The sequence below is a fragment of the Occallatibacter sp. genome, from assembly GCF_049582745.1.
Lineage (GTDB): Bacteria > Acidobacteriota > Terriglobia > Terriglobales > Acidobacteriaceae > Telmatobacter.
The window spans coordinates 1-57,671 of sequence record NZ_JBAUUO010000059.1 but is presented as its reverse complement, the minus strand read 5'-3'; the positions used below and the strand labels follow the sequence as shown (position 1 = coordinate 57,671).

Genomic DNA, 57,671 nt, shown 5'->3' with positions numbered 1-57,671 from the left:
TTTTCCAAGGAAGACGGGAAAACGTGTATAGAGGGCAGTTTCATCGCTGAGGGGCGTTGTGTCAAGAACTGGTTTGAGTTAGGGGAAGTTTCGGCGGTTGGGTTCTTCTAAAGATTGACGGGGTAAGTGTGGCGATGAAGACAAGTTTTTGCGTCGCGCCGATATTGATCTCTGCTGTGCAAGCTGCAAGGGATGGGAAAAACGCCAGCAACGAACTGCTGTAGCGAATTTGCGGACTTCCGGAACAACTGCCGGGGTTGGTTAATTCATAACTTGCTGTTGGACGGTGATACAACCCAGGAATCCGAAGGTATCTCCATGGCACTGATTCTCAAACGCGCGTCGGCGATCTCCGCTCGTTGGAAGACCTGCAATAATTCTGAGGTCGCCGGGGCACGACCGAGAATTGCGTCAGAATACTCGCTGGCCATCGGCTCTTAACTGAAAGGCACACCCATGACTATTCCGGTGGAATATCAGCGGGCAACAGATCATTTTCATCAGTTTCTCAGCGACGTCCGAGACGAAGCCAGTCTCGATACGGTCAACCAGGCATACACGATGACGCAGGGTGTTTTGCAGGCTTTTCGACGTCGCTTGGAAATAGGAGAAGCGATCCGGTTTTCGAACGTACTACCTGCTGACATAAGGGCGCTCTTTGTAGCTGACTGGGACCTCGAAGAACCGAAGCGCCAGTTTGAGGATCGAGCTGCAATGACAAAGGAAGTTCAATCCCTGCGACCTCTGCATAACTACGCACCTGAATCCTCGATTCGCGACGTTGCCAAGGCGTTACGACACAATGTCGATGAAAGCGCACTCAATCGAGTCCTTGAAACATTGCCTGAAGGCGCAAGACAGTTTTGGCAAGCATGAATTTCAACGAAGTTGCCCGTGCCTTAAATTCGGGTCTCAACTTCTGATATCAAGTCAGGCGCGTTTCCAACAGTAACTCTACCCTGTTTTGGTTCCGGTTGGGTTCTGGGCGACTCGGCAGTGGGCGACTCGGCAACATTTGGTTAACATCGGCCGACCAAAAATTCTGCTGACAGGCCGAAGCTTTTTATTTCGCCAACTTCGGGCCGATCAATCGAGTTCCGGTTCTGCGCAGTACACTCAACTTGTGAATCATCGCACCACGACGCGCGTGAGTTTGACGGCCCTGCTGGGGACGGCGGTAACGGATGCGCAGGGACAGGTGCGCGGCAAGCTGAAGGACGTAGCCGTCGCTACGGGGGCAGAGGCCGGGCAGGTTGCGGGGCTGGTGCTGAAGACGCGAAACGGTCTGTGGATTGTGCCGTCGGAGGATGTGCGCGAGACGCCGGTGGGGACCCTGGAGTTGAAATCTCCGGAGATGCTGATTCCCTTGCAGGACCAGGGGAATTATCTCTACCTGGCGCAGGATCTGGTGGACCGGCAGATCATCGACATTCACGGACGCAAGGTGGTTCGCGTAAACGACGTGGACCTGGAATGGATGGGGGATGGCGCGAAGCGTTTGCTGCGCGTGGCCGAGGTGGAAGTGGGGCTGCGCGGGGCATTCCGGCGGGTGTTCAAGGGCCTGCTGCCAAGAGCATCGCTTGAGATTCTTTCCCGCAGGTTCAAGGAGCGCGGGATTCCGTGGCAGTTTGTCGATGTGATCGAGGTGGATCCAGCGCGGCGGGTCAAGCTGCGCATCGAGTACGAACGGCTAGCGGAGATGCATCCGTCGGACCTGGCGGAGATTCTGGAGGACCTGGCACCGGCGGAGCGCGACGCTGTTTTCACTTCGCTGGATGAGGAAGTAGCCGCGGAGACGCTGGAGGAGGTTGATCCGAAGCTGCAGGTTTCGTTGCTGGAGAAACTGGACGAAGAAAAGATTGCCGACATTGTGGAGGAGATGGATCCGGGAGCGGCAGCAGATTTGCTGGCGGAGCTTTCGGAGGAGCGGTCGGACGCAATTCTCGAAGAGATGGAGCCGGAGGAGCGGCAGGAGGTTGCAGAGCTGCTCGAGTTTGACGAGCACTCGGCGGCAGGCGCCATGACGACGGACTTTGTCTACCTGGGCACGGATGCGACGGTATCGCAGGTGGGTCCGGCGCTACGCAGCTTCGACGGGGATATCGAGACGGTGACCGAGATTTATCTGCTGGACGAGAAGCGTGTGCTGTGCGGATCGGTTCCACTGGCGCGGCTGGTGGTGGCACAGCCGGATGCGCGTCTTTCGGTGCTGGCGGAGGCGCGGGTGCTGTCGTGCCCGGCGGATATGCGGCAGAACGAATTGGCCGAGATGTTCGACAAATATAACCTGCATGCGCTGCCTGTGGTGGATGCGCAGGGGCGCATGGTGGGTGTGGTGACCGCCGATCACGTGATCAGTTTTCTTCGCGAAAAGTTATAGTTTCATTTGCACGGGTCGTGTTACCCTTCACAGAATTGTCCCTTGAACGATCAAACGATACATACTTGAAACCATGCTTATCGTCACGTCGATTATCGATGTGGCGGCAATTGTGGTCTTGGCGACGCGCGCTTTTATTCAAGCCGTTCTCGGCGGAAGATGACGATACGCAAATGTATTCGAGGTGCGTTTGGACGGATTCGTAAACGACCAGGAGGAATATGCCGCCACTGCAACCGATCAAGACGTATGTGCCGGAGCAGCATAAGGAACAAAAGGGCCCGGTGCGGGAACGTGGCGACTATGTGGAGCGAAACAAGCTCCCGATGCTGATCCGGGCATTTATCTGGGTCTTGATACTCCGTTCGGTGGTGAACCTGATATTCGGATTGACGCTGGGGTTGGCTCCGGACACGGATGCGGCGAACTATATTCTGGCGAATTTTGATCCGTGGCCGAAGGCGGTATCGGCTGAGGCAGTCTTCTACATCACGGCACTGCTGTATGGCGTGATGGCATGGCGATGGTATAGCCGTGACTGGCGGGTGCGTTGGGCGGTGATGTTTGCAACGGGAGCCACGGCGGCGAAGATGCTCGTCAATGATGCGGCCAACCGCGCGGCAGGAAATCCGACGCCGATGTCGCAGGGACAGGAGGCGGCGCTCCTTATCGGTGTGGGCGTCAACTTTCTGATTTGCGCATACCTTGCGTTTTATCCGGGGATGGCGCAGGCCTTCAAGGAGACACCTTGGGATTGAGGCGCGGATTACTTAATCTGGTCAACAGGTTAGCGGGCCGGTTGATCTGCCATAGAGGTGATGCGGAATGCGATGGCTAGGCACCGGTTACCAGCTTCCATCGCGGCTCCAAATTAAAGACCGGTATCGAACAGAATATGTGAAACAATTCAAAGATGGTCCAACTTCCACGGATTATTCAAGGCGGAATGGGTGTCGGTGTATCCAACTGGCGCCTGGCGCAGACGGTCTCAAAGCTGGGACAGCTCGGGGTCGTATCGGGTACGGCGGTGGACCAGGTGCTGGTACGCCGGCTGGCCGATGGCGACAAGGACGGCTACATGCGCCGGGGACTGGACGCATTTCCGTTTCCCGAGATGGCGAGGAAGATCTGGAACGACTACTTTATTCCCGGCGGAAAACCGAGTGGGACACCGTATCCGACGACGCAGATGCACCAGCGGCGCGACTCGCGCAACCTGCTTGAATTGCTGATGGTAAGCAACTTTGTTGAAGTCTTTCTTGCGCGTCAGGGACACTTGAACAAGGTGGGCGTAAACTTTCTGGAAAAGGTGCAATTGCCGCATCTGGCGTCGTTATATGGAGCGATGCTGGCGGGTGTGGGGTATGTGCTGATGGGCGCGGGGATTCCGCTGCACATTCCGGGAGTGCTGGACAACCTGGCTGCGGGAAAGCCGGCGGAGTACCGGCTGGCGGTTACGGGCGCCGCTGCGACGCAGGACACAATGATGCGTTTTGATCCTGCTGAGTTCGCGGACGGTTGGGTGCCAGTTTTGGAACGGCCGCGGTTTCTGGCGATAGTTTCGTCGAACACACTGGCGACAACCATGCTGCGGCGCGCAAGCGGGCGCGTGGATGGACTGGTGATTGAGAGCCCGACCGCCGGTGGACATAATGCTCCGCCGCGTGGAAAGCTGCAGCTGAATGAAGCAGGCGAGCCAATCTACGGCGAACGGGACAAGGTGAACATTGCAGAGCTGCGCGAGTTGGGTGTCCCTTTCTGGCTGGCCGGCGGCTATGGGCACGCGGATAAGGTGAAGGAAGCTATCGACATGGGCGCTGCGGGCGTGCAGGTGGGCACGGCGTTTGCATTCAGCGAGGAATCGGGGATGCGGGCGGACCTGAAGCGGTCGCTGCTGTCGCAGGCGAGAGCAGGGACGGGGAAGGTATTTACCGATCCGCTGGCGTCGCCGACGGGGTTTCCGTTCAAGGTGGCACAGCTTGCCGGGTCGTATTCAGATGAAGGCGTAGCGCAGGCGCGGACACGGGTTTGCGATCTGGGATATTTGCGCGAACCATACGCGATGGGCGAGGACAAGATCGGCTATCGCTGCTCGGCCGAGCCGGTTGCATCCTATGTAGCCAAAGGCGGCAGGATGGAGGACACGATTGGCCGCAAATGCCTGTGCAATGCGCTGATGGCGAACATCGGCCACGCGCAAACGCGCAAGGACGGATCGGCGGAACCTCCGCTGGTGACGATCGGCGACGATCTGAATACCGCGGCTCAGTTTCTGGAGGCGGATCACTTGAGCTATTCGGCGGTGGACGTGGTGAAGGAGCTGCTGAGCAAGGTTCTTGAACCCGAGCCGCAACAAGCCGAATTGGCCGTCGCCACGGCGTGATTCGCGATCCCACTCATGGCGCGATGAGACTGCGCCATGAATGGGGCACCCGGCCATTCCGTTCAAAGACATGTGACGTTCTGGTACGTAGGTTGGCCGTTGTAGCTGTTGTGCTGCTCTAGCCGTTTTCATCCTCTTCCGCAAGCAGTTCCCCGAGGCGATCGAGCTTTCGTTCCCAGGCAATGCGATGATCGCGAATCCATTGCTCGAGAGCGCGAAAGCCGGCGGTCTCAATGCGGCAGGTTCGAACGCGGCCGAGCTTTTCGGTGTGTACGAGCCTGGCCTCCCCGAGAATCTGCAGATGCTGGGCAACGGCTGTTAGCGTGATGCCGAGAGGCTCCGCCAGTCGTGAAACAGACATGGGTCCGCTGGTAAGGCGGTCGAGGATCGCACGGCGCGTGGGATCCCCGAGCGCGTGAAACAGGCGATCGATTTGCTGCGGCGTCGCGGGCATCGCGGGTTCGTTTTTGGGTGACATCGTCAGCTCGCCAGATGTTTTTCGAGGCGGTCGAAGAGGCCGCGCCAGCCTTGCTCGATCATTGCGGGACCGCCGGGCCATTCGATGTACGTTCCCTGATTCGTGAAGACGAGGTCGGTCCCCGATGCTGAGCGGACAAACTCGAGGGTCAGGACTGCTACGAGAATTGGCTTTCCGTTCAAGGACATCCTGGTGGTCGTGACGATTCGATTCTCGGGCGTGATGTCTTGATACGTGGACTCGTTGGCAATTTCGGAGCCGGCGATGGGGTGGCCTTCCTTGAAGCGGTAACGGAAGCGCTCGCTGCCGCCGACGCGGAACTCCATTTCGAATTCCTGAATTTCGTGGTCGCCTTCGGCGTACCAGCGACGCTTGCGGGAGGGCTGGGCAAAGGCGGCGAAGACGCGGTCAGGGGGTTGGGGATAGTTGCGGTCGATGACGAAGGTGCTGTGAACGACGGTGGGTTCGGCCATTGGAGATTCCTCCTGGCTTCACAATAGTGAAGCAACAACTTCAGTATTGAGCAGGTCGGGAGAATTGTCAAGTAGATACTTCAGTATTTTCTAAAAATTGTGCTTGAGATTGGGCTAGGTCGAGAAGCAGCCGTCAGATGCGGGTGGTGCTGACGATGTAGTAGGCGAGAGGGCCGATGGGGTAGCCGATGAAGGGCAGAAGGATCGGAGCGATGACGTTGTTCCAGCGGGCGCGCGTCATTCTTCTCGGACCGAAGAGAACGGACGTAAGAAGGAACTTGAGCGTTACCCAGGGGACATGGAGGACCGAGGGGGTGACGCGGGATTGGGTCTGTTCGACGGCGATATCGCGGAACCCGGCGCGTTCGAGTTCTCGGGTAAATGCGCGGATGTCGCCGAGGTCTTCGATAACCCAGCACTCGCAGAGCTTATCGTAGATGGACTTTTGCGGACCGCGAAGTTTTCCAGGGCCGAGAAATCCGTCGGCTACGACGAAGCGGCCTCCGGGGCGTAAAAGGCGATGGGCCTCGCGGATGAGGCGGGATTTGTTTCTGCCGGCGCCGTAGCAACTGCTCTCGATGGCATAGATGGCGTCGAAGGATTGGGATGTAAAGGCAGTGTGTTCGTAGTCGCCCAGATTCAAGGCGATGTTTGTCGAGTGCGGAGTGGATTGATTGAGGAGACGACCTTGTTGAAGCTGCCAGGGGACGAGGGTAATGCCGTGCAGGTCGGCGGAGGGAAGGCGTCGGGCGAAGCTGCGTAATGTTGCGCCGAGACCGCAGCCCATGTCGAGAACACGGGGATGAGCGGGCGCGGTCGGGTTTTCGGCGAGTTGCAGGCGATCGAGGACTTCGCGGTTCATCTGCTCGAGCATGGCTTCGCGGTTGAAGGGATTCATGCCGCGGCGGAAGAATCCGAAGTGCATGTTGAAGTGCGGGCTGCAGGCGGCGTAGTCGGGGCCGGCTTCTTCGTAGTAGCGCTGGAAGTTGTCAGAAGTGTTCTCGATTGGTGTTGCGATGGCGACAACAAAGGTTGTCATTAGTCGAGTCTCCTTCTGCGGGATTTGGGGAGGAAGCGGGTGATGCCGCTGCCGATCCCGATGAGGGAGTGCAGGGTCGACGGGGGCAGTTTCCTGACCTGCATGTACCAGCCGTGCAGTTCTTCGAGGAAAAGCTGCATGGCGGTGATGCGCGCGGTGACGAGGGGCTGGGCGGGGCGCTCGGCGCGGGTCTGGAGGACGAGGCGTTGGAGCATCGTCATGGTGGGCAGGATTTCGCGTTCTACGCGCTGGTCGATGACCGTTAAGAAGAGGGTCCAGACGTCGGCGGTGCTGCGGAAGTAGTCGCGGCGGTCGCCCATGCGGCTGTCGATCTGGACGAGGTTCCAGTTCTGGAGTTCTTTAAGACTGTTGCTGACGTTGGAGCGCGCGACGGAGAGGGAGTCGGAAATCTCTTCGGCAGTGAGGGGTTCAGGCGAGAGGTAGAGAAGGGCGTGGACCTGGGCGACGGTACGGTTGACTCCCCAGCGGGTGCCCATTTCGCCCCAGTGGAGGATGAATTCCTTCATGGAGGTGGTCAGCGTCATGCGTTCAGTATATCAGACATTTCTGTTATAACAGAAATGTCTGATATTAGAGGCGGAGCAGCTTGGTGCCGCCGGAAAAACTATTCGGAGCGCAGGGCTTCGACGGGATCGACGGAAGCGGCGCGGACGGCGGGGAGGGCGGCCGTGCGGACACATCTGATCTTCACTCAGTTCGAACCAGATCGGGCTTGCTCAGCACTTGCCGCTGGGGCGGAGGGGAGAACCTGCTTCCTGTGTGGGCATGGTTTGCGCGCTGGGGAGGGTGAAGCCACTGAATCCGGCGAGGTTGTTGGCGCACTCGGTGAGGATGGACGGAAGGGCCGCGACGGTGGAGGGCAGTGAAGGGATGGATGTGTCGGGCTTGGTGAAGTTGAAGGCGCTGGTCATGTCGCCGACGGTGGCGCGACGCCAGGCGGAGAGATTGGGAACCTCGGCGCCGAATCGGGTCTCGAGAAAGCGGAGCACGGATGTGTGATCGAAGAGATCGGAGGAGATGAAGCCGCCACGGCTGAACGGCGAAATAATCAGCGTGGGCACGCGGAAGCCGAGCCCGATGGGTCCGTTGATGGAGCCTTCGACGGTGGGGTCGGGGACGGAAGGTGCGGTGATGTATTCGCCGGCCGTGCCTGGGGGCGCAGTGACGGGCGGGACGTGATCGAAGAAGCCGCCGTTCTCGTCATAGGTAACGAAGAGGACGGTTTTGGCCCATGCGATCGGGTTGGCAGTGAGCGCCGTGATGATGGCCGAGAGAGCGTTCTCGCCGAAGAGCGAGGGGGATGGCGGATGGTCGGAAGTGATGACGGAGCCGGTGATCCAGGAGACCTGCGGGAGGTTGCCGGAGAGCGCGTCGGCAGCGAAGTCAGTGGGGAACACAGGGTTGAATGCGTTCTTGTAGAGAACCGAGGATGAATCCTGAAAATTTTTGAAGTAGGGAAGGACGTTGTCGGTTTCGAGGGAGCCGAACGCGCTGGCGTCGGGAGTTGAGTAGATCTTCCACGAGATGCCGCGTGCCTGAAGTTGCTCGGGCATGGTGGTGTAGGTGAGCTTGCCGAACATGGTGGCGCGATTCGTGACGAGCGTTTGCAGGAGCGGGCCGCCGTTTTTGCCGTCGGGATCGATGGAGGCGGCCATGGTGTACAGGCGATTGGGATCGGTGGGTCCGATGACGGAGCAGCAGTAGTTGTCGCAGAGCGTGAAGGCATCGGCGACGGCGTAGTAGTAGGGCAGATCGGCGCGCGTGTAGTAGCCCATAGAGAGGACTGCATCGTTGGCGTTGATGGGGAGGCGCGAGGTGACGAAGCCATCCATCGCACCGTTGTCCCAGCTTTGGTGCTGCGGGATCCAGTCGTGCGTGATGTCGTGAGTGCATGCGGCGTTGGTCTGCGTCGTGTCGAGATGGAAGGGCAGGAGGACGCCGGCAGGCGAGCTGGACGTGTTGGCAGGATAGGGCTGATTGAAGACCGCGCTTTGATCGGCGAATCCGCGGGCTCCGCGATAGTTGCCGAAGTAGTGATCGAAGGAGCGATTTTCCTGGATGAAGATGACGACGTGCTCGATGTCGGTGACTTTGGCGCAGGCGGATGTTCCGGGAGGGGCGGGCAAACTGGGGCGTCCGCCGCAACTATTGAGAAGGGAGCCGGTAAGGCCGGCGGCTCCGGTGGCGGCGGCGATTTTGAGAAGTTCACGGCGGGTGAGTGGTTTGGGGGGCATGAAAATTTCGGGTCCTCAAACAGCTTGGATGCTGATTGGACCTTGGAAAGCTTTCCTGGCGAGACGCAGAAGTGACACTAGCTCGACATGATCACTTTGGGCACGCGGGCTTCGGGCGGCGCAAGTGGCGGGAACTCGGCGTGGGGCTCGGTCTGGTACCAGTAAGCGACGGAGTAGAAGTCGTCGGCGCGATCATTGGCGTGACCGTGTTCAATGGTGACCTTGATGGATTTGTCGAAGGTGATGAAGCTCTCGGTGTGCCAGCGGAAGAGGCAGTAGCGGCCGCCGGTGCGTTCGGGGTCGACAATGTAGGGCGCGCCCTGGCGAAGGTTGGCGAAGGCGTTGCCGTAAAAGTCCCATGCGCCGTTGTAGTAATCCTCGGTGCCGGTTCCGTTGATGGTGGGCTGGGCGTCGCCGTCAATGAAGAACATGTCGTCGCCTTCGCCGAACCAGCCGTCGGCATTTTGCAGCACGCCATGGGTGACACCGACGAAGTGTCCGCGACCGGCGGCTTCGAGGAAGACGTAGTTGTCTGTGCCGTTAAGGTTTTTGCCGCTGGTGTCGACGGATTTTTTGCAAGGAGCGGCCTGGCGATATTGGGCGTGGAAGCGGCCGAGGTTGGCAGGCAGCGCGGAAACCGTTGTGTAGTCGATGGCGTAGTAGAGATTGTTGGTGCGCACTTTGCCCTCGTTGCTGATGGTGATCTTGGCGGCGGTGTCGAAGGGCATCTGGAAGTAGGCGTTGAGGGCCTTCATGGGAGCGACGACGAGCAGCGCTGACTGGTAGACGAAGTAGTCGCCAAGCATGAGGCCGTAGAAATCGCCGATGGGGGCTTCGATGGACGGGGAAGATTCGCCATCCCACCAGGCCCGGAGGACGAGATTCTTGAGATGCATGTGGTCATCGGAGTTGATGGTGAACCAGATGTGCGTGATGACGCCGGGACCTTTGACATCGAGCAGGGTGGCCGCAGTGCCGGCATCGAGTGGGATGAAGTCGGCGTTGCCTCCGGTGCGGTCCCAACTGGAGGAGCGGCGGCATTTGTAGTTGCGCAAGCGGGCCATGGAGACAAGGGCGTCGGGTGTGGGAGGTGGAGCGGCTGCGGGCGGCTCGGGTTCTTTTTTTGTGGTAGTGGCTGCCGAACTTGTGGCGTTGAGGCCGAGCAGGGCGCCGGCAGCGGCGAGGGTGCCAAGCATTTTGCGGCGGGTGGGAGCGGCGGCGGGTTCGGTATTCGCGAGATTGTCGGTGGGATTTTCGTTGGACATGATGCAGCTCCTTAAACGCCGATGGCGGGTGAAGTTCAGTTGCGCGGCGGCGCAGTAAGCAAAGACTCTTCAATATAGCAGCGCAGGATGCAGCTGCAAAAGCAACTGCAGGTCCCTCGACTCCCGTTGGTCGCTCCGAATGACGGCGCGTTTCAGATGGTGAAGATCTCTTCCTTGGGACGATAAGTGATGGTGATGCGGAGAGGTGGCTACGGCTTGCGCGTGGCGAGGTAGGTTTCGATGGATTGTTGCCAGCCGTGGGCGGCGGTCTTGTCGGCGGCGGTGAAGGCGGCGACGTGGTCGTTGCCTTCGGGGGTGAGAGCGGTGCGGGTGTAGAGAACGTGGACGTGGGTGGCGGCCGGATCGGTCGAACTGAAACTCACATCGATGGTCGTAACCATGATCTTGGGGATGAAGTAGGCGTAGATGAAATGGCGAGCTTGGAGGTCGAAGAGGGTGTTAACCCAGACGGCGGTTACGGGGCCGTGCTGGTTGGTGAAGACGATGCCTTGCTCGTCGTGTGGGGTTTGAGGGTAGAGAAATTGCGGGTTCCAATGCTTGCCGGCCCAGGGGCGTTCGCCTTCGGGACCGAAGAGCGGCGCGGCTTCGGCGTAGGGCAGGTGGACGACAATATCGAAAGCTGTTTGGGTTCGGAGTAGTCGCGGTGCCGGTGCCGAAGACTGGCCGAGCGCTGAGGCGGCGACGAGCGCTGCGGCGGGAATGTCGATTGCGGGTCTCATCGTTTGCGCTCCTTGAGATGGTGGCTGTCGGATGCTTTGAGGGTCATGCCGTAAAGGGATTTGAACTGTTCGATCTCTTTCAAAGTTTGCGGCGAGAAGGGTGCTTTGCCTTCGAAGGCGTGAAGAACGATGCCCTCGAGCAGATCGCCGAGGGTCATGTCTTTCTGCTCGGCGATGGCTTTGAGGACCTTGAGCATGCGTTTTTCGATGCGAACGCCGGTCTGGACGCGCTCGACTTCGACGAGAGGATGGTCTTGCTTTTCCTGTGCCATGTGTACCAATGTACCAAGTTACACAGGTGTACGCAAGGTAATTTTTACGGAATGCGATGGGCGCTTCGTGGTCACTCGCCAATCGGCGCTGTGCCTGTTATGGTCGTGAAGGCAGAAAAAAATGACCCCACCATAGGAACCCGAGGCCATGTGGAAGCGCTGGCGAATCCGGATACTGCTGTTTTTGGCCGTTCTCGGCCCCGGATTTATTACAGCCAACGTCGATAACGATTCGGGCGGCATCCTTACCTACTCCCAGGCAGGCGCGCAGTTCGGCTACAACCTGCTCTGGATGATGATTCCGATCACAATTGCGCTGACGGTTGTTCAGGAGATGAACGCCCGCATGGGCGTGGTCACGGGCAAGGGCCTGAGCGACCTGATTCGCGAAGAGTTTGGCCTGCGCCTCACGTTTGTGCTGATGCTGGTGCTTGTGGTTGTGAACTTCACCAACGTGGTGACGGAGTTTATCGGGATTGCGGGCTCTCTGCATCTTTTTCACGTGACGAAGTTCATCTCGGTGCCGCTGTGCGCTGCACTTGTGTGGGGCATGGTGGTGAAGGGGAACTACAAGACCACCGAGAAGATCTTTATCGTTGCGTCGCTGGTTTACATCACCTATATCTTTGCTGGAGTGCTTTCGCAGCCCAATTGGAGGCAGGCACTGGTGGCGACGATTCGGCCGCCGGAAGAGTCGGCGTGGCGCGACAAGGCTTATGTGTACATGGCGATCGGCATGGTGGGCACCACCATTGCGCCGTGGATGCAGTTCTACCTGCAGTCTTCGATCGTGGAGAAGGGCGTTTTCGCAAAAAATTTCTTTGCGATGCGTCTTGATGTGACGGTCGGAAGCCTTTTCCAAGACGTCGTTGCATGGTTCATCGTGGTGGCGTGCGCGGCGACGCTGTACGTGCACGGAATGGGCGCAATTACCGTGGCGGCGGATGCAGCGGAAGCGATGCGACCGCTGGCTGGCGACTACGCGTTTATCCTGTTTGCGTTCGGGTTGTTCAATGCGTCGCTGTTTGCTGCGTCCATTCTGCCGATCTCGACCGCGTACACGGTGTGCGAAGGTCTTGGTTTCGAATCAGGCGTGGACAAGAGCTTCCGCGAGGCGCCGTTCTTCTACTGGCTCTACACGCTCTTGATCGCGGGCGGCGCGATCACAGTGCTGATTCTGCCGGATGCCCAGTTGATCAACTTCGCGATTCTGTCGCAGGTGCTGAACGGCGTGCTTCTGCCGGTGGTGATCATCTTGATGCTGATGCTGATCAACCGTGAGGACCTGATGGGCAAGCACAAGAACCGCCCGTTGTGGAATGTGATTGCCTGGGGCACCAGCATCATCGTAATCGTGATGACGATGGTGATGTTGTGGGGGATGATTCCGGGGCACTGAAAAGCACTTGTCAGTTCTCAGTTGTCAGTTCTCAGTTTTCTTCGATTTGGACGGGCAAGGAGCAATTGATGAGCACGGTTCTTGTTACAGGTGGTTCGGGATTCATTGCCAGCCATACGATTCTGCAACTGCTGGCAGCGGGATACCAGGTGCGGACGACGGTGCGAAGTCTCTCACGTGAGGGCGACGTGCGCGCGATGTTGAAGAACGGCGGTTGCGATCAGGCGAACCGCCTCTCGTTTGTTGCGGCGGATCTGATGAGCGATGCGGGTTGGCCGGCGGCGGTGTCTGGTTGCGAATATGTGCTGCACATCGCTTCTCCTTTTCCGTCGACGATGCCGAAGCACGAGGATGAGCTGATCTTGCCGGCGCGCGAGGGCGCGCTGCGAGTGCTGCGCGCATCGAGGGATGTGGGAGTGAAGCGCGTGGTGTTGACGTCTTCGTTTGCGGCAGTGGGGTATGGACATCTGCAACAGGAGGAGGAGGAGTTCACCGAAGAGGACTGGACGAATCCGAGTGGACCGGACGTGATGCCGTATACGAAGTCGAAGACCTTGGCAGAACGCGCGGCATGGGATTTTATCGCGCGCGAAGGAGCGGGGCTAGAGCTGGCAGTAGTGAATCCGGTGGGAGTGTTCGGGCCGGTGCTGGGGCCGGATTATGCGACGTCGATTTTGCTGGTGCAGCGGATGATGGACGGCGCGCTGCCGGGATTGCCGCGTATGTGTTTCGGTGTCGTGGATGTGCGCGATGTTGCCGATCTGCACATGCGGGCGATGACGAATCCAGCGGCCACGGGCGAGCGGTTCATCGCGGTGGCCGGCGACTTCATGTGGATCGTGGAGATTGCGAAGACGCTGAAGGCTCGGCTGGGCGATGCCGCGAGGCGGGTGCCGACGCGACAGTTACCGAACTGGCTGGTGAAGCTTGCTGCATTCAAAGATCCGGCGGTGAAACAGATTATTCCGGAGCTGGGCAAGTGGAAGAATGCGACCAGCGAAAAGGCGCAACGTGTGCTGGGGTGGTCGCCGCGTTCACGCGAGGATAGCGTGGTGGCTACGGCCGAGAGCATGATTGAGCTGAGGCTGCTGAAGAAGCAGGCATCAGGGACGTGTGAACAGTGAGCCGTGAATTGAAATCCAGGAAGTTCGACTACGGTTGCAGTGGGGCGGGCGCAGCGGACTTTCTTTCTTCGTTTTCCTTGCGGGTTAGCATGGCTTTCCGGCTCCATTCCTTTGCCTGGACTATGTCCTGGTCACGAAGAGCGGGATTGTTGTAGTCGATATCTGCCTTGCGGCGGTAGACGAGGTTGATAAAGGACATGGCGTCGTCGTAGTTGGGCCGAATTTCCACCGCTTGCGTGAGATACTGAAGCGCCTCCGCGACCAGCGCGCTGTTCTGCTGCTTGATCTTCTCCAGCACTTCGGGAGGCGCTTTTGTATCGCCCATTCCATCGTCCTGCATTCCTGCTTCGGCTAGCGACGCGATTGCGTTCTGGTGGGCCTGGGTCCAGTCGATGACACCGATGGTATAGGCCGCCTCCGGATCGCGTGGATCTTCAACCAGCACCTTCTTCTGCCATTCGCGGGCGTCGTCGAGCCTTTTGACGCTGAAATATATTCCTGCAACCTGTTTGAGGCTGTTCACATCGTGTGGGGCTTGAGTGAGGACAATCTGAAAATTGGCGATGGCTTGTTCAGAGATCTTCAGGTTGTCGGGTGTGACGAGACCTGGGATCACGTTTTGAGCTTGAGCAGTGCCTAAATATGATCGGGCCATTGTGAGGCACGGGGCGAGTTCTGTCGCCTTCTGAAAGTGGCTGATTGCCTCGGAATAGCGAGCGGCCTTGTAGGAGTCGACTCCGGCGTTCATCTCTTCGCGTGCTGCCGGATTATCCGATGCACTCGTGCCGAGACAGTTGAGTGATTGTGCTGATGCAATATTGGCGAGAATTGAGATGGAACTAACGCACAGCAGAAGGGCCTGGAAAAACGCGCGGTTCGTCATGCACAGCCTCGATCAACGAAACGGGAATGATGGACGACGGAATAATAGCTGAGTTCACCCAAGTGAGATGTGACCAGATGTCGCAGGAGCTACAGAAGTTTGCCGGCGGCCAGGTCGCGGATGAGCCCGCGGTCGGCGGCTAGGAACTCGTAGTCGGGGAGTTCTTCGAGTTTGACCCACTTGAACTGATGAAAAATCTTGTTTTCGAGTTCGCCTTCGAAGGAAGGCACAGAGAAGAATTGCAGGTCGACTGCGCCGCCGTGACGGTAGTTATGGCGGATATGCGTGACGCGCGATCCGATCGTTGCGGCGATGCCCAGTTCTTCTTCGAGTTCGCGAAAAAGAGCCTGTTCGGGGCTCTCACCTTGCTCGATTTTGCCGCCGGGAAACTCCCACTGCAGCGCCATTGGCTGGTCGGGGCGACGCTGGCAGATGAGGACAAGACCGTCGCGAACCAGCAACCCTGCGACTACAAAACGTAGCGCGGGACCCGGGGGGCGCGGGTTGGGTACAGGCTGCGGTTCTTCCACGCATCCAGTGTAAATGCTTTGCAGCCCAAGCCGGTGTGACCCGGGGTACGCAGCATTCTATGCTCTGAAATGACGCGCGGCCATTTTGTTGCTTGCACTTATGAACGCGCTATTCGCCGCCGATGAGGGCGGGCGATGCGATGGCTTCGCGGGGGCGGAAGTAGCCCCAGCCGCGTTTTGCGCATTCGTCGAGGAGCGCGGGCGAGGGGTTCACGGGGAATGGGTGCGCGGCGATCTCCAGCATGGCGAGATCGTGGAGCGAGTTCCCGAATACTGCGTCGGGCCGGGGAAGACCCACGCGGCGAAGCGCCGCGGCTTTTGCCGGGCCCGTGGGCACGTCGACGAGTTCGCTCGTGATCAGGCCATCGACCACTTTGACTTCGGCGGCGAGGACGCGCTCCTCGGGAATGCCGAAGCCGCGAACGCCTTCAGACACCACCCACTTGTTGGTGGAACTGACGGCCCAGAGTTCGACGTTGGATTTGCGCAACGTGTCGATCAGGGCGGCCAACTCCGAGAAGATGTTGGGGCTAACGTGCTCGCTGAAGTAGCGGGATGCTGCGGCGCGCAACTCCTTCTCGCGCAGGCCGGCGTAGACCTGAACCATTTCGCCGCAGATCCGGGCTTCGTCGACCTTGCCGGCGAGGTAAGCACGGTAGCGGGTGTCCATCCAATCGGATGTGGAGCGGGAGACGAGGCCCTGTTCGATCGACCATACCATGAAGCCGTTGCCGGAATCTCCACTCCAGAGGGTGCCGTCGCAGTCGAAGACGGCGATTTTGGGTGCGGCTTCGATGACAAGGCGTTCGAGCTGTTGTGCGGTCCAGCGGGTTACTTCAAGTTGCGCAGATGACAAGCGAATTGATCCTTTTTCAAAGTGTCCATCTCTATTGTCGCCGATCACAGCCTGACAATGCACGGGGCGTTAGAATGGACTGTGATCATTGGAGTTAATCATGAAGGGTTCCAAAATTGCCGTAATTACCTTTGCAATGATGTTGATGCCGGCGCTGCAGTCGCATGGACAGTTCTCTAATCCCGCACCGCTGAGCGCGACTACGATTTCGCAAGAGAATCTGATCCAGCCGGCGGAGCTGGCGAGGATGTTGAGGCCGGGTGCGGCGGGGCGGCCCGTCGTGTTCCAGGTTGGCTCGTTTGTGATGTTTCAGCAGGCGCATATCCCGGATTCCGGATTTGCGGGGCCTGGCTCGCAGGCAAATGGGATGATCCTGCTGAAGAAGTTTTCTGCGCCGTTATCCAAGAAGCAACTGATCGTGATCTATTGCGGCTGCTGCCCATGGAACCACTGCCCGAATCTCGGACCAGCCTATAAGGAACTGCACGATCTTGGATTCACGAACGTAAAGGTTCTGTATCTGGCCAACAACTTCGGCGATGACTGGGTGGCGAAGGGCTATCCGGTGGAAAAGGGCCAGTAGCGACAGGCTCTGCGCCGCGGGATGTGGATGCTCAATCTTCGATGGGTTCGACTGACAATTTGCATGGTGCTTTTGGGTGCGGGTGGGGTGTGCGCCCAGGCGCCTCCTTTGGACCTGGTGCATAAGCAGGCCCCGGCATTTGTGCGCGTGGATCTGGCGGGGCGGAAGATCAGGCTCAAGGATTACCGCGGCAAGGTGGTGCTGCTGAACTTCTGGGCGACGTGGTGTGCGCCGTGCCAGGTGGAGCTACCGCGGTTTGCGGAGTGGCAGAAGACGTACGGCGCACAGGGGTTTCAGGTTCTGGCGATTTCCATGGACGACAATGCGGCGCCGGTGCGCAGGACGGCGCGCAGGCTGCATCTGGATTTTCCCGTCCTGATGGGCAATGCGAAGCTCGGGGAAGCATATGGCGGGGTTCTGGGACTGCCGATCACGTTTTTAATTGATCGCGATGGAAAGGTTGTGGATCGGATCAAGGGCGAGACGGATCTACATGCGCTGGAACGCGAGATACAGACGGTTCTCCGCGAGCCATAGACGCCGCTTTCGTAGAGAAGACTGAGTTAACGAACTTGAGCCCTTGATGAAGGAGGTTCGGTAACTCCGCAAGGAAACTCAAGTCACCTCTTCAGGCGCGGATAATTGACCGTGTGGGCGTTGAAAACAATCTCGGGCTCCTGAAGGACTATCAAGCATATCTGCGGGTCGAAAAGGGGTTGCGTCCGCTGACCTGCGAGGCTTACGACGGCGATCTGAAGACGTTTGCGGAGTTTCTTGAGGGCCGGCAGGGCGTGCTGGTGACGGCGGCGCAGCAGGATGTGGCGGCATTTCTGGAACATCTGCGCGCCCATTCGATTGATTCGCGAAGCGCGGCGCGGAAGCTGAGCTGCCTGCGGGGATTCTATAAATGGCTGCTGCTTGACCGGCGGATCCATCATGATCCGACCGTGAATATCGAGTCGCCGAAGTCGTGGAAGGTGCTGCCGAAGTCGCTGGCGGAGCCGGAAGTGGCGGAGATGCTGGAGCGCGCGGCGATGATGGCGGAACATCCACAGGCGCAGGCGACGGCGCTGCGCGATAGCGCAATTATGGAACTCCTGTACGCAGGTGGGCTGCGGGTTTCGGAGATAACGGGACTCGGTACGGGCGATCTGGCGCTGGATGCGGGGCGCGTGCTTGTGCGCGGAAAAGGAGACAAGGAGCGGATTGTACCGCTGGGGCGCACGGCAGTGAAATCGCTAGAGACGTATCTGCGCGAGGGCCGGCCGCACCTGGCGCGCATCAGCACGAAGCCGAAGACGGTCCCTTCGCGGCAGGATGCGACGCGGCTGTTCCTTTCGCTGCGCGGGATGCCGTTGACGCGGCAATGGGTCTGGCACCTGGTCAAAATGGCGAACAAAGACGCAAGTCCGCACCGGTTGCGCCATAGCTGCGCGACGCACATGGTGGAACATGGTGCGGATTTGCGCAGCGTGCAGACGCTGCTGGGGCATGCGGATATTTCGACGACGCAGGTGTATACGCACCTGGCGCTGGGGCGGCTGAAGGCGGTGCATCGCGATCATCATCCCCGGGCGAAGACAAAGATGCAGGACGAGAATGCGACGAAGGGCGAGGCTGTGCAAGGAAGCTCGCTGCGCATTATTCACGGCGGCAAGGGGAAAAAGCGTGCCGCCGACCAAGGCGAAAACGCGCGTGGTGCCAAGGAACAGGAATGAACATCGCGCATGATGAGTTGGATGAACTGGAGACTCCGGCGCACATTGCTCCGCTGCCGCTCGCTGGGCTGGTGGATGAGTACCTGCGCATGCTCGAGTTCGAACGTCGTGCCTCTGGGCATACGCTGCGCGCGTATCGGCGCGAGCTGATCGGGTTTGCCGCATACATAGCGGAGCGGCACGCGGCACTCGAAGCAGTGGATCGGATCGAGCATACGCATATCCGCGCCTATCTTGGGGTGTTGCTGGAGCGTGGACTGTCGAAGGCTTCGACCGCGCGAGCGCTGGCGGCGACTCGAAGCTGGTTCAAGTGGCTGGCACGGACGGGGCGCGTCGAACAGAACGTGGCTTCGCTCGTGGCGACTCCGCGATTGCCGAAGCTCTTGCCGCGCGTGCCCTCGATTGAGCAGATGAATCGCGTGGTGGACAGCGTTGCCGGCGATGCAGCGAGCTGGCCGGCGCGGGACAAGGCGATTCTGGAATTGCTGTATGGATGCGGTATCCGCAACGCGGAATTGACGGGATTGAATCTAAACGACATTCACTGGGCGAACGAAGCGATCCTGGTACAGGGCAAGGGACACAAGCAGAGGCTGGTTCCGCTGGGTGACGCGGCGGCGCGGGCTCTGCGCGCGTATCTCGGCGAACGGGCGGCGCGGCTGACGGCGAAGGCGGCTGGAGCGAAGGGCCTCGCGACGCCCGCATTGTTTGTGAGCCTGCAACTGCGCGGGTTGGGCAAGCCGGGCGGCGAGGCGCGGCTGACGACGCGGAGCGTGGGGCGGATTGTGAAGCGGGTGGCGATTCTGCGCGGACTCTCGGCGGATGTGCATCCGCATACGCTGCGGCATGCGTTCGGTACACATCTGCTGGAAGAGGGAGCGGACTTGCGCGCGATTCAGGAGTTGCTGGGACACGAGAGATTGTCGACGACGCAGAGATATACGCAGTTGACGACGTCGCAGCTGGAAGCGGTGTACGACCGGACGCATCCGCGGGCGCGGTAGAGTTCATAGTTCAGAGTTCAGGCTCTGAAATGATCGGCAACTGTTTGCTTCATGGGATCTGATTCGCCTTGCCACTTGCCCCGTAACGCGGCTTGACCGCATAATCCTTCACATGCTTCGGACGCTCCGATCCCCTTCAGCCTCAAGCGACGATCGCATTTCTGTCCTGACAATTCGATGAGGAGGTTTCCCCATGCATCCCATGGTTCGCATCCTGGCACTCGTCGCTTTTATCCTGCCCGCTGCAGGAACAATGCCGGCGTTTGCGGCGCCGCCGACGGACGCCTGCTCATTGCTGACTGCGGCGGAAGTCAGTTCGTCGCTTGGCTCACCGGTCGCCAAAGGCACGTACGACATGCCGGGTTTTACGAAGACGTGCACGTGGACGATACCGACCGGTGGAGCAGTGACGCTGCAGCTTCAAACCCTGGATTTCTTCAACGCCGGCAAGGGCGCATTGGCGAGTTCGGAGAGGACGTCGGCCAGCGGTGTCGGCGATGAAGCCTACTATCTTGTGATGGGCTCACTGGATGTAAGGAAGGGGAGCACGGCATTCAAGGTCTCGGTCTACACCAGCGAGTTCGGGATGGACCAGCGAAAAGCGATCGAGAAAAGCATCGCGCAGCGGGTGCTTGCGAAGCTCTGAGAGGCGTCTGTCTCCTTCACGCAATTACCCATACGGCCAAAAGGATGCACCGCCGTTGACCATCCACGCCCTCGCGATCGATCCAGCATCTTCTTACTTCGCTATGACGCGGGCCTTCAGGCGAATTGATCGAGGCTGAACCCGAGCTTATAGTTTTCGCCGTGTGCGAGCAGGTCCTCCCATGTCACTTCGCGTTGCTGGAGTCCTGCCATGCGGCCAAGCATGCAGCTGAGCGCGGTTTCAACGCCGGCGGCAATCTGGTTATGCACGGGGCCGGAGACGATGCTGACGATGAACGTGCGCTCCTTGTCGCGATCGGCGAACTGGAGGTTGTCGAGGAAAGCGCCGTTGGCGGCGAACTTGCCGGAGCCGGGTGCGGTCGCAGTGATGTCCTGGTACGCCCATGCGTTGGGGCCGGTGATGGCGATGGGGCCGGAGTAAGGACATGTCGCCGATCCGCTGGCGCCGAAGAGTCTAAGGCCGGCGTCGAAGAAATTGTCGGTGCCGAACTGCGTGGATGCGAAAGAGAAGTGCACGTCATTGGGATAGGTGAAGTCGACCTGGTAGTTATCCCAGCAATCGCCGAAGTGCGTGAGGACGTTGCGACCGCCGGTGGCGGTGGCTTTGAGCGGGTGAGCGCCGAGCATCCAGTTGCAGAGGTCGATGATGTGGATGTTCTGCTCGACCAGGATGTCACCGGAGAGCGCGCGATCCCAGAGCCAGTTGCGCAGGCGGTATTCGTCGGGGCCTTCGCCTTCGCGCTTCTTCTCAGTGGAGGCGGGAGCGTTGTAGTTGCCAGAGACGGTGACGATTTTGCCGATGGCGCCGGCTTTGATTTTTTCATCCAGCGCCGCGATGGGTGGGGCGTTGCGGCACTGAAATCCCACGTCGACGCTTTGATTCGTTTTCACGCGTTTCGCAATTTCGAGCGCGTGATTCGCCTGCATGATGTCGATGCCAACGGGCTTTTCGCAGTAGACGTGCTTTCCCGAAGCGACGGCGGTTTCAAGGTGCTGAACGTGGAAGAACGGCGGCGTGGATATTTGGATCAGATCGACATCGGGGGAGGCGGCGAGTTGTTCGAAGGCATGCGGACCGCGGAAGAGCAGTTTGTTGTCGATCGCTGGCTGGCCAAGGCTGGCGTTCAGCGTGTCGAAGTGATCGCGACCGGCGGCGAGGTTATCAGGAAACAAATCGGCGAGGGCAACGATGCGGGCCGAAGTGTTCTTTGCAAACGATGAGGCGACGCCGGTGCCGCGGTTGCCGCATCCCAGCAGGCCGTGGCGTACCGCTGAATTCGCTTCATAGCCAAATGTAGCGCGTGGATTGAGCAAAAGCATGCTTGAAACTACCCCCGATCCGGTTTGCAGAAACTCCCGACGATTCATGTGTCCTCGCGTTCTTAATGCTGATTCGTTTGGTCTGGTCTCTTCGTATCAGGCCAGCACTTCATCAATTATTTTCTGCAAATACGTCTTCTCGTTCTTCACGTCTTCAATCTGCTGCGGACCCGAAGTTTCGCGCTCGATCGTGACGGCGCCGGTATAGCCAAGTTTGTGCAGCTTGGTAAAGACGGTCTTGAAATCGACGAGGCCTTTGCCGATGAGCACTTCCTCGCCGAGTTTGCTGGGATCGGTTGGCCATTTGCCGTCTTTTGCGTGGACGCTGCGGACGTGGGTGCCGAGGATGTCGACGGCGTCGACAGGGTTGGCCTTGCCGTAGAGAATCAGGTTTGCCGTATCCAGTCCCACCGCAAGATTGGGAAGATTTGCATCACGAATCACCCGCGACATGGTGGTCGGCGTCTCTTGTCCTGTCTCCATCAGGAAATACTGGCCGTTGGCGTGGCAGTGTTCGGCGACTTTGCGAATAGCCTCGACCGCCTGGGGATAAAGCGCATCGGTCGGGTCTTCGGGAATAAATCCGCAGTGGGTTTGAACCTGGTTGATGCCGAGTTGTTTTGCAAAGTCCGAAACCTGTCGGAGTGCATCAATGCGCGCAGCACGCGTCTTGGGCGGAACGAGGCCGATGGTGGAAGGTCCCTGCAGGAAGTTCCACTCGAGCGGTCCTGGCCCTACGACTTCGACGGTGGTGGCGACCAGGCGATACTTCCCCAGCAGATCCGCGATCTCCTTCGCAGCATCCGCTGTGAACTTGTTGATGTAGCCGTCGAGCGAGAGGAAGCAGTTGCTGAAGCCCATGTCGTGGACCCGCTTGATGGTGGCTTCGGGATCTCCATAGGGACTGATAAGCAGACCGAGCGCCATCGGCGGCAGTTTTGGAGTGTCGGGTTCGGCGAAGGTGGGAATCGGATGAAGTCCCGTTGAGATTGCGGTTGCGGATGCGGCAGCCAAAAACGTGCGGCGGTCCATGGAGTTCCTTTCTCTGGCACAGCTTTGGAGGAAATCTCCGTTTTGTCTAACGTTTGAAATCTAAGCGCTGAGGCTGCGTCTCTGCAAGTGCACTTCGTGCCTGACGCAACCTAAGCACCTTGCGGCCGTTTCGCCTCACGGCGCGATTTCAATCGTGCGCAACGGATGAACTGCGTCAGAACTCGAGTTCAATAATGCCGCGCTGGATGCACTGTGTCAGGACACGAATTCAATCGTGCCATGCTGGATGCACTGTATCAGGGCACGACTTTAGTCGTACCGCACTGGCTCAGGTTGACTGTGGGCTTCAGCCCCTGACAATCTTGCCCCGCGATCAGTTGGACGGAGCGTTCAGCTCTTCGAGAATCCGGCGAACGGCCTCGTCCGCGGCTTGCGCAAGGGTGGGCGACAGGTCCATCGAGATCGCCTGCCGTGGATCGATGGTGATGGCATACAGAATCACTTCACGCTCGCCGCTCTGCATGTAAAACGCGTCGAGCAGGTCTTTCACACCGATGTCGTGCGCAGTGAGGGTCGGGGGATAGTCGGCAGAGAAGCGTGGCGTAGTGCGCGTGACGGTTCCGGGTGGGTTCCCGTCGTCGGTTGCGTCAATGAGGATGATATGGCCGGCGTTTTGCAGCGGCTCCAGCAGGATGAATCCGCCGGTTCCGCCGTCGAGGCATTCCACATTTGCAGGTAGGGGAAGTTTTTCGAGGGCCCGGACCACATGGACGCCGACACCTTCGTCGCCCATGATGATATTGCCGAGCCCCAGAACCAGAGTCTTCTTCGTGTCCGTACTCACCAACACCTCGCGTCACCCATTCAGCACGACAGTCTCAACCACAAGGTAACACTCGGCTGTTGGTGTACCACCCGTCCCCATGTCCCTAGTCCCTGGGTCCCTTAGTCCCTGTGTCTGTCGGTTTCACGCGATCGAATTTCCAACCGCCGACGATCGAGGAGATGGTTCCGCGACCCTCGATGTAGTCGTGATAAAAAGCCAGGTACACATGGACAACGATGAACACCACGAAGAACCACAGGAACAGATGATGCCAGTAGCGGACGCCCATCTCCCCGCCCATGATGGGCACGATCCAGGTGAACATGCGTGGGATAAAGGAATTGCTCATGCTGGAGTAAAGCGCAAAGCCTGTAATGGACTGCGCCACGAAGGCCAGGAAGGTAAAGAAGTAGATGAATCCAGCCAGCGCATTGTGTCCCGTTGAAATAGGACCGTGCAGCTTTGTCTCAAACACGTCGGCCTTGATAACGTCCACGATCTCCTGGCGCTGCGACTTCTTCAGCGGGAAGAACGCATTCCAGCGCGCGTACTTGTTGCCCACAAATCCCCAGTAGAGACGAGCCAGGAAGTTGAAGACATACACGTATGCGCAGAGGAAATGAATGAAGCGCACCGTGCCGAACCAATACTGCTGGTACGCTTCCGCCGAATAGAACACGCGCAGCGGCGCGCCAATCAGATAGCCGGTGATGCAGAGCAGCACCAAAGCCACCGCGTTGATCCAGTGGTACACGCGGACAGGAAGCTCCCACACGTACACCCGCCGATACTCCGCCGGGCGATTGCCGTTGCTCAACTTCGTTTTTCCTACGATTCCAGTCGCACTCATAGCATCACTCGAAGGAGATCTGGTTGAGGTGCCGGCCCTGCGGATCGTACAGATGCACGGCGCAGGCAAGACACGGGTCAAAGGAGTGAATCGTGCGGATGATCTCGACCGGCTCATCGAGCTTCGCCACCGGCGTGCCAATCAGCGCGGCTTCGAACGAAGAATGCTGCTTCTTGGCATCGCGCGGAGAACCGTTCCAAGTAGTCGGAACCACGAGCTGGTAATTCTCGATCTTGCCATCCTTGATCTTGATCCAGTGGGCCAGTGAGCCGCGCGGTGCTTCCACCAGGCCTACACCCTCGGCCTCCTTCGGCCAGGTCTTTGGATCCCACTTCTCGTTGTTGAAGGTCGAGGTTTCGCGGGTCTTCACGCGCTCCATCAATTCTGCGTAAAACTCCTTCAGCCATCCAACTTCTAGCGCCGCCGAAAGTCCGCGTGCCGCCGTGCGTCCCAACGTCGAGAAGAGCGCGCCCACCGGAACACCGAGCTTGCCCAGCGTCTGGCCCACGAGTTCCTTTACCTGGGCGTTACCGGAAGCATAGCCAACCAGCAGCCGAGCCAGCGGACCCACTTCCATCGGATTGTCTTTCCACCGCGGCGTCTTCAGGAACGAATACTTCTCGTAGCCTTCCAACGTTTCAAAGGGAGGCTTTGGCCCCGTGTACTTGATTTCCGTCTCGCCTTCCCATGGATGCAGGCTTACCTGGTCGCCGCCTGCGTACGTGTACCACGACGAGGCAATGTACTCCTTGATCTCCTGCGAATCCCTGGGATTGACCGGATAAACCTGGCTCAGATCGCGATTGAGGATGGCGCCTCGCGGATACTTGAACGCCTCAGGCTTGTTGTAGCCCTGCGTTGGATACTCACCGTAGCTGAGATAGTTCTTCAGCCCGCCGCCCCACTGCGCCCAGTCCTTGTAGAACGATGCCACCGCAAGCAGGTCGGGCACATACACCTGGTTCACAAACTCATCGGCTTGTGAAATCAGCCTGCCCACCAGATTCAAGCGCTCGGTATTGATGGCTGCCACTTCATCCAAATCGATCGAGCAGGGAACTCCGCCGACGAGGTAGTTCGGGTGCGGATTCTTGCCTCCAAACACGGCGTGAATCTTGACGATTTCCTTCTGCCACTCGAGCGCATCCAGATAATGGGCGACGGCGATCAGATTCACTTCCGGCGGAAGCTTGTACGCAGAGTGTCCCCAGTAGCCGTTGGCAAAGATGCCCAGGCCGCTGGCCGCGAACGCCTTGATCTTGTTCTGCACATCGGTGAAATGGGCAGCCGTGTTCTTGTCGTAGCTCGAGAACGATTGCGCGATTTCAGCAGCCTTTTTGGGATCGGCCTTCAGCGCGTTGACAATATCAACCCAGTCCAGCGCATGCAGGTGGTAGAAGTGCACCACGTGATCCTGCACATGCTGGGTTGCGGTCATGATGTTGCGGATAAGCTCGGCCGTGGGAGGCAACGTGATGCCAAGAGCATCCTCGACGGCGCGGCAGCTTGCCATGGCATGAACCGTGGTGCAAACGCCGCACACGCGCTCCGTAATGGCCCACGCGTCGCGAGGATCGCGGCCGATGAGAATCTTCTCAAGCCCGCGAATCATCGTGCCCGAGCTGAATGCGTCGGTGATGACGCCGTTTTCCACCACTGCCTCAACACGCAGGTGGCCTTCAATGCGAGTTACCGGATCAACGACAATGCGAGTCATGGCCGCTTAGGACTCCTTCTGGTCATCGGCGTGTACTTCCGCGATGACTGCCTTTTTACGAATATTTGTAACCACGGCGTGGGTTGCAACGCCGGCTAGCGTGGCCGCTGCGACGATTGTTCCCACCGTATCTGCCGTGCTTTCGATGCCGAAGCCGGGGAACGACGAGAGGTGCCGATAGATCGGTCCGTTGTCCCAGAACCCTTCTTCGCTGCATCCGATGCACGGGTGGCCTGAACGAATTGGTGCGCTGGTGCCCTCGTTCCATCCCACAACCGAGCAAGCGTTATAGGTGACCGGCCCTTTACAGCCCATCTTATACAGGCAATATCCCTTGCGCGCGTTCTCGTCGTCGAACGACTCGACAAAGAGCCCGGCATCGTAATTCGCCCGGCGATAGCACGTGTCATGTACGCGGCGACCGTAGAACTCCTTCGGCCTGCCGAGATTGTCGAGTGCCGGAAGCTGACCCAGTACCAGCACGTGCGTCACGATCGCCATCATCACATCGGCAATGGGCGGGCATCCCGGAACATTGATCACCGGCTTGTCGACCAGCTTGTGGATCGGCGTCGCGTTGGTCGGATTCGGCTTCGCAGCCTGCACGCATCCATTGGAAGCGCAGCTGCCCCATGCCACAATCGCCGCTGCATCCTTGGCTACATCCTGCAGGATCGATTCGGCCGTCTTGCCGCCAATCATGCAGTAGACGCCGCCGTCCTTGGTAGGAACCGCGCCTTCGACCAGCACGATGTATTTGCCCTTATTGTTCTTGATGGTGTCTTGCAGGCTCTTTTCCGCCTGGAAGCCCGACGCCGCCATCAGCGTCTCTGTGTAATTGAGCGAGAGTACGTCGAGCAGGGCGTCAGCCACAATCGGATGCGACGCCCTGATGAACGACTCGCTGCAGCAAGTGCACTCCTGAAAGTGCATCCACACCACGGCCGGCTTCTCTTTCTTCTCAAATGCCGACACCACCTGGGCTACGCCGCTCTTCGCAAAACCGGCAGCTGCTGCGGCTGCCGTGCAAAACTGCAGAAATTGTCTGCGGTTGTACCCCTTTTGCTCCATTGATTGCCAGATCGTTTGCCCCATGCCCACCTCACTCACAGTCTTCACTCGCTGCGAAGGCGCCGGAATCTCCCCAGGCTGATCCAGTCAGTCAGATCACATCTGGAAGTCCAGCAAATGTACGCACAGTACTTAGCTCGAAACACGATCGGCTGTGAGCGTCGTCACAAGTGTTGCAAATCACCTATTTTGCGCGGCTCACGGACGGCAATGTGACGCCCCTCACGACTGAATGGGTAAGAAAAGAGAGCGCAACAGCTTCGTACAGTGTCCCAGCGCACGAAGATTCCCCCAGCCAAGCGTGCTAGGTGAGCAAAAGGTAACAGCGCGACTCCTGCTTTGCCGGGATATGATGCATCATGCCCATCAGCCGAATCAGGGCCCTTCCCCTGACCGCCTGCTTGTTCCTGGCGGCCGGAGTGGCGCGCGCGGAAAATCCGAATCTCTCCTCACCCGCATCCATGACCGCGCCGGCGATCGTGGAGCAGATGATGCGCCACAACCGGATCCAAGGCGAGCAACTCAAACATTATCAGGAGTTGCGGCACTACCAGGTGCAGTACAAAGGATTCTCGGCCAATCTTGTGGGCAAGATGGATGTGTCGGTCACCTTTGACGCCGCGACCGGCAAGAGCTTTCGCATTGTGTCGCAAAGCGGATCGAAGTTTCTATGCGACAAGGTTCTGAAGAAGGCCGTCGACAGCGAAATGGAAGCGGCGCACGACCAGGGCGCGACAGCCTTGACGCCTGCCAACTACAAATTCGAGCTTGCGGGCATCGAAACCGTTGACGGCAGGCCGGCATACATTCTCGCAGTCGCACCGGTAACGAACAGCAAGTTTCTTTATCGGGGTAAAATCTGGGTCGACGAAGCCGATTTCGCTGTTGTGAAGATCAAGGCGGAACCGGCGAAGAATCCTTCCTTTTGGATACTTCGTCCACAAATCACCTTTACGAGCACGAAATCCGGAGACTTCTGGCTGCCCGAATCCAATCGCAGCGAGACAAAAGTTCGCATCGGCGGCACCGCCGTTTTCACAATCGATTACGGGACCTACCAGATCGATGGTGTTGCGTCGAGCACGACGGCGACCCGCTGACGACGGGCGAGCGCTCTCAGGCAACTAAGGCAGCAATTTGCGGATCACGAACATCGTTGTCCGCTTGAGTGCCTTGCTCGTTCGCCTCCGCGGCTCTGAAGTCTCAACCGGATTGTCGGAGAAAGGCTTGGCTTCGCAGACTCTCTTGTACTGCTCGACAAGGTCGATAGTGGCGGCTCTCCAACTTGTCAGCGACGCGTGTTCCCGGGCAGTCCTTCCGAGGTCGCATCGCTTCTCCCTGGAGTCGAGCAACTCGCCAGTGATTGCGATCGCTTCATTCTCTGTGTCGAAGAGATACCCGCTGACGCGGTCCTCGATCATGTCGGGAATGCCGCCCGCGCGCGCCGCTACTACGGGAAGACCGGACGACATGGCCTCAAGGACGACAAGGCCGAGTGTCTCGGTGCGCGAAGGCATCAGAAAAATGTCGCTCGACGCGAATGCCCGAGCCAGTTCTTCTCCACGCAGAAACCCGCTAAAAACGACCGGCAGGCCCGCGAAGTGGCTTTCCAGGGCCTTGCGATGCGGTCCATCTCCCACCAGGGCCAGCCGCGCCTGAGGGAACGCCTGCAGAACCGGCCTGAGGCTTTCGATGTCCTTCTCTGCCGAAAGCCGGCCGACGTAGAGCAGCAGGGGACTCTCCGGATGCCCCTGGGTGAGGCGGGTGCGCATTTCCGGGCAGCGCCGAGAGGGGTTGAAGAGATCGGCGTCAACACCACCTGGCCAGAGAGCCACACGCTCGATTCCATGGGCTCGCAACTCGTCCAGCATCTTCGTGGACGTACACAAATTGACGGATGCCCGGTTGTGACGCAGGCGCAGAATCTTCCAGACATGGGGCTCGAGGAATCCCAGATGATAGTAGTGCAGGTATTTGGGCAGGTCGGTGTGATACGAGATCACGAGGGGGACGTGCAGCGCGCCACCATGAATTCCACCGCCGTAGTAGAGGCCTGCGATCCCCAGCAGTGCAGGCTCAGCCACGTGCAGCACGTCCGGCCTGAAATCCATCAGCACCTGGCGCATCGAGGCGCGCGGCAGGGCAAGACGGAGCTCCGGATAGAGCGGAAACGAGGAGCTCTTCATCCCCACGATGCGGCACTGTTCGAACTCCGCGAAACCGCCTTCAGGCGCGAAGATCAGTACCTCATGCCCGAGTTCCCTCAGTTGCCTGACGGTCTGACAGAGAGTGGTGACAATGCCATCGACTTTGGGGATGAAGGTCTCGGTAAAAAGGGCGATTCGCATCAGGCGGGAGCGCTGCTTGTTTAGCAGGAATTTCACTGAGGGTATCACGCTTCCGTGTGTCTCAATTCGGCGGTACCTCAGAACAACGCAAGCTGGACCGCTGGCCGCGGAAGCGTTCCAAGCGGAATGGGGTGATAGGTTTGGGGGCTAACCGCAAAACATTACAAAAAAGTCATCAACAAAACCGCCGGTCATCTGGTAGGGTTCCAAGTAAATCCCCAATGACGAATTCCGGACTCCAATAACGCCTCCCGATTTCATTGAGCATTTCGGACGTTTCATACCGTTTTCGTAATCTTTCCGGGCTCGGCAGCGATGATGCGATTGGAATCGTCATCGCATAACAACAGCGACCCGCAACTGTTCTGCTCATTGACGACCGAACCAACCGGGGCAAAAGGGGCACAATGGCCAGTTCGAGGATTTCGTACCTTTGGAACGACCCACGAGCGTCGCAGGGATTTCGAACCGGAATTTCTCTCCACAGCCACACAAACGAGTCCAGGGAGACGTTGAGCTCCCTGGCCAAGTTTGGAAATCAATACGCGTTGATGCGGCATTTGATGGCCAAACTGGAACGCAAGTCGGAAGCCAATCATGGAATGCGGGCGGACTACAAGGCCAGCTATTGGACGCCGCCGCTGACCCCCATGCGCGCCTTCGATCTTGAAAGTCAGCAGATCGAAAAGCTCGGGATGGCTTCGATCGTTTCCCTCACCGATCACGACAACATCAACGCGCCTTTAAACGTGCGCAATGTATCGGGCGCTCAGTACGTTCCGGTTTCGGTGGAATGGACAGCCCCCTATGGCGAGCAATCGTTTCATCTTGGCGTGCACAACTTGCCTGCCGCCAGGGCCACCGAATGGATGGAAATTCTCGCTGAATTCACGGGTAATCCCAGCGACGATCGACTCAAGGAGATTCTCGTAGCTCTCGACGCCGAACCGGAAGTGCTGGTGGTCTTCAACCATCCCATGTGGGATCTCTACCTGGTGGGCACGCGAACCCATAATTTTCTAGTCAACGAATTCATCCACAAATACGGTACGTGGATGCACGCGCTGGAATTGAATGGCCTGCGCAACTGGGAAGAGAATCGTAAGGTGCGGCAACTCTCTGAGCAGTGGGACATGCTGCTCATCTCCGGCGGAGATCGTCACGGCCTGGAACCGAATGCCAATCTCAATTTGACCAACGCCACAAGCTTCTCTGAGTTTGTGCACCAAATCCGCGTTGAAAAAAAGAGCGACGTGCTCTTCATGCCCCAGTACGCCGAGCCATGGAGACATCGCATGTTGCGCGCGGCCGTCGATGCGATCCGGCACTATCCCGACTTTCCGCAAGGTTCGCAAAGGTGGGACGAACGCGTCTTCCATCCCGACGCGGAAGGCGTAGTGCGCCCCTTGAGCGACCTGTGGCCCGATGGAACGCCGCCATCCGCGATGTCCTGGGGCATCGGACTCGTTCGCTTGATGGGACGAGGACCGTTCTCGCAGTGCTTCCGCACGGCGTGGAGCGAATCGCATGAATTGCGCGAAGCCCTCGGCCAGTTCGACGACCCCTCGCCCGTATCCCCCTGCCTCGAAGCGCCCATTCCCTGATCGCATTACCAGTGTCCGCCGGACCTTTCTTTTGTGGTAACGCTGCGTCTCAGTGCAGAACATGGCGCGACAGGACGACGGCGCAGAACGTAGCGAAGCCAAGAAGGATAAGGCCGAGGATCGCGTTGATGAGACGGAAGAAGTTTGGGCCGATGCGATGCGGAATGAAGCGAACGATGATGGTTAGCGTCGTAAACCAGGCCGTCAGTCCGGCGCCGGCCATCAGGATTCCCAGACCGGGGGCGCTATAGCCGAGGACTGAATGGGCGAAGGGAAGCCAATTGCCGGTGACGCAAATCCAATAGGCAATTGTCAGTGGATTGAGAATGGTCAGCGCGCCAGCATCGGCGACTTCGGCGATCAGGTGCCCGGGAATCGTGCCTTCATCCCATTGGTGGCGAGCGCTTTCATAGGCCCTCAAAGGCTCCTTGACGGCGCGGACAACGAAGTAGATCCCCAGCGGAAACAGGACGATTGTGCCCATGGCCGCCAGCACCGTCTGGAGCGTAGGGCTGGACAGGTCAGGAAGGAAGTAATCGCCCCCGAAGAGGACCAGAGAGAAAAGGATTAAATCGCCGGTGATGGAGCCAATTCCGCACGCAAGAGTATGACGCCAACCACCGATCACGCCACGACGGATGGCCAGCATATTGACGGGGCCCATCGGCGCAGCCGCCGCTAAGCCCATCAAAAATGCAGCCGAAAGCACGTGGATGTAGGAGACGAGCACCATGTCGCGGAGGATATAGGTAAGATATCCCAAACTTCACCCGGGCATTCTGTCCGGGCGGTTGGTATCGACGTCACGTTCCCTATCGGAACCGAAAGACAGATCGTTGTTCCTCTGGAATCGCCCCGCCATCGGCAGTTGGCTTGTCGCTATTTGCGGCGTATGCCGACCACCACCAAACCAACGCCACCGACAAGGGATAGAGTGCTGAGAATTGGCGAAATTGGTAGAGTGCTCTTCTCCTTGTGAGAGAGCTGAAGCGGGCCCAGATCAACGTCTCTTTTTTCGTGGGTGTAACTGAACCCACCCAGTGCGAAGCCGACAATACCAATGACAATCAGCAGAATTCCTACGACTGTGGCAACTTTCATGGAACCTCCGTTCACCTGATGAAGCGTCTCTTGTACCGGGTTTGAATCGTTGGTCCACGAGTGAGGTCTCTCGGAAACCTGTGCAAACTTGGTTCCAGATTCAGTCGGGATACCAGATTCCGGACATCGCGACTCTATGCATGGCACCTCCTGGTCATTTCGGTACGGCGATTGACACTTCATCCGATGCGGTATTGACACCAGCGAGTGTGTACTCTCCCAAAAAACGGACGGTCGCAATGCTGTCGAAAGCGACCGGGACCCACATCCCGCCCAGTTGGCCGAATTGCAACGTGACGTGGAGATTCTTGAGCCAGAATGAGGGGCTTTTCGCTGGTACACCTTCGATTCGACGGATGCGAAAACTGCCGGCATCCACCCAGATCTGCCCGCGCAAAAGGTATTTATCCTTCCGCTTCGGGAAGATCGCAAAAACGTACTCGGGAGCGGCACCGAAATTCTGTCGTCTCAGAAAAACGAAATCGTAGTTCGCGCGGTTGACCTCAGTGCTATGTACTTTCCTCACCGAATCGGTTTCACTACGCAGAAGTTCACGAACGATCTTTTCTCCCGCGAAGTTACCTCGCGCTTGAATAATCTGAAATGTCTTCTTGTCGGGGGGAACGAAACCGATCTTCGCCGTGACCTCTGAGGTTGGCTGATTGTCATAGCCCTGGAACACTTTGTATTCGCGCGTCACCTCATACGGGCGAAATTGAGCGGGGTCCTGGTGCTGGATGTCCTCAACTCGGTGCAGGATGAGGTCCAGTTCAGAAGATTTGATTTCTGCGGTGGACGGAGGAGTCACCTGGGATGAAGAAGCGAGGGTTGCCAGGAGAAGCAGACCGGTCAACGATACCATTCGTCGAGTTGATCTCGTGCGTCTCAAAACGAACCACCGATCGTAAAGGGCGCGGGAGACTTTCAAGCTTCCAAGGAGAACCGCGCCCAACTATATGCGAGAACGAATTCACCGCGCGGCGCCAAGAGCCAACGGTTCCCACTCTCATTGCTCTTGACGCAAGAGACATCCCCAGTAAGCGGCCAAGGTTCTCACGCCCGTTCCTCCGCTGGTCGAGTTGAAGCTGCCTCGCTCGCGCGTTTTCGTTTCCTGAACTTGCCCCCACACTTGCTACTGCTTGTCGTAAACCAGTAACAGCGTCAACTCCTTTCCATCGGCGTCAATACCCTTGGCCGTCAATGTCATCCTCTTGCCTTCATTCGAAATCACGATGCGCCCAGTGGCGGAATACTTTCCAGTCGTGTTCTTCGCTTCGTAGTTGAACGTATTAGCATCTACCCGCTTGAGCGAGACGGTGTCGTACGGCGATCCTTTGCCCGTGACACCGGCTGGCGTGCCATCGTAATTTGCCGAATAGGTGGTGTTGATCGCGGTGCCATCTGTCCGCTCGCCGGTGGTTGTAACCTTCACGCCGCCGGGGAACACTTCGCGCACTACGGTGAGGCTTTTAACCGGTAACGGTGCTGGCGTGTACTTGGATGCCGCTATGTTGACGTTCCAGGTGCCGAGAGAATTGTCGGCATCCAACGCAACCAATGTGGTGGTGAGTGCCAATGCAGCCAAAGCCAGGCTGAACATTCTTCGCATGGCGTATCTCCTTTCGGAATTGAATTGTCTGTGGAACTCCACTGCGCCAGCTCGCTGATCTGTTTTGTGCCAAGCCGTCGCTCCCCGCGTTTCGGTTGCGGGCTTTCGTGGGCCGAAATTCAACCCGCTTTGGACTCTATGACAGCTCTCCGTGCCTGGGATGTTCAAAATGGCTCACTTCGTCGGACCATCTCAGAAACCGAATCTGCAGCAGTAAACACTCCCGCACGCCTGAGCCGTGGATAATGCTTCCTTCTCTCTCTCTCGAACCGGCCATAGCAGGGTTCTTATGGAATTGGAGTCGGCATCAGCCTGTATTGGATGGCAGTTTTAACGTTCTACGAAGTGGTAGAATTGATGGTATTCACCGTCTCGTCTCTCAGCAGTCAAGTCCTCTCGCTTCCGATTAGCCGCTAAGTGCTTGTTTCCACGCGCAGAATTCTTTCGGAAATTTTGCAGGTAATTTCGTGTCTCGGGAGCACAATAGAAAGTGATCACAAGGCTCTCATGGGTATGTGCATAAGTGATAATCGAGCATCGTCACGAAAGATCCCTGTTCCCGGACGGGGCACGGTCATCCACTGGTCGTTAAGTCCTTTGTGGAGAAACCTCTACAGCTAACTTCTTAAACAAGAATTCTTTGCAGAGGGTTTCCGCTGTAAACCACTGGAAAAACTATATTTAGTCAAAGAGATGGGATAATACCCCCCATTCTCGTCTCATGATTGGCCCGGCCCGATCGCAAAGGGGCCTCTCCCCGTGAGGCCCCTCGCAGTTGAGGATTCAGAGAAGCCGAATCCGCGAAACAGAAAGTCAATTACTTTCCAACCCGTGCCTTGATCAGCTCATCGAGATAGTCAGGCTTTCCTTCCTCGCGGACGAGGTGCGGATAGCGCGGGCCATCGTGGTAGTTGATGGTGCAGGTGCGGTAGTAGTCGTCTACAACCACCAGCAGCGTGATCGGCTTTGAAGGGTCCTTCGCATCCTTGATTGCTTCGCCGAGCAATTCCGGAGTATAGACGCGACCGTTGACGCCAACAATCTTCATTCCCGACGAGACGCCGGCTTCAAACGCTGGGCTGCCGACGATGGAGTCGCCGACCATGCCGTCGGCGCCGACCTGCAGGCCGACGGAGTAGACTTCGCTGAAGTTTCCGCGCCGCCCTGGCAGCTTTGCCCGTTCGGGACTGTAGGTGATTTTCCAGCCGCCGTTCTCGATTCCGCCGACTGGCGCTTCCGGCGAGGTTGAGGCAAGCCGCGTGTGAAAGAACGTGACCCAGTCGTAGGGAGCGATAGCGTTGAGGTTGCTGACGAGTTGATCGAAGGTATAGGTCTTCACTTCGGGGCCGTTGTTGGCGCCGCCGTGGAAGGCGTGGCAGAACTCGTCGATGGACTTGGCGCCGTGGGACTCGCGATGGATGATCGTGGCGACTTCGAGCCAGAGCAGGTCGCCTTCATCGTAGTAATCGGCTGCGCGCCGCCAGTTGAGCCACCCACGCGCGCCAAAGCCCATGCCGAACTCGGCGTCGGCTGTATCGCGCAATGGCCGCCACGTGCGGCCGGGGCGTCCAGGCCCGAGAGAAGCCGAGATGCTGGCGAGGTATTCGTGGTACTGGTCGGGCGTCCACAGACCGCTGCGCGCCGCGAGCATCGGGCCGAGGTAGTCGGTCAGGCCTTCATAGCCCCACAGCAGGTCCGTCTTCATCGGCTGCTCGTAATCAGGCGTTGTCAGATCTTCGGGGCGGCGAAATTTTCCGTTCCAGGAGTGGACAAATTCGTGCGAAAGCAGACCGCCGAGCGCCATGCCGGAGCCGGGCCCGAGCAGCGTGTTCTCAGGCAGGCGGCTGTCGTTGGACTCGTGATGTTCAAGCCCGAAGTGCGCGACATGATCGCTGAGTCCGAGCAGAAAGTGATAGTCGCGATAGTGGCGCGCGCCAAAGAGTTTGCCCGATTCCGCGACCAGGTTTGTCATGGCCTTCTGGTCCTTCTCGCTCATGTTCAGGGCGTCTTCGCTATCGGCGACCAGGTCGATCTCGTGATGGATAGGCTCGCCCGGAGGGGTGATATCGATGCTGCGGTAGTACCGGCCCGTGGCGACAGGCGAGTCGACAAGAAGATCGAGCGAGATGGGTTTGAACGAGACTTCGTTTCCGCTTTCGCCTGCGACAGGAAGCGATGAGCCGAACTTCCAGCCTTCCGGCAGGATCAGCTTCGCATCGTAGATCAGCTTCTCAGCGGGTGTTCCCTCGGGATAGAGAGCAACTTCGTTCCATTCGAGGATGAGGAGTTTGTCGGTCGCGGAGCCGCCATCGGGCTCGATGTAGTCGTAGTTCGCTTCAAGCTTGCTGACGCCTTCGGGCACATCGAGGTGAAAGGTGAAGACGTCGAGCAAGTCACGTCGCCAGGGGATCACCTTGCCGTCGGCTGAGAATTTGAGCCCGGCAAGGCTGGCGATGGGGCCATCGGGTCCGTGCTCGCCGGGAATCCACTTGGGGTAATAAACGGTGAGAGGTCCGGGTTTGACGGGCATCACGAGGTGCGCATGCAGAATCTTGTTCTGTGTTTTAGTCGCATCCACGGTGAGAGAAATGTTCTGGGCACTAAGTCCCAGGGTTCCGGCAATGGCCACGATCGAGGCAATAAGCGCAATCGACTGCAAGCGGCGAAGTTTCACAGGTGTGCTCCTTGAAGGGAAGAGGGACTTCACCGGAATCATATCAACTGGATCTGGAAGCAAAGGGTCTGTTTGTCCCGGTCTACTTTTGCGGGACGTCGATCGCGCCGGTGAGGGTGGCAACGCGCTCGACATGATGGCTGCGGCACCACGCTTCGAGGCCTTTGGCGAGGCGCTCGGTAGCACGCGGATCGGCATAACTGGCGGTGCCCACCTGCACTGCGGTTGCGCCAGCGAGCATGAACTCAATCGCATCCTCGGGAGTGACGATGCCGCCGAGGCCGATGGTGGGGATGCTGACGGCGCGGGCTGCTTCGTAAACCATGCGCACTGCGATGGGCTTGATGGCAGGACCGGAGAGTCCGCCGGTGACGTTGGTCAGGCGCGGCTTGCGGGTTTCCACGTCGATCGACATGGCAAGGAAGGTATTTACAAGGCTGACGGCATCCGCTCCGGCCGAGGCGCAAACGCGCGCCATCGCCGCAATGGAGGTGACATTGGGGGAAAGCTTGACGATAAGCGGACGCTTTGCGATGTTGCGGACCTCGTGTACCAGGTACTCAAGCGAACCGGAATCGGAACCGAACGCCATACCGCCGGCATGCACGTTGGGGCAGGAGACGTTCAACTCATACGCGGCGATGCCTTCGGCATCGTTGAGACGTTCGACGACCTGCTTGTATTCGCCGACCGTACAGCCGAAGACGTTGACGATGACTTTGCAGGAGGGATAGCGGCGGAGCGGCGCGAGTTTCTTTTCAATGAATTCGGCCACGCCGATGTTCTGCAGTCCGATAGCATTCAACATGCCGGCGGCAGTCTGGATGATGCGCGGCGCAGGATGGCCGGCCATGGGTTCGAGCGAGATGCCCTTGGTGACGAACGCGCCGATGCGTTCGAGAGAGACGATCTCTTCAAATTCGATGCCGTAGCCGAAAGTGCCGCTGGCGGCGATGACCGGGTTGGTCAGCTCGATGCCGGCGAACTGCACTTTCATGTCAGGTTTCACGCGCGGTGGTTTTCCTCGATAGTGAACGTCTATTGCATGATACTAGGGCCGGTCACATCAACCGCATTCATCAACTATTCGTAACGCAGAGCGACCGTGGGCTCGACGTGTGCCGCGCGAAGGGCGGGAATCAAGACGGCGATTGCGGCTGTGGCCATCAGAACGACCGAGACGACCACAAACGTCACCAAATCCGATCCACTGGTGCCGTAAAGCACGCTGGCCGCGAACCGCCCGACCACCAAGGCAATGGCGAGTCCGATGGCAAGGCCTATCGCAGTCAGGGTTAGACCTTGTCGCAGAATCATCTTCAGGACCTTGCGCGGCTTTGCGCCAAGCGCCATGCGGATGCCGATTTCGCGCGTACGGCAGCGGACGGAATAGCTCATGACGCCGTAGAGTCCGATGGCCGCAAGGGTGAGGCCGACCGCGCCGAAGATTCCGAGCAACAGTGCGGAAATGCGCGGGAGGAGGAGCGACTTGTCGACGTGCTGCTGCATCGTCTCAACGTTGAATACCGCCATGTTGGGATCGAGTGCGGCAATCTGTTGGCGTACGGATTGTGCCATCGCCGCGGGGTTCACGGACGTCTTGACGATGAGCGTGGTTCCGAAGAAGCTGTTTGCCTTCTCGGGAGCAGCATTAAGAAAGAGATAGATTGCATTGGAAGGTTTTTCGCCAATCGTACGTTGTTTCGAGTTCCGTGCAATGCCGATTACGGTGAACTGGTCTTTGTCCTGATGAATCACGCGACCGATCGGATCCTGGCCGGGGAACAGGTGCGAGGCCATCGTCTCATTGATGATGGCCACATGCTGGTCATCGGTTTGGAGGACGAAGTCTCGACCACGCAGCAGCGGAATGCCCATCGATGCGAAGTAGCCGCTGCCGACAGTGTTGGTGTCGGCAAGGACGTTCTGTTTGGGATGATCCTTCGCAGCTTCGACATCGTAGTTGTTGCTGCTGGCGCCGATGCTGAGCGGAACAATTCCTACGAAGCTTACGGACCGCACCCCCGGCAGAGCGGAGACGCGCTCACGCACTTGCGTCAGGAACTGCACGGTCTTGTCATGCGAGTAGCTCTGGAGTTTGGGGTCCATCGTCATGATCAGGACATTGTCGGATTTAAAACCAATGTCGATCGAGGAGGCGTTACCGAGGCTTCGCAGGAAGAGTCCGGCTGTCGCAAGCAGGACGAGCGATAGCGCTACCTGCACCACGACCAGCGTATTGCGCAGGCGCGAGCGTGCCGTACCTCCAAACAGGGACTGGCCGTCTTTGAGAGCGCTCACGAGGTCGGGCCGCGAAGCGCGGAGGGCCGGAACCAATCCGAATACGAGTGCCGTGACGATGGAGAGGCCAAGCGTGAACAGAGCAACGCGCAAATCGACATTGAAATCGAAGACGACCGGGAACGGAAGCGGAAGTTGGAAGTTGGAAATCGCGCGGGCGGCCCCGGCGGCCATAATAAAGCCGACGCCCGCACCTGTGAACGCCAGGATGAAACTCTCGAAGAGCAGTTGACGAATGAGTTGACGGCGCCCGGCGCCCATTGCAAGGCGAATGGCGATTTCTTTCTGGCGGCCCACAGCGCGCGCCAGCAGGAGGTTCGCGACGTTGGCGCAGGCGACCAGCAAGACTAAACCGACGACGACCATCAGGACGGCCATCAGAGTGAATGCGGGTGTGGCGGAACCGGCGATCAGTCCGCCGGCGGTTTGCAGGGTCAAGGTCTCGTGGTTTTTGTCATCCTTGCGATAGGTGTTGTCGAGTCGCTTCTTGATGACATTGAGCGCCACCTGCGCTCGAGAGCGGGTGATGCCGGGCTTGAGCCGAGCGTCCAGCATCAACCATTGGTTGTCGCGCCTGGTTCTGATGCTTCCCTCGGTAGCCAAGTCGGGCATGATCTCTTCTGACACGGCGAGAGGCACCCAGAAATCAGAAGAGATTCCGCGATCTACGCCGTAAAAACCGAGCGGCGTAATTCCCACGACTGTGTAGTGTCGCCCGTTCAAGGCCACGTCGTGATTGAGAATGTTTGCGTCGGCGCCGAAGCGACGCCGCCAGAGGTTGTTGCTGAGTACCACGACGTGGTTGCGGCCAGATGTCTGGTCGTCTTCAGGAAGGATCGTGCGGCCGAGTGTCATTGGCACTTCGAGTGTAGAGAAGAAGTTGCCGCTGACTGACTGTCCCCAGACCCGTTCGGGCGCCCCTTTGCCGCCGATGCTTGCCGGAATGAGAGGGAAGTGCGCCGTGACTCCGCCGTCAAAGATGTCGCCGGTCTGATCGCGGTAGTCGATGTAGTCGGGATAGGAGTAGGACTGGCCTTCGGAGAACATGACCATCCGTCCGGAATCTTTGACGGGCAGCAGGCCCCACAGCAGTCCGTTGGCTACGCTGAAGACCGTGGCATTGGCTGCGAATCCCAACGCGATGGAAATGATGACAATGGCGGAAAAGCCGGGAGCCCGGAGCAGGGTTCGCGTGGCGTAGCGAAGATCCTGGAGCAAGTTGTCCATGGTGGCCTCGGTCGAAATTGTAGTCTCAGTTCGGAGATACGCGGGTTAGAGCCAGAAAGTTCTCCAAAAGAGGCTGTCGGACGCAGAGGCAGCCTGTTTCTGCAGCGTGTTACTATCATTCACAATCTGTCTTGAACCGAACTTCCCCGGAGAGACCAGTCCATGGCTAGTTTTCCTTCTGTGCTTCGACACGGGTGTGCCGCCCTGTTTTTGGCAGGGATCTGGGCCGCGCCCATCAACCTTCCTGCACAAGCAACTCAAAGCGGCGCTCCGACCGATGTCGTGATCAAAAACGCGACAGTCATGACGGTGACACACGGCACGATTGAGCATGGCAGCGTGTGGATTCACGACGGGAAGATTGCCGGGGTGGGCGCAACGGTGGACGCGCCTGCAGACGCCAGGACGATCGACGCGGTGGGGAAGTTTGTGACGCCGGGAATCATCGACCCGCACTCGCACTCGGCGCTGGGCGACGACATTAACGAAGCGACGAGCCCGGTGACGCCGTCGATGATGATGATCGATGCGTTTGATAACCGGGACAAGGCTTTGTACCAGGCGCTGGCCGGCGGCGTGACGACGGAACTGTTGTTGCACGGGTCGGCAAACATGATTGGCGGCCAGGCAGTCGTAATCAAAAACAAGTTTGGCTTGTCGCGCGACGAGATGCTTTTTCCGAATGCGCCCCGTTCCATCAAGTTTGCGAGCGGCGAAAATCCAAAGCGCGTCTACGGCCGGCGCAATGAAGTCCCTTCGACGCGCATGGGAAACTTCGAGGTGATGCGCCAGGCGTTTGAAGATGCGAAGGCGTACATGGCTTCGTGGGACGCCTACAACGCGAAGGTGGCGAAGGGCGACAAGGATGCGGTTGCGCCGAAGAAGGATTTGAAGCTGGAAGCGCTGGCGGATGTGCTTCGCGGCAAGCTCTACGTGCAGATTCACTGCTACCGCGCCGATGAGTTTCTGACGGAAGAGGCCATTGCGAAAGAGTACGGATACAAGATTCGCGCCTTCCACCATGCGCTGGAGATGTACAAGGTTGGCGACAAGATTGCGCCGACGGGCACCGGCATTGCAACGTTCGCGGACTGGTGGGGATTCAAGGACGAGGCGTGGGATGCGATTCCGTGGAATGCCGTTATGAGTATGCGCGAAGGCGTGCGCGTGGCTCTGAAAAGCGATTCGAACGATTATGTGCGGCGGCTGAATCAGGAAGCCGGCAAGATGGTGCACTATGGCGGCGCAACAGAAGAGGAAGCGCTGCGCATGATTACGTTGAATGCGGCGTGGATCATTGGCGTAGACGATCGCGTGGGATCGCTGGACGTCGGCAAGGATGGGGACGTCGTGATCTGGAATGTGGATCCGTTGTCGACGTATGCGCGTGTGGATAAGGTGTATATCGATGGCGATCTGTTCTTTGACAGTTCGCTGCCCGGCTTTGGAACGACGCACTTCAGCGGCGCGATGCACGACGCCGCATCCGAAGGCAGTGACGACGAAGGAGACGAACAATGAAGCCGGGAATCCTGATTGCAGGTTTAGCGTGCGTTGCCTTTGGCCAAATACAGGGTCTTGCGCAGACTGAAAAGGCCGGACCGAACGGCACTGCGCCAGCGCCGGCGAAGACGATTGCCATTGTGGGCGGGAAGCTGTTGACGGTTACACACGGCACGATTGAAGACGGCACCGTGGTGTTGTCGGGCGGCAAGATTGTCGCGGTCGGGCCGGCAAAGTCGACCAAGGTTTCGGCCGGAGCGGAAGTATTCGACGCGAAGGGGATGACGGTCTATCCGGGATTCTTCGATGCCGAAACGCGCCTCGGGCTGACGGAGGTTGCGGCAGACCAGAACAACAACGACCTCGCGGAAACTGCGGACGAGATTGAACCGCAGATGCGCGTTGAGGACGCATTTCACGCGGAGACAGTTCGGATTCCCGTGGAGCGGCTGAACGGAATTTCGAACGCGATTGTCGCGCCGGCTTCGGCGGATTCCATTCCGGGGCAGGATGCGGCGATTCAACTCTATGGGCGCGATCACGATCAGATGCTGCTGAAGCCGGAGATCGCGCTGGCGATGAATTTCGAGGGCAACGTTCGCAGAAGGGCGAACTTCAACGGACCGTCGAAGTTTCCGACGACGCGGATGGGGCTCGCGGCGCAGATCAGGCAGGTTTTTCTGGATGCGCAGACTTACGAGGCGGAGCGGGCTGCGGCGGCAAAGCCAGACCACAAGGGGCCGACGCCGAAGCGCGATTTGAAGCTGGAGGCGCTGCTGCCTTATCTGCACGGTGAAAAGCCCGTAGTGCTGGCCGCGTATGAGGGATACGAGGTGGAAGTTGCGATGGGCATCGCGAAAGAGTTTCACCTGAAGGTAATTCTCAATCATGTGACCCACGCGCAGGACGTGCTGGATGAGATTGCTTCGTACCATGTGCCAGTGATTGTCGGACCGATTTATGACTTTCCTCATCCTGACGAGCGGTACGATGCGGTCTACTCCTTGCCGGCGGAATTGCAGAAGCGGGGCGTGAAGATCGCGCTCGCTACGGGGGGGCGCGACATGGGGGGAAGCCGCAATCTGCCGTATGCGGCCGGTTATGCGGTGGCGTATGGGCTGCCTTACGATGAGGCTTTGAAGGCGATCACGCTCAATCCGGCAGAGATGTTTGGGCTGGGTGACAAACTAGGATCGCTGGATGTGGGCAAGGTGGGGAATGTTGTCGTGGCGAACGGCGATCCGTTGGACGTGAGAACTTCAGTGAAGCAGGTATTCATTGATGGTAATGCAATTCCGATGGTGAGCCGGCAGACGAAGCTGCGCGATGAATATATGCCTCTTGTCACGAAGAAGCCCTAGGCGGCGATCTGCGAAGTGAGTTTGCTGGACGACGAAGAGGTGGCCCGATGAAGGCCGCCTCTTTGTCGTGTACGGAAGTTGGTGTGCTATGCGGTGACGGGTTCGGTGGCGTTGACCTTGACGGGCGTGAGCCAGCCGAAGCGGTCGGGCTTGAGGCCGTTGGCGATGGCAAAGAATTCGTCGGCAATCTTCCGCGTGATTTCGCCGATCTTCCCATCGGCGATGAGGATGCGGTCGATGGAGCGGATGTGCGTGACCTCTGCGGCTGTTCCGCTGAAGAAGACCTCGTCGGCGATGTAAAGCATCTCGCGCGGAATGGGCTGTTCGGTGACGGCGAGTCCAAGGTGGCGGGCAATGGTGAGCACGCTGTCGCGGGTGATGCCGGAGAGTGCGGAGTTGGCGAGGGGTGGTGTGTAGAGGACGCCGTTCCGGACGAGGAAGATATTCTCGCCGGAGCCTTCGCTGACGAGGCCATTGACGTCGAGTCCGATGCCCTCAACGTAGCCGTTGGCTTCGGCTTCCATGCGGATGAGTTGCGAATTCATGTAATTTGCGCCGGCCTTGGCGAGGGCAGGCATGGTGTTGGGGGCGAGGCGATTCCAACTGGAGATGCAGACGTCTGCGCCACCGGTGCCGGCCACATATTTGCCCCATGGGAAATTGGCCATATAGACCTCGATGGGAGATCCCTTGGGGCTGACGCCAATTTCGCCATAGCCGCGAATCGCGATGGGCCGGATATAGCAGGGCGCGACGCCGTTGGCCTCAATCAGGTCCACCACGGCGGCGCAAAGCTCATCGAGCGAAAAAGGAAGCGCCATGCGATAGATCTTGGCGGAGTCAAGCAGGCGCTGCATGTGCTCCGGAAGCCTGAAAACGGCGGAGCCCTGGGGCTGGGCGTAGCAGCGGATGCCCTCGAAAACGCTGGAGCCGTAGTGGACGACGTGGCTCATCACGTGGATGGTGGCGTCTTCCCACGGAATCAGGTTGCCGTTGTGCCAGATCTTCGAGGTTTTCTGAATGGGCATGGGGATGCGCGTGCTCCTTGGTCACGTCAATGCGCGATTAACTTAAGGGTATCGCGATTTGGCGGAAAGTGTCACGGCGGGTCACCGGACCGTCGGGCAAAGGGAACCTGATCTGCACCTTACCCAGTCCGAGCGTCGCATGTTTCACGGCCCAGTCACTGGCATGTGGATCCAGTTGCCCTGCGGGGCGTTGACAGAGTTGACGACGTCGCCGCGTCCATTTTCCCAGTAATTTGAACTTGGTCCGGTCCACACTTCCTTGGCTTCGCCAGTAAACGGATCGATGGTGGGTGTCACCCCGCGCAGGGCCTGCGTGAGGCCGGTTACCTGGTCTGCCTGTGCTTGTTGGCGCTTTTCGAAGGAAGCTACCTGATTGCGCATTGCCTGCATCTGGCTCTCAAATTGGCGCACCTGCTGTCCCAAATCATCCCTGCGGCGCTGCTGCCGTGCGCGCTGGTACTGGAGGGCATCAGCATCCATCTGCTTTTGCTTTTCGATCCACGCTGGATTCAGCTTGAAGGTCTGCGCACAGTGCAGCAGGACGGCACGCGCGACCGCGACCTGATCTGGGGGGCTGAGAAAGCTGCCCATTGTCATGACTGACCAGATGCCACCTGCCTGGGAGGTTTTTGCATAGGCGAACGCAATCCGTTCACTCGCACCCGAGCCGCAATGGTAGGCAATGGCTCCCGCGGATGCGGTTGGCGCGGGGCCCTCCGAGGGGATGTAGTCGGGAACCGTAAACCCGAGACCACCGGCGTCGCCTGCAGCATTACGGCAGTCCTGGTAGAAGCGCACATGCGAGTACAACACTGCGAATTCTGGTCCGGTTCGATAGCGGGCCACGGTGAGTTGCGCCTGCGCGCCCAGGTCATAAGGTTCACCCTCGCGCTGGTGGTAGGCGTTCGGCACGGTGTAGGTGGGGATGGAAACGTCGCCGAGGCGCACGTTGGTGCGCCCGTCGGGAGACACGAGATCCACCATGGGCCGCTCGTCGGAGAATCCCATCCGGAACAGCCCACCACGCACCTTCCAACCCTGCGGAACCTCTACGCTGAACGCCTGTTCAAAAGGGTCCTGGAAAGGCGTCCAGGCCATCGCAGCGTTTCCCGCAGCGCCGGCGATTTCGGCAGCTGCTGATCCCGTTGCCGGCATCCAGCTCATGCATCCAGCCACAAGAATCACGGAGAAGGATGTAGCCTTGCGCGAAACCTTCCTGATGAGACGAGATCGTTGAGGGGACTCCATGTGCGGTTCCTCCTTTTGCTTGCACAGTATGCCGATCGAGTGAGAGCAGAGCGCACCCACTTGATGCGGGCGAGGAGTAACGAAGAATCACTTGTCAACCCGGGGGAGTGAGATTGCAGCAGTTAAGAGACCGACTGTGGCACAAGCGAAAATGAACTGTCAATAGTTTCGAAAGCCCGAGTGCGTGGACCTGTTCTTCGGTCGCGCATGTGCTAACGTTCCCTCGTGACCGCACCTAAAAGCTCTCCGCGCCCGAAGGCAAACTTGCCGCGGATGACGAAGGCAGAAGGATTTACGCAGCATCCGTTCGACCTCAAGTGGGGCGTGCAGACCAGCGGTTTGATTCCGGGGCGATTGCTGAAGACGGGGCACGCGCACGACCGGTATTCGACGGCATATTTCGGCGTTGCACCGTCGGTGTTTCGAGCGCTTTTGAGGCGGTGGCAACGGACGAAGCCTGCCGCGCCAATCGAGCGCTTCACGTTCATCGACGTGGGCGCGGGCATGGGGCGCGCCATGTTGCTCGCAGCGGAGTTCCCGTTTCGGCGGGTGATTGGAGTCGAGCTGAACCCAATTCTGGCGAGAGTGGCGCAGCGCAATCTTGAAATCTGGCAGGCGGCGGGAAGGGCGCGGACGCCGATGCAGGTGATCTGCGGCGATGCTGTCGACGCGCCGATGCCGAAAGGGCCGTGCGTGCTGTTCCTTTTTAATCCTTTTGGGGCTTCGGTGATGAGGCGGTTGATGAAGCGTCTTGCTGTCGCGTTTGCGAAGCGCGCGGGTAGGCTCGATCTTCTGTACGTAAATCATGAGCAGGAGCATGTGCTCGAGGGACAGGCGGGATTCACGCGGCTTTTTCTTGGGCGGGAGCGCCGTTCGCAGGCCGATGCTATTGCGGATCACAGGATCATGGCTAACCAGCCGGATGGCGAATATGCCTCAGCCAATTACGAAGATTGCTCGCTATGGCGGTGGACTGGCAGAGTTTAATAAGCCGCGGAAGGTGTTGACGAATCGACCCCGCAGGGTGGAAGTTGTTCGGTGGGCAACGCCGGCCGGAAGAAGCGGAGCACGTCAGATTTTGCAATTGTGGCTGTGGTGCGAAGGAGTACGACCTTGAGAGAGCCGCATCTGATTCTTGGAGTCGGGGAACTGTTGTGGGACATGCTGCCGGAGCATGCACGTCTCGGCGGCGCGCCTGCAAACTTCAGCGTGATGGCCGGGCGGCTGGGAAACCATGCAGCGATCCTGAGCCGCCTGGGCCGCGACGATCTTGGCCGTGAGGCTGTGCATTTGCTCGATCCTCTGCCGACCGATACCAGTTTTCTGCAGATTGACCCGTTGCACGAAACGGGACGGGTCACGGTCTCGTTCGACAACGGCCAGCCGGCATACACCATTCATCATCCGGCTGCATGGGATTTTATGGAGCTGTCGGACGAGTGGGTGAGGCTCGCAGAGCGTGCCGATGCGATCTGCTTCGGATCGCTCGCACAACGCAGCGTCGAATCGCGGCAGACGATCCAGACGCTTGCGGCACAGGCATCTTCCCGGTGTGTTCGGATCTTCGACGTTAACCTGCGGCCGCCGTTTTATTCCAGCGAGGTGATCCAGGAATCGCTTGAGCTGGCCACGGTGTTCAAAATGAATGATGCGGAGGTTTCGCAGGTGCTGGCGTTGTTGGGACTGCCGGGCGAGGAGGATGCCGACGGAGATAGCCTGCGCCGGGGCGCCGAGCGGCTGCTGATGGAGTTTCCGACATTGCAGTTGGTGGCAATTACTTGTGGTGGAAATGGCAGCCTGTTGGTGACCCGGGATGAATGGCATCAGCACGCTGGATTTCCGGTGAAAGTGGCAGACACCATCGGCGCTGGAGATGCGTTCACGGCCGCCATGGCTCACTACCTTCTGCGCGGAGCGGAGCTGCGGGTACTTAATGAAGCGGGAAACCGCTGGGGCAGTTGGGTTGCTTCGCAGTCGGGAGCGATGCCGCCGCTGGCCGATGCAACGCGCGGAGAGATCGAGGCGTCCATTGAGCAGTCGGCGTAGGCAGCTTTGTATTGGCGAATCTTCTCGTTTCCGCGTCTGCCAATTGGCCAAAATGTATCGACATTGCGTCGACAAGGGACGGCCAATCTCGTAGTGTCTTTAAGAGCCTCGTTTTTGGGCTCCACGGGCACTGCGCATGAAGAAATCTCGTCGATCGGCAAGCAAACTGGGTCCACCGCCCGAGAGCGACCCGTCGGCTCACCTGTCCAAGCATCGCCGGGTCTTCGACCATCTGCTGGCCAGCATTCAATCGGGTGAACTGAAACCGGGCGACCGGCTGCCCAGCGAGGCGGAGCTGGGCAAGCTGTTCGACGCATCGCGCATCACGGTGGCCAAGGCGGTCCACGACCTGCAGCGCATGGGGCTGGTGACACGACGCCCCGGCGCAGGAACGCATGTTCTGGCTGAGAACCGGCCAAGCGGCCGGACCTTCGGGCTGCTCATTCCCGAGCTTGGACTGACGGAGATCTTCGAGCCCATCTGTCATGGCATGATGCGCACGCATTTCGCGAGGCCCGATGCGCTTTTGTGGGGCAATTCTTCGGTTTCGGCTCAGGACGGCGCCAAAGCCGCCGAACAGATGGTGCAGTCGTTCATTTCCCAAAAGGTTGCGGGGGTGTTTTTTGCGCCGCTGGAGCTAACCAGCGACAAGGACGCAGCCAACCGGCGCCTCGCAAGAGCGCTCGATCTGGCGCAGATTCCGATTGTGCTGCTCGATCGCTGCTACCTGCCGTACCCGGAGCGCTCGCAGCACGACCTCGTGGGCGTGGATAATCGGCGCGCCGGCTACCTGGCGACCTCGCATCTGATCGAGTTGGGAGCGCGCCGCCTGGCTTTCTTTGGCGAAGAATTTGCGGCGAATACAGTGGATGCGCGCATTACCGGATTCTATGAGGCTTTACGCGTGTTCAAGGTGAAGCCGGAAGGCGAACCGGTATGGCGCGGCAGCCCCCAGGACGAAGATCTTGTTCGCAGGATGATCGATGAGACTCGACCGGAGGGTATTGTCTGCGGCAACGATTTAACGGCCGCGCGCCTGATGCAGACGCTGCTTGGATTCGGCATCCGCATACCGGAGGACATCAGGATCGTGGGCATGGACGATGTGCGTTACGCGAGCCTGCTGCCGGTGGCGCTCACGACGATTCACCAGGATTGCGCGGGAATCGGCGCCGTCGCAATGGCGACCATGCTTGAGCGGTTGGAGCATCCGGAGTTGCCCATTCGCGATGTGCTGGTGCCGGTGCGGCTGGTGGTTCGCCGTTCCTGCGGAGCGCATCTTGGACCGCGACACTGGTCCGAAACGAAGCTGACCGAACAAGCCTGACGACGGAACTGAAGTATGGGCGGTTCGTCGGTTTCTCCTGCGATTCAATACAATTGGGTTCATCGTGATCATCAACCTGGCCAGGCGCGCGCATGACCATAACTGGGAACTCGATCCCATCACCCGGTCCTTGCTCGACACTGATTTCTACAAGCTGCTGATGCTGCAGTTTATCTGGAAGCATTTTGCGGATACGCGGGCGACCTTCACGGTGATCAATCGGTCGCACGAGGTGCCGCTGGGCGACATTGTGGATGTGCGCGAACTGCGCGAGCAACTGGAGGCGACGCGCAAACTGCGCTTTCACAAATCGGAACTGATCTGGCTTGCAGGAAACACATTCTACGGCCGGCGCGGGATCTTTGAGCCGGCATTTCTGCAATGGCTCGAACGAGATTTTAGGCTTTCGGATTTTGATCTGTCGATTCACGAAGGCCAGATCTCGCTGCGTTTCGATGGTTTGTGGACCGAGACGACGATGTGGGAGATCTATGCGCTTTCGGCCATTGACGAGCTGAAGACGCGTGCGAGTCTGAAGAAGCTCACGGAACTTGAACTCGACATTCTTTATGCGCGGGCAAAGACACGACTCTGGGAGAAGATGGCGCGCCTGCGTGGAGTGCCGGGGCTGACCGTGAGCGACTTTGGAACGCGTCGTCGTCACAGCTTTTTGTGGCAGGAATACGTGGTAAAGGCAATGAGCGACGTGCTGGGCGAGAATTTTATTGGCAGCTCGAACACGTACATGGCGTACACGCACGATCTTGAGGCGATCGGCACGAATGCGCATGAGCTGCCAATGGCGATGGCCGCGCTTGCAGACAGCGATGAGGAAATGAAGCAGGCGCAGTACCGGATGCTCGAACTATGGCAACAAACCTACCAGGGCGAACTGCTGATCCTACTGCCCGATACGTTCGGTACGACACAATTTCTCGAGAGTGCTCCGAACTGGGTGGCGAACTGGACAGGCCAGCGCATCGACAGCAAGGATCCGTACCTTGCGGGCGACGAATACATTGGGTGGCTGCGGGCGCAGGGGCGCGATCCGAAGTCAAAGCGCCTGATTGCCTCAGACGGATTGGACGTTGACGTGATTCTCACCCTGCACGCATACTTTGGCGGCACGATCCTGAACGGTGCGGCGCCTGCGGACTTTTACGATGCGGCCGATTTTCTGGACGAGAAAAAATGGCTGCCGGAGCATCGGATTCGATTCAGCGCAGGTTGGGGGACATACCTGACGAACGATTTCAGGAATTGCAATCCCAGGAGCGACGACGGTTTCAACCCGGTGAGCCTTGTGTGCAAGCTCAGCGAGGTGAACGGCCGGCCCGCGGTCAAGCTTTCAGACAACTATCAGAAGGCTATGGGCCCGCCGGCGGAGATCGAGCGCTACCGGCGGATTTTTGGAACGGCCGGTGTCGCCAACGTTCCTGTGACAGTTTGAGAATTTAACAGGCGATTTTCGTCCTAAAAAACGGTAGGATAGGTCGATCTCAGCAAGGAGACGGGGCTTTGAAGAAGATTCTGGTGATTGCAGCATCGATGGTTTGTCTGGTAATGGGGCGTCCGATTGCGCACGCCCAGGATGTCGGCATCAATGGAAAATGGCACTTTGTGCTTGAGACCCCGGGCGGCGACCGCGAAGTGGATGCCGATCTTGCGGTGGATGCGGACGGCAATGTGACGGGGAAGTGGGGAAATGCCGATGTAGCGGGCATCTACAAGGATGGAAAACTCGCGCTGGAATTTCAGTTCACTTCTGAAGAGGTTGGCGCGACAGCTCCAATGAAGATCGACGGCAAACTGGACGATACCGCAGCGCTTACGGGTGACTGGGCCTTTTCCGAATACAACGGAACCTATAAGGCGATGCGTCCAGGGACTCCGGCTCCCGACTCTGCTCCAGTGGCTGCGCCAGCTGCGGATGCTGCTCCGGCTCCAACTCCGGCGCCAGACGCAAAGCCGAGCTCGCCCGATCCGAAGCCGGACCCGCAATAGGGGGTATCGAACGCCCAAAGCGCGTCCAAAACAGTGCAAAAAGGTGCTGCTTCGAAGAGATCAGGGACTTTTTGCTTTGCGAAATGCGGGTTGTGAGACTCGTTTCGCTTGACAAGAGAACGATCCGCCGAGTAGGCCTGTGATCGATGGGGACCGCTGGGTAATCTCGGCTCTTTTGTTAAAGAAATGCGAAATTTCCTCTTGATTTCAAAGCAATCTCCCCATACATTAAATGAGTGAGCACGCGCTTATTTAGGGAGATTTACCTTCTTGGCACGACCTAAGAGCGATAACAAGCGAAAAGCGATCCTGGAATCAGCGATGGAGGTGTTTGCGGAGCGGGGCATTGGACATTCGCCGACCTCAGCCATCTCAGCTGCAGCGGGGGTCGCGGAAGGCACTCTTTTCACCTATTTCAGGACCAAAGACGAGCTCATTAACGAGCTCTACCGCGAGCTGCGTAAGGAGATGGACCGGGAAATGGTGGACTATCCCTTTACGGCCGATGCTCGCACGCGACTTCGGTATGTCTGGGATCGGTATTTGAGCCTGGCCATGAGGTTTCCGAAGCGGCTGAAGGTTTTGCAACAATTACGCGCCTCGGGCAGGTTGTTGAAGGATGCGGAAGCTCCAAATATGACCATTGTGGAGCTTCTGAAGACGACCAGGGAGGCTGCCGGGATGGGCGGCGTTCATAACGCTTCTGCCGAGTTCCTGGTGCTGATGTTCCGTGCACAGGCTGAAGCGACGGTGGAATTTATCGGGGCACACAGAGATCTGGAGGCAGAGAGCCGCGAACTTGGGTTCAGGCTGATTTGGAGGGGCCTGACCGGGGCCTGAATCCCCCCCCATTTTCTGAGTGAGTGGTCATTCACTCTTTTGGATCAAGATCGTAAGGAGAGTCAAGAAGTCGTGCAAGATTCGAATGTGCCGCAGCGGAAGTTCGCGGCTATCTTCCCCCCTGAAGTTGGAAAGCTCGCAGTCGTTACGGCTTCCACAAACGGAATTGGATTTGATGTAGCTCTCGCGCTGGCGCAGGCGGGGGCGGACGTCATAGTTGCCGGGCGACATTCGGCGGATGGCCATGAAGCGCTGGCCAGGATCCGGCCGCTGGCGCCGAACGCGCTAGTGCGCTTTGAAAAACTGGATTTGGAGAATCTGAATTCAGTCGCAGATTTTGCGGGTCGGCTTGCGATGGCGGAGAGACCCGTCGATCTGCTGATCAATAATGCGTGCACCCTGGCATTGCTGAAGCGCGAAGTGACAGCAGATGGATTCGAGCTTCATCTGGCGTCCAATTTTTTGAGCCACTTTGCATTGACGGCGTACTTGTTGCCGCTGTTGCGCACGGGCAAACAGCCACGGGTGGTGCAACTGACGAGTACGGGCCGCCACCACGGTGAGATCTGCCTGGACGATTTACAGCTTGAGAGCGGGTACACACCTCTGAAGGCATACAGCCAGTCGAAGCTGGCCATGCTGATTTTCGCGTTGGAACTACAGCGGAAGAGCAAAGAGCGCCGATGGGGTCTGGTGGGAAACTCGGCCCAGCCGATCGGGGCGCGAGCGGCACAGCTTGCGAATGCGACCGAGGTAACCGGCTCAATGGGCTGGTATCGTCGCGCATTGGGGTTTGTGCCGGAGCACTTGCAGGGTGGAGTGCTGCATGCGCTCCTGGAGGCTTCAGAAGGGGCGGAGCAGCAGGAGCCGGTGGCGGCGAAGAGCCTGGCCGAGTTGATTGGTCCGACGGTTCCCGAGGCGCTGGACATGCGGGTGCTCGATCCCGCCATGGGGCGAAAGCTCTGGGATGTGGCGACGAAGTTGACGCGCGTGGAGTGGCCGGCCGATTAGCCGCTAAGCGCTGAGGTCTTATTGAGTCGATGGAGACGGTGCAGAGTCCTGCGGATTTGCGGGAGGCGGAACGGGCTTGTTTTTTGCACGCAGATAGGCGATCAGATCGGTGACATCTTTGTCGGTTACGGAATCGCTGAAGGGCGGCATCTTCTGTCCGCCATTGAGGATCTGATTAGTGATTTTCTCGGGCGTCCAAGTTTTGTCCTTGTAAAGGCCGGTGAGTGCGGGAGCTTTTTTGGTGCCGACTCCGCCGACCCCGTGGCAGTAGGTGCAGCCCTTGTCGCGAAACAGGACTGCGCCGGCTTTCTCCGCGTCACTCTTCGAGGATGCTGAGAGGTGTGTGGGTATTGCGACCATTCCAATGAGGGCAGAGAGCAGGAGAAAAGTGAACGGCTTCGACCGACGAATCACTTGACTATTTTCTCACGCCCGCTTGTTCCGGCACGTGCTTGCGGGCTTCGAGTTCTTCAATCGTCATAGGGATTTCAGCGGGTGCGCCGATGCCATACTTCAAGTTGAGGAAGTCTCGGAGTCCGACGGGCAGGCAGGGTACGATTTCCTGCCAGGTGAGGCTCTTGCAGCGAACCCGCATTTCTGCGTTTTTGACTGCGCGCATCACGTCGAACCAGGCTTCGCGGAGATCGGGACGGCGCTGGTCGTGGATCGTGCAGAACGATGCGCCTGCGACGTGTGCGGCCAGCACGTTACGGATGAGTTGATATCCGGCATAGCCGGGTAGCCAGGGCTGTTCGACCTCGGCGCGCGCTTCGAGGGAGGCTTGAAATTCGCGTGCGATTTCCTCGGCTGCTTCGGAGGGCGCTTCCCACTCCTGGGTGAACTCTTCTGTGAGTTCGACGGCATTGCGACGGCGGCGAGTCCGAATCTGGACGCGTTGAAGCAGATCAAGATCGAAAACTTCCCCGAGATCGCGGTAGGTTTCGACGAGCCGGGCTTCGCGGATTTGGAAGTCGCTTTCGGTGAGCTTGGCTTCGACGAGCAGTTCGCCCCAGCGTAAGTCGACTTCGGTTCGATCGACGCGTCCATTTCTGAGCGGCACGCGTGCCTTCCAGCCGAAGTTGGGTTCTGATTCAGAGTCGATGCCGAGCATGCGGCGGATCGCCGGAGATGCAATGACTTCGGGTGTGCAGAAGAGATTCATCAGCAGGGCGTCGGAACTCATGCAGGAGTCGAGTTCGCGCCATTTGCGCGCAGGGTCGATTGAGGGGCGGGGGAGCGAACGGCCCTGGGCATGAATCTTGTCGAAGCGGCGGATCCAATCCGGGCGGGCCGCGATGGCGGCGTAGGCCGGCGGATAGAAGTTGCCGTGGAGGCCGCATTCGGGTGCGTAAACAATGACGGGATTGCTACCGTAGCTTTCGACGTGGGGATAGCTGCGCGCGAAGAAACGGTTGCGCACCGCAAGCTCAGCACGAAGGGCGCCTGCGAAGGGAAACGGGGCGCGGGAGATGAGGTCAGAATCCATGGGAATCGGTGTGGCGGATTTGCATCGAGAAATTGCTTACGTTCTATTGTGCATCGGGCCGGCGGAATTACCTGTAAAAAGGGAGTGCGTTCATTATGTGGTTTAAATACTTGAGCCTAGCGCGCGTTGAGGAGGATAGCTTTGAAGAGGTGGTCTGTGGATATTTCCTCGGTCGCCCTTAGGGAATCGACAGCGGGCGGAATCCTTGGATTTGACCTGGACCATTTTCAGCCATCCTTCCGGGACGAGTTCGGAGCGAGTTGTGATCGTTCGCAGCATAGGGAGAAACGAAGGTCACCGTGACGAAAGGGCGTACTGCGAAACGGGGATGGCAATTGAAGACGAAGTGCTTAGGCTATTGGTATTGCAGGCATCAAATCTGCGAACTATACTTACCGCACCCGTGGGGCGGTTATCGACAGATTTGCCAATCCTGCAATTGAATAGATGTTGGAGGGTCACATGTTGAAAGCAATGTGGTGCGGTTGTGTTTTCGCTGCATGCCTCGGTTCCCTTACTGTATCCGCGACAGCGCAGCAGGTCGTGCATGCGCTGACGGGGACGGTAAGTTCGATTGACAACCTTTCGAAGACGTTGATTGTGTTTCAGGACAATGGGTCGGAAGGGCAGTTTAAAGACATGACGGATGCGAAGGCGCACATTGTGATCGACAAGAAGGTTACGCTCGAATCGGCCTCTCCCGATTCTTTCAAGAAGAAGGGCGCATACGTCATCGTGTTTTACTGTGGCGACAATGAAGACCGTACGGCTGTGGCGCTGAAGAACCTGGGGGCAGGACCGTTTACGTCGGTCGAGGGGACCGTGGTGAAGTACGAGGGCAAGCAGCACTCGATTTCGTTGCAGGACAGTTCGGGGGCGATGCAGACATTCAAGATCGCGCAGGATACGGTTGCGGAAGGCTACATGGGCGTGATCGATGGATATAAGTTTCAGGCGCAGAAGGGCGATCATGTCCGGGTGGTGGGAACGACGGACAACGGGAGCGCAACGGCGCTGTTTGTGCGGGAAATGTAAAAGAGCAGGACCAAGGGAACAAGGGATTAGGGACCGAGAGAACGAGAGCTGCGATATCCGCCCCCTTGCTTGAGCAGGCGCAATTTTGGCCGCACCGTTTCATTCGGTGCGGCTGTTACATTCTTAGAGGCCTGAAAGCGGCAGCACGTTTGGGTTGAATTTGTGGTTGCCACTCATTCGCGAGAGACTGCGCAGGCTTGGGGCACCGTGGTGGTGGGGCACCGTGGTCGTGTCACGGCGCGTCTGATTTGATCCGGCGCAAGTAACTTGAAGTCGTAACCTTTCCAGGTTGACATCCGAAACCTACAATATTTGAAATCATCCTTCTTTCTTTAAGCGGCGGGGCGTGCCTATGGCTACAATTTCTTGCGCAATGATTTCATCGATTTTCAGGAAGAGGCCGGTCTCCACGAATGAACGTGTATTTTCGCTGGAAGTCCATCACATTCGGAACTCATCGCGTCGCTGAATCCGGGTTTTTGCACCGCATCAAATTCCGATTCGTCCACGCGAGTCTGGTTGTAGCACTTGCTCTCACAGGCTGCTCAAGTGGGGGCGGCAAGTCCACAACCAACCAAGTACCATTGGTGATCTCTACCACGAGTCTGCCGAATGGGCAGGTGGGAAGCGCCTACAGCACTTCGCTGGCGGCATCGGGCGGTACGTCTCCATACAAATGGGCTCTGAACGGCGGTTTGCTGCCGACAGGTCTCTCGCTGAATGCCAGTGCGGGAACGATCACGGGCACGCCCACAGCCTCGGCCAATGCAACCGCTCTGAAGTTTACAGTCACTGACTCGGGGAACCCAGCGCAAAGCCAGAGTGTGACACTCAACCTGACCATTAGTTCAGCAGCCCTGACGATCACGACGACGAGCCTGCCGAATGGACAGGTGGGTAGCGCCTATAGCGCCACGCTGGCGGCATCGGGCGGAACATCTCCATATATGTGGACTCTTACCAGCGGTTCGCTGCCGACAGGTCTCTCGCTGAATGCCAGTGCGGGAACAATTACGGGCACGCCCACTGCCTCGGCGAATGGAACCTCGCTAATGTTTAGCGTTGATGACTCGAGTACGCCGGTGCAGAGCCAGCCCGTCACTCTGGCCATTACTGTAGATCCGGCTAATCTCAGTGTCGGAGTCTCGCCCAAACGCGCTGCTGTGGTTACTGGACAGGCATTAAGCATCACGCCCACGACCAACGACTTCCTTGGGGTGAATTGGACGGTATCCGGCCTCGGATGCAGCGGCACTGCATGCGGCACCTTTTCAACCAACAACAGCAAGACGGGGGTGCCTGTCACATTTACGGCTGCCACTTCGCCAGGGGTATATACCGTCAGCGCCAGCAGCAGTTACAACTCGTCACTGTCGACTTCGCTCAGTGTGGCCGTTACCGATTTTGCCGGGGTTACTACGTATCACAACAACTTGTCGCGCAACGGAGCGAACACGCAGGAGTATGCGCTCAGCACGGCCAGTGTTGCGACATCCAGCTTTGGAAAGCTCTACGCTTGCCCGGTGGACGGTGCGATCTATGCGCAGCCACTCTGGATGCCGAATCTTACGATTTCTTCAACGAAGAGGAACGTTGTATTTGTCGCAACCCAGCACGACAGTCTGTACGCGTTCGATGCCGACAATAACAGCAATCCTTGCACTCCGCTCTGGCATGCCAATCTCGTGGATTCGGGGCATGGTGGCCTAGCGGGCGAGACTTCGATTCCCTCCGGAATCACCGGGGCGCCGATCTCCACCGGCGACATTATGCCGGAGGTTGGAGTGACGGGGACACCGGTGATCGACCCAGCCACGAAGACGATCTACGTTGTATCGAAATCCTGGGTGTCGTCGAATTCAAAGTTTTACCAGCGGCTTCATGCCATCGATCTGCTTACAGGCAATGAGAAGTTTTCTGGCCCGGTAACAATCGCAGCGACTTTTCCAGGCAAGGGCGATGGGGGGACGATGACGACCTTCCTGCCCGGCCAGCAGAACCAGCGGCCAGGTTTGGCTCTTGTTAATGGCGTCGTCTACATCGCATGGTCATCGCATGGAGATGCCCTCCCCTATTACGGCTGGGTGATTGGATACAACGCGAGCAATCTCTCGCAGGTTTCTGTCTTTAACGACGCGCCCAACGTGATGAATGGGGGAATCTGGATGGCAGGTGGTGCTCCTGCAGCGGATTCTTCAAACAACCTCTATCTGCTGACGGGAAATGCAATCTTCGATGCTGCCAACACTTCTGCGCCAAACAACGATTACGGGGACGCATTTCTCAAGCTGAATTCGAATCTGGCAGTAGTTCAATACTTCTCGCCTTCCGACCAGGCCACGGACAATTCCGGAGATGAGGACTTTGGCGCCGGCGGGGCTGCGGTGCTGGCGGATGTTCCAACCAACGGAAGCAATCCAACTCACTTTGTGATCGGTGGAGGGAAAGATGGGGCGTTGTATCTCTTGAATCGAGACAAGCTCGGGGGCTCAGGCGATTCAAATGCCTGGCAAAGGATCTCCACAGGGAACGGGATCTATGCAACCGGCGCTTTCTGGAACTCGCATTTCTACATCGGAGGATTCGGAGCCGCGCTCAGTGACTATGTTCTGAACAGCGCGACAGCAAAATTGAGTCTTGCGAAAACAGCCGCTACGCCGGTCTTTGGATTTCCGGGTGCGACACCGTCCGTCTCATCGATGCCTGATTATTCGAATGGAATCGTCTGGGCACTAGATCAGACGAACTACTGTACTGAACAAGCGACGGCCTGCGGCCCGGTCGTTCTGCATGCCTACGATGCAACAAACATCGCAACTGAGCTTTGGAACAGTTCCCAAGGGGCTGGGAACGCCGGAGGCAATGCTGTGAAGTTTACAGTCCCGACGATTGCGAATGGGAAGGTATTTGTCGGAACGCGAGGAAACAATGCGGGAGATGTCGACACGAGCACCTCTACACCTGGCGAGTTGGACATCTACGGTTTGCTTCCGAACTAGCCTGCATTTCTCACGGGGAGTAGGCAAGAAGTAAAGGTCCGGGAAAAAGAAAGTGGGAAAAGGCCGCTGTTTTTGTGGCATAACTGCGTTGTCG

Annotated in this window: 53 protein-coding genes; 24 read left to right on the top strand and 29 right to left on the bottom strand. The window is 58.5% G+C overall.

The window, feature by feature from the left end; genetic code table 11:
- Positions 1–456: 456 nt before the first annotated feature.
- The 4 genes from WCA10_RS07860 to WCA10_RS07845 all read left to right on the top strand — a co-directional run bounded on the left by WCA10_RS07860 (position 457) and on the right by WCA10_RS07845 (position 4,763).
- Positions 457–876 carry a DUF2267 domain-containing protein gene (locus WCA10_RS07860; protein ID WP_472821959.1) on the top strand — a complete coding sequence of 140 codons (420 nt, stop codon included), beginning with the start codon at positions 457–459 and terminating at the stop codon, positions 874–876.
- Between the two features lie 247 nt (positions 877–1,123).
- Positions 1,124–2,380 (top strand): magnesium transporter MgtE N-terminal domain-containing protein, encoded by a 1,257-nt coding sequence (locus WCA10_RS07855; protein WP_472821958.1) that lies wholly within the window; start codon positions 1,124–1,126, stop codon positions 2,378–2,380.
- A gap of 221 nt (positions 2,381–2,601) precedes the next feature.
- The gene (locus tag WCA10_RS07850; RefSeq protein ID WP_472821957.1) at positions 2,602–3,138 is read left to right on the top strand and encodes a hypothetical protein; all 537 of its coding nucleotides are present in this window, start codon (positions 2,602–2,604) and stop codon (positions 3,136–3,138) included.
- A gap of 155 nt (positions 3,139–3,293) precedes the next feature.
- On the top strand, positions 3,294–4,763 hold the full coding sequence (locus WCA10_RS07845; protein ID WP_472821956.1) for a nitronate monooxygenase: 1,470 nt from the start codon (positions 3,294–3,296) through the stop codon (positions 4,761–4,763).
- 118 nt (positions 4,764–4,881) lie between these two features.
- Here the strand turns inward: WCA10_RS07845 and WCA10_RS07840 are convergent, their stop codons facing one another.
- The 8 genes from WCA10_RS07840 to WCA10_RS07805 all read right to left on the bottom strand — a co-directional run bounded on the left by WCA10_RS07840 (position 4,882) and on the right by WCA10_RS07805 (position 11,285).
- Positions 4,882–5,241 carry an ArsR/SmtB family transcription factor gene (locus WCA10_RS07840; protein WP_472821955.1) on the bottom strand — a complete coding sequence of 120 codons (360 nt, stop codon included), beginning with the start codon at positions 5,239–5,241 and terminating at the stop codon, positions 4,882–4,884.
- Positions 5,242–5,243: 2 nt separating this feature from the next.
- Positions 5,244–5,714 carry an SRPBCC domain-containing protein gene (locus WCA10_RS07835; RefSeq protein WP_472821954.1) on the bottom strand — a complete coding sequence of 157 codons (471 nt, stop codon included), beginning with the start codon at positions 5,712–5,714 and terminating at the stop codon, positions 5,244–5,246.
- A gap of 133 nt (positions 5,715–5,847) precedes the next feature.
- Entirely contained in the window at positions 5,848–6,753 is a 906-nt protein-coding gene (locus tag WCA10_RS07830; protein ID WP_472821953.1) for an SAM-dependent methyltransferase, read from the bottom strand.
- Positions 6,753–7,298 (bottom strand): GbsR/MarR family transcriptional regulator, encoded by a 546-nt coding sequence (locus WCA10_RS07825; RefSeq protein ID WP_472821952.1) that lies wholly within the window; start codon positions 7,296–7,298, stop codon positions 6,753–6,755. Before WCA10_RS07825 ends, WCA10_RS07830 begins: the two co-directional genes overlap by 1 nt.
- 192 nt (positions 7,299–7,490) lie before the next feature.
- Complete coding sequence (locus WCA10_RS07820) at positions 7,491–9,008, bottom strand: phospholipase C (protein WP_472821951.1); 1,518 nt, start codon at positions 9,006–9,008, stop codon at positions 7,491–7,493.
- Positions 9,009–9,085: 77 nt separating this feature from the next.
- Positions 9,086–10,273, bottom strand: coding sequence for a glycoside hydrolase family 172 protein (locus tag WCA10_RS07815; protein ID WP_472821950.1), 1,188 nt, complete (start codon positions 10,271–10,273; stop codon positions 9,086–9,088).
- Between the two features lie 209 nt (positions 10,274–10,482).
- Positions 10,483–11,013 carry a hypothetical protein gene (locus WCA10_RS07810; RefSeq protein ID WP_472821949.1) on the bottom strand — a complete coding sequence of 177 codons (531 nt, stop codon included), beginning with the start codon at positions 11,011–11,013 and terminating at the stop codon, positions 10,483–10,485.
- Positions 11,010–11,285 (bottom strand): hypothetical protein, encoded by a 276-nt coding sequence (locus WCA10_RS07805; RefSeq protein WP_472821948.1) that lies wholly within the window; start codon positions 11,283–11,285, stop codon positions 11,010–11,012. Before WCA10_RS07805 ends, WCA10_RS07810 begins: the two co-directional genes overlap by 4 nt.
- Positions 11,286–11,433: 148 nt before the next feature.
- On the opposite strand from WCA10_RS07805, the gene WCA10_RS07800 reads away from it, so the two are divergent.
- Both WCA10_RS07800 and WCA10_RS07795 read left to right on the top strand, forming a co-directional pair.
- On the top strand, positions 11,434–12,684 hold the full coding sequence (locus tag WCA10_RS07800) for an Nramp family divalent metal transporter (protein ID WP_472821947.1): 1,251 nt from the start codon (positions 11,434–11,436) through the stop codon (positions 12,682–12,684).
- 68 nt (positions 12,685–12,752) lie between these two features.
- Positions 12,753–13,808 carry an SDR family oxidoreductase gene (locus tag WCA10_RS07795; RefSeq protein WP_472821946.1) on the top strand — a complete coding sequence of 352 codons (1,056 nt, stop codon included), beginning with the start codon at positions 12,753–12,755 and terminating at the stop codon, positions 13,806–13,808.
- 28 nt (positions 13,809–13,836) lie between these two features.
- Here WCA10_RS07795 and WCA10_RS07790 read toward each other — a convergent pair whose 3' ends face one another.
- From WCA10_RS07790 to WCA10_RS07780, 3 genes are all read right to left on the bottom strand, one after another.
- Entirely contained in the window at positions 13,837–14,691 is an 855-nt protein-coding gene (locus WCA10_RS07790; protein WP_472821945.1) for a hypothetical protein, read from the bottom strand.
- Between the two features lie 89 nt (positions 14,692–14,780).
- A complete protein-coding gene (locus WCA10_RS07785) occupies positions 14,781–15,221 on the bottom strand; it encodes a (deoxy)nucleoside triphosphate pyrophosphohydrolase (protein WP_472821944.1) in 441 nt (146 codons plus the stop codon).
- 109 nt (positions 15,222–15,330) lie between these two features.
- Positions 15,331–16,077 (bottom strand): HAD family hydrolase, encoded by a 747-nt coding sequence (locus WCA10_RS07780; protein ID WP_472821943.1) that lies wholly within the window; start codon positions 16,075–16,077, stop codon positions 15,331–15,333.
- Positions 16,078–16,177: 100 nt separating this feature from the next.
- Between WCA10_RS07780 and WCA10_RS07775 the strand changes: the two genes are divergently transcribed.
- The 5 genes from WCA10_RS07775 (at position 16,178) to WCA10_RS07755 (ending at position 20,028) form a co-directional block, all read left to right on the top strand.
- Positions 16,178–16,660 carry a rhodanese-like domain-containing protein gene (locus WCA10_RS07775; protein WP_472821942.1) on the top strand — a complete coding sequence of 161 codons (483 nt, stop codon included), beginning with the start codon at positions 16,178–16,180 and terminating at the stop codon, positions 16,658–16,660.
- Positions 16,661–16,687: 27 nt separating this feature from the next.
- Positions 16,688–17,197 (top strand): TlpA family protein disulfide reductase, encoded by a 510-nt coding sequence (locus WCA10_RS07770; RefSeq protein ID WP_472821941.1) that lies wholly within the window; start codon positions 16,688–16,690, stop codon positions 17,195–17,197.
- Positions 17,198–17,310: 113 nt separating this feature from the next.
- Entirely contained in the window at positions 17,311–18,378 is a 1,068-nt protein-coding gene (locus WCA10_RS07765) for a tyrosine recombinase (RefSeq protein WP_472821940.1), read from the top strand.
- Positions 18,375–19,382, top strand: coding sequence for a tyrosine-type recombinase/integrase (locus tag WCA10_RS07760; protein ID WP_472821939.1), 1,008 nt, complete (start codon positions 18,375–18,377; stop codon positions 19,380–19,382). Before WCA10_RS07765 ends, WCA10_RS07760 begins: the two co-directional genes overlap by 4 nt.
- Positions 19,383–19,575: 193 nt before the next feature.
- Positions 19,576–20,028 (top strand): hypothetical protein, encoded by a 453-nt coding sequence (locus WCA10_RS07755; protein WP_472821938.1) that lies wholly within the window; start codon positions 19,576–19,578, stop codon positions 20,026–20,028.
- A 116-nt stretch (positions 20,029–20,144) separates the two neighbouring features.
- Here the strand turns inward: WCA10_RS07755 and WCA10_RS07750 are convergent, their stop codons facing one another.
- From WCA10_RS07750 to WCA10_RS07725, 6 genes are all read right to left on the bottom strand, one after another.
- The gene (locus tag WCA10_RS07750) at positions 20,145–21,416 is read right to left on the bottom strand and encodes a Gfo/Idh/MocA family protein (RefSeq protein ID WP_472821937.1); all 1,272 of its coding nucleotides are present in this window, start codon (positions 21,414–21,416) and stop codon (positions 20,145–20,147) included.
- 48 nt (positions 21,417–21,464) lie between these two features.
- The gene (locus WCA10_RS07745) at positions 21,465–22,400 is read right to left on the bottom strand and encodes a sugar phosphate isomerase/epimerase family protein (RefSeq protein WP_472821936.1); all 936 of its coding nucleotides are present in this window, start codon (positions 22,398–22,400) and stop codon (positions 21,465–21,467) included.
- Positions 22,401–22,734: 334 nt separating this feature from the next.
- Positions 22,735–23,205 (bottom strand): hydrogenase maturation protease, encoded by a 471-nt coding sequence (locus WCA10_RS07740; RefSeq protein ID WP_472821935.1) that lies wholly within the window; start codon positions 23,203–23,205, stop codon positions 22,735–22,737.
- An 85-nt stretch (positions 23,206–23,290) separates the two neighbouring features.
- Positions 23,291–24,037 carry a Ni/Fe-hydrogenase, b-type cytochrome subunit gene (cybH, locus tag WCA10_RS07735; RefSeq protein ID WP_472821934.1) on the bottom strand — a complete coding sequence of 249 codons (747 nt, stop codon included), beginning with the start codon at positions 24,035–24,037 and terminating at the stop codon, positions 23,291–23,293.
- A 4-nt stretch (positions 24,038–24,041) separates the two neighbouring features.
- On the bottom strand, positions 24,042–25,754 hold the full coding sequence (locus WCA10_RS07730) for a nickel-dependent hydrogenase large subunit (RefSeq protein WP_472821933.1): 1,713 nt from the start codon (positions 25,752–25,754) through the stop codon (positions 24,042–24,044).
- 6 nt (positions 25,755–25,760) lie between these two features.
- On the bottom strand, positions 25,761–26,849 hold the full coding sequence (locus WCA10_RS07725) for a hydrogenase small subunit (RefSeq protein WP_472821932.1): 1,089 nt from the start codon (positions 26,847–26,849) through the stop codon (positions 25,761–25,763).
- Between the two features lie 335 nt (positions 26,850–27,184).
- Between WCA10_RS07725 and WCA10_RS07720 the strand changes: the two genes are divergently transcribed.
- Entirely contained in the window at positions 27,185–27,925 is a 741-nt protein-coding gene (locus WCA10_RS07720) for a hypothetical protein (RefSeq protein ID WP_472821931.1), read from the top strand.
- Between the two features lie 24 nt (positions 27,926–27,949).
- Here the strand turns inward: WCA10_RS07720 and WCA10_RS07715 are convergent, their stop codons facing one another.
- Entirely contained in the window at positions 27,950–29,173 is a 1,224-nt protein-coding gene (locus WCA10_RS07715) for a glycosyltransferase family 4 protein (protein WP_472821930.1), read from the bottom strand.
- Positions 29,174–29,685: 512 nt separating this feature from the next.
- Here WCA10_RS07715 and WCA10_RS07710 point away from each other — a divergent pair.
- Positions 29,686–30,777, top strand: coding sequence for a PHP domain-containing protein (locus WCA10_RS07710; protein WP_472821929.1), 1,092 nt, complete (start codon positions 29,686–29,688; stop codon positions 30,775–30,777).
- Between the two features lie 49 nt (positions 30,778–30,826).
- Here the strand turns inward: WCA10_RS07710 and WCA10_RS07705 are convergent, their stop codons facing one another.
- From WCA10_RS07705 to WCA10_RS07675, 7 genes are all read right to left on the bottom strand, one after another.
- The gene (locus WCA10_RS07705) at positions 30,827–31,540 is read right to left on the bottom strand and encodes a LysE family translocator (RefSeq protein ID WP_472821928.1); all 714 of its coding nucleotides are present in this window, start codon (positions 31,538–31,540) and stop codon (positions 30,827–30,829) included.
- Between the two features lie 116 nt (positions 31,541–31,656).
- Positions 31,657–31,878 carry a DUF3185 domain-containing protein gene (locus WCA10_RS07700; protein ID WP_472821927.1) on the bottom strand — a complete coding sequence of 74 codons (222 nt, stop codon included), beginning with the start codon at positions 31,876–31,878 and terminating at the stop codon, positions 31,657–31,659.
- Between the two features lie 154 nt (positions 31,879–32,032).
- The gene (locus tag WCA10_RS07695; RefSeq protein WP_472821926.1) at positions 32,033–32,740 is read right to left on the bottom strand and encodes a hypothetical protein; all 708 of its coding nucleotides are present in this window, start codon (positions 32,738–32,740) and stop codon (positions 32,033–32,035) included.
- Positions 32,741–33,010: 270 nt separating this feature from the next.
- Positions 33,011–33,487 carry a hypothetical protein gene (locus WCA10_RS07690; protein WP_472821925.1) on the bottom strand — a complete coding sequence of 159 codons (477 nt, stop codon included), beginning with the start codon at positions 33,485–33,487 and terminating at the stop codon, positions 33,011–33,013.
- Positions 33,488–34,304: 817 nt separating this feature from the next.
- A complete protein-coding gene (locus tag WCA10_RS07685; protein ID WP_472821924.1) occupies positions 34,305–36,161 on the bottom strand; it encodes a M61 family metallopeptidase in 1,857 nt (618 codons plus the stop codon).
- 82 nt (positions 36,162–36,243) lie between these two features.
- Positions 36,244–37,158 (bottom strand): dihydroorotate dehydrogenase, encoded by a 915-nt coding sequence (locus WCA10_RS07680; protein WP_472821923.1) that lies wholly within the window; start codon positions 37,156–37,158, stop codon positions 36,244–36,246.
- Positions 37,159–37,244: 86 nt separating this feature from the next.
- Entirely contained in the window at positions 37,245–39,689 is a 2,445-nt protein-coding gene (locus WCA10_RS07675) for an ABC transporter permease (RefSeq protein WP_472821922.1), read from the bottom strand.
- A gap of 162 nt (positions 39,690–39,851) precedes the next feature.
- On the opposite strand from WCA10_RS07675, the gene WCA10_RS07670 reads away from it, so the two are divergent.
- Both WCA10_RS07670 and WCA10_RS07665 read left to right on the top strand, forming a co-directional pair.
- Positions 39,852–41,210 (top strand): amidohydrolase, encoded by a 1,359-nt coding sequence (locus WCA10_RS07670; protein WP_472821921.1) that lies wholly within the window; start codon positions 39,852–39,854, stop codon positions 41,208–41,210.
- Positions 41,207–42,553: an amidohydrolase family protein gene (locus WCA10_RS07665; protein ID WP_472821920.1), complete on the top strand. Its 1,347-nt coding sequence runs from the start codon at positions 41,207–41,209 to the stop codon at positions 42,551–42,553. The genes WCA10_RS07670 and WCA10_RS07665 overlap by 4 nt, the downstream gene beginning before the upstream one ends.
- Positions 42,554–42,639: 86 nt before the next feature.
- Here the strand turns inward: WCA10_RS07665 and WCA10_RS07660 are convergent, their stop codons facing one another.
- Complete coding sequence (locus WCA10_RS07660) at positions 42,640–43,581, bottom strand: branched-chain amino acid transaminase (protein ID WP_472821919.1); 942 nt, start codon at positions 43,579–43,581, stop codon at positions 42,640–42,642.
- A 144-nt stretch (positions 43,582–43,725) separates the two neighbouring features.
- Complete coding sequence (locus WCA10_RS07655) at positions 43,726–44,745, bottom strand: hypothetical protein (protein ID WP_472821918.1); 1,020 nt, start codon at positions 44,743–44,745, stop codon at positions 43,726–43,728.
- A gap of 357 nt (positions 44,746–45,102) precedes the next feature.
- Here WCA10_RS07655 and WCA10_RS07650 point away from each other — a divergent pair, with 357 nt between their 5' ends.
- From WCA10_RS07650 to WCA10_RS07620, 7 genes are all read left to right on the top strand, one after another.
- Positions 45,103–45,816, top strand: a complete 714-nt coding sequence (locus WCA10_RS07650) for a class I SAM-dependent methyltransferase (RefSeq protein ID WP_472821917.1) — start codon at positions 45,103–45,105, stop codon at positions 45,814–45,816.
- Positions 45,817–45,942: 126 nt separating this feature from the next.
- The gene (locus tag WCA10_RS07645) at positions 45,943–46,875 is read left to right on the top strand and encodes a carbohydrate kinase family protein (RefSeq protein WP_472821916.1); all 933 of its coding nucleotides are present in this window, start codon (positions 45,943–45,945) and stop codon (positions 46,873–46,875) included.
- A 136-nt stretch (positions 46,876–47,011) separates the two neighbouring features.
- A complete protein-coding gene (locus WCA10_RS07640) occupies positions 47,012–48,202 on the top strand; it encodes a GntR family transcriptional regulator (protein WP_472821915.1) in 1,191 nt (396 codons plus the stop codon).
- 64 nt (positions 48,203–48,266) lie between these two features.
- Positions 48,267–49,652 carry a nicotinate phosphoribosyltransferase gene (locus WCA10_RS07635; RefSeq protein WP_472821914.1) on the top strand — a complete coding sequence of 462 codons (1,386 nt, stop codon included), beginning with the start codon at positions 48,267–48,269 and terminating at the stop codon, positions 49,650–49,652.
- A 68-nt stretch (positions 49,653–49,720) separates the two neighbouring features.
- Positions 49,721–50,206: a hypothetical protein gene (locus WCA10_RS07630; protein WP_472821913.1), complete on the top strand. Its 486-nt coding sequence runs from the start codon at positions 49,721–49,723 to the stop codon at positions 50,204–50,206.
- Between the two features lie 270 nt (positions 50,207–50,476).
- Positions 50,477–51,046, top strand: a complete 570-nt coding sequence (locus WCA10_RS07625) for a TetR/AcrR family transcriptional regulator (protein WP_472821912.1) — start codon at positions 50,477–50,479, stop codon at positions 51,044–51,046.
- 72 nt (positions 51,047–51,118) lie between these two features.
- A complete protein-coding gene (locus WCA10_RS07620) occupies positions 51,119–52,057 on the top strand; it encodes an SDR family NAD(P)-dependent oxidoreductase (protein WP_472821911.1) in 939 nt (312 codons plus the stop codon).
- A gap of 18 nt (positions 52,058–52,075) precedes the next feature.
- Here the strand turns inward: WCA10_RS07620 and WCA10_RS07615 are convergent, their stop codons facing one another.
- Positions 52,076–52,471 (bottom strand): c-type cytochrome, encoded by a 396-nt coding sequence (locus WCA10_RS07615; RefSeq protein WP_472821910.1) that lies wholly within the window; start codon positions 52,469–52,471, stop codon positions 52,076–52,078.
- Positions 52,472–52,475: 4 nt separating this feature from the next.
- Positions 52,476–53,543, bottom strand: coding sequence for a PGN_0703 family putative restriction endonuclease (locus WCA10_RS07610; RefSeq protein WP_472821909.1), 1,068 nt, complete (start codon positions 53,541–53,543; stop codon positions 52,476–52,478).
- 462 nt (positions 53,544–54,005) lie between these two features.
- On the opposite strand from WCA10_RS07610, the gene WCA10_RS07605 reads away from it, so the two are divergent.
- Entirely contained in the window at positions 54,006–54,578 is a 573-nt protein-coding gene (locus WCA10_RS07605; protein ID WP_472821908.1) for a hypothetical protein, read from the top strand.
- A gap of 587 nt (positions 54,579–55,165) precedes the next feature.
- Entirely contained in the window at positions 55,166–57,577 is a 2,412-nt protein-coding gene (locus WCA10_RS07600; protein WP_472821907.1) for an Ig domain-containing protein, read from the top strand.
- Positions 57,578–57,671: the final 94 nt, after the last annotated feature.

Excerpts from the sequence above, each read along its gene's own strand:
- WCA10_RS07860 (WP_472821959.1), top strand. The coding sequence starts at position 457 with ATGACTATTCCGGTGGAATATCAGCGGGCAACAGATCATTTTCATCAG.
- WCA10_RS07850 (WP_472821957.1), top strand. The coding sequence starts at position 2,602 with ATGCCGCCACTGCAACCGATCAAGACGTATGTGCCGGAGCAGCATAAG.
- WCA10_RS07845 (WP_472821956.1), top strand. The coding sequence starts at position 3,294 with ATGGTCCAACTTCCACGGATTATTCAAGGCGGAATGGGTGTCGGTGTA.
- WCA10_RS07840 (WP_472821955.1), bottom strand. The coding sequence starts at position 5,241 with ATGTCACCCAAAAACGAACCCGCGATGCCCGCGACGCCGCAGCAAATC.
- WCA10_RS07835 (WP_472821954.1), bottom strand. The coding sequence starts at position 5,714 with ATGGCCGAACCCACCGTCGTTCACAGCACCTTCGTCATCGACCGCAAC.
- WCA10_RS07830 (WP_472821953.1), bottom strand. The coding sequence starts at position 6,753 with ATGACAACCTTTGTTGTCGCCATCGCAACACCAATCGAGAACACTTCT.
- WCA10_RS07825 (WP_472821952.1), bottom strand. The coding sequence starts at position 7,298 with ATGACGCTGACCACCTCCATGAAGGAATTCATCCTCCACTGGGGCGAA.
- WCA10_RS07820 (WP_472821951.1), bottom strand. The coding sequence starts at position 9,008 with ATGCCCCCCAAACCACTCACCCGCCGTGAACTTCTCAAAATCGCCGCC.
- WCA10_RS07815 (WP_472821950.1), bottom strand. The coding sequence starts at position 10,273 with ATGTCCAACGAAAATCCCACCGACAATCTCGCGAATACCGAACCCGCC.
- WCA10_RS07810 (WP_472821949.1), bottom strand. The coding sequence starts at position 11,013 with ATGAGACCCGCAATCGACATTCCCGCCGCAGCGCTCGTCGCCGCCTCA.
- WCA10_RS07805 (WP_472821948.1), bottom strand. The coding sequence starts at position 11,285 with ATGGCACAGGAAAAGCAAGACCATCCTCTCGTCGAAGTCGAGCGCGTC.
- WCA10_RS07800 (WP_472821947.1), top strand. The coding sequence starts at position 11,434 with ATGTGGAAGCGCTGGCGAATCCGGATACTGCTGTTTTTGGCCGTTCTC.
- WCA10_RS07795 (WP_472821946.1), top strand. The coding sequence starts at position 12,753 with ATGAGCACGGTTCTTGTTACAGGTGGTTCGGGATTCATTGCCAGCCAT.
- WCA10_RS07790 (WP_472821945.1), bottom strand. The coding sequence starts at position 14,691 with ATGACGAACCGCGCGTTTTTCCAGGCCCTTCTGCTGTGCGTTAGTTCC.
- WCA10_RS07775 (WP_472821942.1), top strand. The coding sequence starts at position 16,178 with ATGAAGGGTTCCAAAATTGCCGTAATTACCTTTGCAATGATGTTGATG.
- WCA10_RS07770 (WP_472821941.1), top strand. The coding sequence starts at position 16,688 with ATGCTCAATCTTCGATGGGTTCGACTGACAATTTGCATGGTGCTTTTG.
- WCA10_RS07760 (WP_472821939.1), top strand. The coding sequence starts at position 18,375 with ATGAACATCGCGCATGATGAGTTGGATGAACTGGAGACTCCGGCGCAC.
- WCA10_RS07755 (WP_472821938.1), top strand. The coding sequence starts at position 19,576 with ATGCATCCCATGGTTCGCATCCTGGCACTCGTCGCTTTTATCCTGCCC.
- WCA10_RS07750 (WP_472821937.1), bottom strand. The coding sequence starts at position 21,416 with ATGAATCGTCGGGAGTTTCTGCAAACCGGATCGGGGGTAGTTTCAAGC.
- WCA10_RS07745 (WP_472821936.1), bottom strand. The coding sequence starts at position 22,400 with ATGGACCGCCGCACGTTTTTGGCTGCCGCATCCGCAACCGCAATCTCA.
- cybH (WP_472821934.1), bottom strand. The coding sequence starts at position 24,037 with ATGAGTGCGACTGGAATCGTAGGAAAAACGAAGTTGAGCAACGGCAAT.
- WCA10_RS07730 (WP_472821933.1), bottom strand. The coding sequence starts at position 25,754 with ATGACTCGCATTGTCGTTGATCCGGTAACTCGCATTGAAGGCCACCTG.
- WCA10_RS07725 (WP_472821932.1), bottom strand. The coding sequence starts at position 26,849 with ATGGGGCAAACGATCTGGCAATCAATGGAGCAAAAGGGGTACAACCGC.
- WCA10_RS07720 (WP_472821931.1), top strand. The coding sequence starts at position 27,185 with ATGCCCATCAGCCGAATCAGGGCCCTTCCCCTGACCGCCTGCTTGTTC.
- WCA10_RS07715 (WP_472821930.1), bottom strand. The coding sequence starts at position 29,173 with ATGCGAATCGCCCTTTTTACCGAGACCTTCATCCCCAAAGTCGATGGC.
- WCA10_RS07700 (WP_472821927.1), bottom strand. The coding sequence starts at position 31,878 with ATGAAAGTTGCCACAGTCGTAGGAATTCTGCTGATTGTCATTGGTATT.
- WCA10_RS07695 (WP_472821926.1), bottom strand. The coding sequence starts at position 32,740 with ATGGTATCGTTGACCGGTCTGCTTCTCCTGGCAACCCTCGCTTCTTCA.
- WCA10_RS07690 (WP_472821925.1), bottom strand. The coding sequence starts at position 33,487 with ATGCGAAGAATGTTCAGCCTGGCTTTGGCTGCATTGGCACTCACCACC.
- WCA10_RS07680 (WP_472821923.1), bottom strand. The coding sequence starts at position 37,158 with ATGAAAGTGCAGTTCGCCGGCATCGAGCTGACCAACCCGGTCATCGCC.
- WCA10_RS07675 (WP_472821922.1), bottom strand. The coding sequence starts at position 39,689 with ATGGACAACTTGCTCCAGGATCTTCGCTACGCCACGCGAACCCTGCTC.
- WCA10_RS07670 (WP_472821921.1), top strand. The coding sequence starts at position 39,852 with ATGGCTAGTTTTCCTTCTGTGCTTCGACACGGGTGTGCCGCCCTGTTT.
- WCA10_RS07665 (WP_472821920.1), top strand. The coding sequence starts at position 41,207 with ATGAAGCCGGGAATCCTGATTGCAGGTTTAGCGTGCGTTGCCTTTGGC.
- WCA10_RS07660 (WP_472821919.1), bottom strand. The coding sequence starts at position 43,581 with ATGCCCATTCAGAAAACCTCGAAGATCTGGCACAACGGCAACCTGATT.
- WCA10_RS07655 (WP_472821918.1), bottom strand. The coding sequence starts at position 44,745 with ATGAGCTGGATGCCGGCAACGGGATCAGCAGCTGCCGAAATCGCCGGC.
- WCA10_RS07650 (WP_472821917.1), top strand. The coding sequence starts at position 45,103 with ATGACGAAGGCAGAAGGATTTACGCAGCATCCGTTCGACCTCAAGTGG.
- WCA10_RS07640 (WP_472821915.1), top strand. The coding sequence starts at position 47,012 with ATGAAGAAATCTCGTCGATCGGCAAGCAAACTGGGTCCACCGCCCGAG.
- WCA10_RS07610 (WP_472821909.1), bottom strand. The coding sequence starts at position 53,543 with ATGGATTCTGACCTCATCTCCCGCGCCCCGTTTCCCTTCGCAGGCGCC.
- WCA10_RS07605 (WP_472821908.1), top strand. The coding sequence starts at position 54,006 with ATGTTGAAAGCAATGTGGTGCGGTTGTGTTTTCGCTGCATGCCTCGGT.